We start from the raw sequence: 57,671 nt of genomic DNA, 5'->3' as shown, positions 1-57,671 counted from the left end.
TGACGCAGAGCATGACGAGTCCACCGACAAGCCGATCGATCAGGGCCCGAACCAGCGGATGACTCATGGCGCGGTGGTCTCCGACCCGGTGAACCGCCAGACCAACAATCGGGCCACCACGTTGACGGCGATCGTGATCAGGACCAGGACCACGCCGAGGTAAAACAGTGACCCGAGGTACACATCGCCAACCGCTTCGGTGAATTCGTTGGCAATCACGCTCGGCAGGGTGTACCCCGAGGCGAACAGGGAGGTACTGATCTGGGGCCGGTTGCCGATTACCATGGTGACCGCGATGGTTTCACCGAGGGCACGACCCAGGGAGAGCAGGACCGCGCCCGTGATCCCGACCCGGGCGTAAGGCAGGATCACCGCCCAGATCGTCTCGGCGTTGGTCGCGCCGAGCGCCAGGCTGGCCTCCCTGAGCGCCCGGGGGACGGCTCGGATCACGTCGCGGGAGAGCGCAATCATGATGGGGAGCACCATGATGGCCAGCACAACACCGGCCGTGAGGAACCCGTAGCCGCTGGCATTGCCCTGGAAAAACGGGAGAAAGCCGAGCGTATGGTTGAGAAAGGGATCCACGTTGTCACGCATCAACGGCGTCAGAATGAAGAACGCCCACAAGCCAATGACGACGCTGGGGATGCCCGCCAGCAGTTCGATCGCGAAGGAGAGCGGAGCCCGGAGGAAGCGCAGACGGGCGTCCTCGGCCAGAAAAAGGGCGGCGCCCAAACCAATCGGGAACGCGATCACCAAGGCGATCGCCGAGGTGACCAGGGTCCCATAGATGGCGGGCAGGGCGCCGAACTGGGTTCGCACCGGATCCCAGGTTCGGCTGACAAAGAAGCCGAGCCCGAATTTGGTGATGGCGGGGAGCGCGGGGATCAAGAGGGCGACGATGAAAACGCCTGCGATGAGCAGGATGAGGGCAGCCGCGCCGTAGGCAATCACCTCGAAGACGCGGTCGCCGGAAATGAGCCGCCGCTGGCGGCTCGTGCCTACCAGCGGTGGTGGGGCGACCCGCTCGGCGGTCCCCATGCTCATTCGGTCGTTACGACGAAACGCTGAGGAGGGCGCTTCCTCCGGACGTGACGGTCTTCAGCGCGGCGGTATCGAACGACACCATATCGCTGGGCAGGGCGGCGTAGTGAAGGTTGACGGCGTACTGCTGGCCCTCGGGTGTCACCAGCCAGTAGAGAAAGTCCACCAGGGCCGTGCCCTTGGTCTTGTCCGCCTGATCTTTATAGACGATGATCCAGCTGTAGCCGCTTATCGGGGCGCTGTCTTTGCCGGCCGCGTTGACGATGGAGAAATTGCTCGGCGTCGTACCGGCGAATGCCTTGGCCGCGGAGGTCGCGCCGGCGGCGCTCGGGATGACGAAGTTCCCGTCCCGGTTCTTCAGGAGCGCCTGCTTCATCTTGGTCTGCAGAACGTAGGCGAGTTCGACGTAGCCGATCGCGCCGGGCGTCTGCGTGACCCTGGTGGCGACGCCCGCGTTCCCCTGGGCGCCGTCGCCGACGGGCCAGCTGATGGATTTTCCGGGGCCGCCCGTCTTGGCCTTCCAATCCGCGCTGACATTCGAGAGGTAGTCCGTGAAGATGTAGGTCGTGCCGCTGCCGTCGGACCGGTGGACGACGCGGATGTCCTGGTTCGGCAGACTGACGCCGCTGTTGTCGGCCACGAGCACCGGGTCATTCCATTTCGTGATCTTGCCCAGGAAGATCCCGGCAATGGTGTCCGGCGTCAGCTTTAGCTGGCCGTCCGCGACACCATCCAGATTGTATGCGAGCGACTCCGTTCCGAGCGTGCTGGCGATCTGGATGACCTTATCGCTGCCGCCCATGGCCGCCGCCTCTGACGCCTTCAGCGGAACGTCGCTGGCACCGAAGTCCACAACCTTCTTCGTCAGCTGCGAGATGCCCGCGCCGGAACCGCCCCCACCGTAGTTGACCGTGACCTGGCTGAACTTCTTGTTGTAGGCAAAGCGCGCGGCATCAATGAACGGCTGCGGAAATGTGGCACCGGCGCCGGTCAACTGGGCGGCGGGCGGCGTCGGCACGCCGGCGCCACCGGTAGACGGATTGCTGCCGCTAAACGAACCTCCGCATGCGGCAAGCAACAGAACGGCGCCCGCCAGGGCAGCGAGTGTCGCGCCTCTCATCTTCGTGCTTTCCTCCTTGACGAGCAAGTCACAAGTTCCTAGTGGACTCATCAATGAGGCTAGCCCTCGCTCTTTATGGGCAGGGGCGTCGGCGGTTAAGGCGAGGTTAACGGCGCGCGCGGCAGGCGCACCCGAACGACGGTTCCAACGCCCGGGGTACTCTCGGCCACAATCGTCCCTCCCTGCAATTCGACCAGGTGCCGGGCGATCGAGAGTCCGAGGCCGCTGCCCGGCAGGCCGCCTCTTGAGCGGTCGACTTTGTAGAAGCGCTCGAAGATGCGGGCAAGGTCACGGGCAGGTATCCCGGGGCCGGTGTCGCCCACGGCGATCTCCACCCGATCGCGGTCTACGCCGGCCGTTACAACGACCTCTCCTGCGCGGGTGAACTTCAGAGCATTGTCGACGATGTTTTGCAGCGCCTGATCGGTCTTCGCCCGGTCGCCGAACGCCGTGAAGCCATCGGTCGTGGTCTCACCACGCAGAATCAGCTCGCCGGCCAACGCCCTGGCTTGGTAGCGATCGACGAGCGACCGGACCAGGTCATCCACCGAGAACGGGGCGCGTTCGACGGAGATCTCCTCGGCGTCGAGCGCGGCGAGCTGATTCAGGTTGAAAAGAATGTCGGCGAGCCGCTGCGCCTCCTGGCTGATGCGGTCGATGAAGAGCCGTGCGTCTCCCTCGGCCGGAAGCTGGGCGGAGAGCGTCTGGGCCGCGAGGTCGAGGCCGGCCAGCGGCGTCCTCATCTCGTGGGAGAGATTCGCTACGAACTGCTGCCGAACCGTCTCCAGGTATCGGAGCCGGGTTATGTCCCGCGCGAGGAGAACGATGTCACCGTCCTGAAGGGGCACCGCACGGACCTGTAATATCCGGGCCGACGCCGGCAGCTCCACCTCGACTGCGACTTCGAGCCCCGACTCGCGGGCACGTAGTGCCAGCGCGTCGATGCGATGGTCGCGGACAACCTCCACCAACGGACGGCCGACCGGGTGCTCGTGGGCGGCGAACATCATCCGCGCCGCCGGATTGAGCCAGCGGACCTGAGTTCCGTTCACGAGCAGGACGGCGTCCTCAAGGTGATCGACGATCCCGGCTGGCATTGGGCGCACCTGGGCGGCATTGGTGGGCGTCAGCGGGGAAGGCTTTAGGTCGCGAACGCCGTTTGTGGGTCGCCGTCGCCAGAACCGGGCCATCCCGGCCGAATCTAGCAGACGATCGAACCAGGCTAACAATGAAAGCCGCTCCGGCAGGGGGAGAGCCTGGGAGCGGCGGTAAGCATGCGTAGTCGGTTTCCGCAGCGTGCGCCGCAAGGGTAAACGTTCGGCAGGCGGAAGGTTAACGATCGGGGGGTCCTGGCTCCGTCCTTTAAGGTTGTGAGGGGACGTCCACTGTAGCGGAGGTGCGGTCATGAGATTGAGCCTGGTACCCCAGGAGCGAAGGTTCTACGCCTTGTTCAAGAAGCAGGGAGAGCTCGTCAACGAATCCCTTGAACAACTACGCAATGGCTTGCTGGAGGGCCAGACGCGGCACCCGCGCCTCCGCGAACTCGAACACGAGTGCGATGACGTGACCCATGAGATCTATAACCTGATCAACCAGACGTTCGTGACGCCATTCGAACGCGAAGACATCTACTCGCTCGCGTCATCGCTGGACGAGGTCGTCGACCTTGCGGAAGAGGTCTCCGACAAGATCGACCTCTACCGGGTGAAGGAGATCACCCCCTTTGCCCGCCGCATGGGGGAGCTGCTGGCCAAGGCCGGTAAGGAACTGCAGGAGGCCGTGGCCAACCTCGAGGGGTTCAAGAACCTAGCCCCCCGCCGACTCGCGATTCACAGCCTGGAAAACCAGGGGGACCGGGTCACGCGGGAGGCGCTGGCCGAACTCTTCACGGATGGCGCCAGCCCGACCGACCTCGTCAAGTGGAAGGATCTCTACGACCTACTCGAGACGACGATGGACCAGTGCGAACACGTGGCCAACGTCCTGGAAGCGACCTCGATCAAGAATGCCTGATTTCCTGCTGGTCGTCACGATCCTCATAGCCCTCGGCTTCGACTTCACGAACGGCTTTCACGACACGGCCAACGCAATCGCCACGTCCGTATCGACGCGCGCGGTGTCGCCCAGGTTGGCGGTACTGATCTCGGCGGTCCTCAACCTGGTCGGCGCCGTGATCACCGTCGTCTTTTTCCAGGCCAAGGTGTCCAACACGATCGCCAAGATCGTCGCGTTCAAGGCTGGCCTGGTCGTGATCATCGCCGCCCTGGTCGGTGCGATCGTCTGGAACCTCATCACCTGGTACCTGGGACTCCCGAGCAGTTCGACCCACGCACTGGTGGGAGCGCTGAGCGGAGCTGCGATTGCCGCCGTGCACGGTGTTGGCGGAGTTCGGGCATCGGAGTTCTGGAAGACCGTGCTCTCGCTGGTGATCTCGCCGCCAGCCGGCTTTATCCTGGCCGCGATCTTCATGACGCTATTGCTCGTGCTGCTACGTGGGGCCCGACCGGTCCCCGTGAACCGCACGTTTCGCAACCTTCAGATACTCACCGCCGCACTGGTTTCCTATTCGCACGGGGCCAATGATGCCCAGAAAACAATGGCCGTCATCACGCTCGCATTGGTCGCGAGCGGTCACCTGCAGAAATTCCAAGTTCCCCTCTGGGTCGTTCTCCTGTCTGCATCGGCGATCGCGTTCGGAACCTACGCTGGTGGATGGCGGATCATTAGAACCCTCGGCTGGCGCATCTACAAGCTCGATCCCGCGACCGGCTTTGCCGCGCAGCTGACCGGGGCTGCCGTGATCCAGTTCGCAACCCAATTTGGCCTTCCCGTGTCAACCACACACGTCGTGACGGGCTCTGTCATGGGGGCGGGGGCCTCGCAGCGACTTTCGGCCTTGCGATGGGGCGTGGGGGCCAACATCGTGCTGGCCTGGGTGCTGACAATCCCGGCGGCTGGCCTGATCGCCTGGGTGGTCTACGCGATCCTCAACACGGCCGGACTGCGCGGATAGCCCGTGGCGATCACGGCGCAGCGAGGTATTTCGCGCTGGTGATCGTGCCGTCCTTCTCTTGGAGCACCCAGGTCGATCCCTTCTCCATATTCGCGCGAGCTCGCTGAAGAAGCCCCTGGGCGATGAGGCCCTCGAGGAGTTCCTCCATGACGTCGCCGTGGGTGCAGAGCACGATGTTACGCCCGCGGAACTTCTGCACCAGCCGCAGCACGCTCCCGCCGCCTGCCCCCTCTTCCAACTCCTTGACCGGCTCAACCGGCAGCCGGCGCCTGGCGCCTAGAGGCTCGACCGTTTGCACGCACCGGAGGTAGCCACTTGAAAGGATCTTGTCGATCGGCTCGCGGTCGAGCAGGTTGGCGAGGCCTTCCGCTTGGCGCTGGCCTGACTTGGTCAGGGGCCGCATCCGGTCGTCGCCGCTCCATTCCCCACGGTCGCCCGCCTTCGCGTGGCGAACCACGTATGCAGCGCCCATCAGGGTTGGCGCTATGCGGTCGCTTCGAGGTCGAGGGCGCGCAACAGGGCGCGGTCGCGACGATAGCTGAGCAGGTCGACGGCCTCATCCACCGTGACCCACCGAACTTCATCGACCTCGGTTCCGGTACGGAAGCGGCCGCCGACCACGTCCATCAGCCAATAGCACGCGACTTTGTCCCGACCCTTGTGGTCGGCGTAGGCGGTGCAGCCGAGCGGTGCCACTAGCTTGCAACGAAGACCGGTTTCTTCCTCGACTTCGCGAAGCGCAGTCTCCTCCAGGGTCTCGCCTCGGTCTACCTTCCCCTTGGGGAACGACCAGTCGTCGTAACCGGGACGATGCACGATGGCGACCCGCATCGCGCCCCGTGACCCGTTCCGGCGAATCACGCCTCCCGCGGCCCTGACCAGCTTGGCCTCATCGACGCTCAAGATCTTTGCCGCCATGGACACCCCTTGTGCAATGTGTTGCTGCGACGATGGCTTGGTCGACGCGGCTCTGCCTATATCATCCACCTTCTGAGCCGCTTGCGGTCAAGTTTTTTCCAAACATTGTGCCACGCGGCGCGGTCATGTGCCGCCGTCTCGCGCTCCAGTGCCGTGAGCTCACCCGCCACAAAGGCGCGCGGACCCTTGCCGGTCTCGCGCAACCATTGCTGCGCGGTTACGCTGTCCTGGTGGTCGCCGAGGACGTCCTGCAGCGCCGCCGCGGCTTCGGCGCTCCGCGCGGCGATTTTTCCAGCGATGGGCTCGGCAGCCTCTGCGGCATAGCGCACACGCTTCGCCAGGATTCGAATGCGATGTAATTCCGGATCATCGGGTTGGTCGGCAAGTCCGGTGACGCCTTTGCGCAACTGCTTCCAATCGCGCCGCGCCAACGCCGGGATCACGACCGCGGCACGTTGCTGCGCCTCCGGAGTCAGGGCCGGTGCGCGGGATGCTTCGACGAGCCGCTCCATCAAGTCGATGTAGCGGTCCGACCGCATGTCGAGAACCAACCGGGCGCGTGCCTCCTCGCTCTCCGCCTGAAGCTCGGCCGCGAGGTCGGCCACGGTTGCGGCATCATCCTCGGCAAGCACGACGGTTCGGGACCGAACGCGTTGGGCCATGACCTGCCGGTCGCGCACGCTGCCGAGGCCGCCGCCAAGCCAGCGAAGGTCTTCGCGCAGGGCGTTGGCCCATTCGGTGTCCAGCAGGGTGCGAAAGGTGCGAAGTTGCGAGCGCAACCGCCGGGTGGCGACACGGGCGCGGTGCACGTCCTCTGTATCATCGCCCAGCCGCACGCCCGGGTCATGGCGCATCAGGCTCGCGACCGATACCGCAATTGCGTGGCGCACCAGTTCGCCCGCGGTCGACGCCGACGTCAGCGCCAGCGGGTCCACTTCCGGGACGGCGGTCGCACGCGCCCCAAGCGCCCGCACCAATTTGGAGGCCTGGTCGTCGTCGGCCGCGCCGGCGCCACGCAGGCGCGCAAGGATGGGGTCGAGCAGTCGGTCGGCCGACTGGTCCTTCAGCTCGACCTCCACCTCACGGAAGCGACTCTGCACGCGCAGGCCCTGGATCACCGAGACGTCGTCATCGACGACCTCGGCCAGCAATGTCCCCTCGCGATTCTTGAGCTGCACGCGACGCCGCAACGTGGAGAGGCTGGCCACGGGCACGAGGGTCGCGCGCCGTACATAACCGATGACGAGCGCGACGGCGGCGTCAGGGGGCTGGCTGGCATCGCCGGGGAACTCGAGCTCCCGGCGGGTAAGGGCGGGCCCCTCACTGGTCGAGGGCAGCTTCAGCGTCCAGCCCTCACCCTGCCGGATCCGCAGATTTGCGCCCCATCGAGCAAGCCGGAGGTCCGGCGTGTCGTAGTACACGGTTTCCAGGCGTCGCTCATCGACCGGACTTGTCTCTACGGCTGCGGCGAGGTCCTCGAGGTCCGGAAGGGCAAAGGCCGGAGGGACGGCGAGCTTGACCTCGCGCTCAAGCATCCGGCGCGGATCCGTTGGTCGACGCCGCGCGGGCTTCGGCCAGCTGCTCGAAGACTTGCTGGGCGTTGACGCCCTTATCAGTCGGATGCCTCGACCAAGAACCGTCGGCGTGCAGGTCCCAGGCGAGCACATCGTCCTCGAGCTCGACGTCGAGGATCTGGGCGAGCCGCTCCTGCAACGCCGGGTCGAGGACGGGCACCATCGCCTCCACCCGCCGATCGAGGTTCCGCGGCATCAGGTCCGACGAACCGAGATAGAACTCGGCCGCGTCCCCATCGGGACCGAATCGAAAGATCCGCGAGTGTTCGAGGAACCGCCCGACCAGCGAGCGGACGCGGATCCGGTCGGAAAGGCCGGGCACACCGGGTCGCAGGCTGCAGAGACCGCGGACGATCAGGTCGATCTCGGTGCCGGACTGTGATGCGGCATAGAGCGCTTCGACGATCTCCGGATCGACCAGGCTGTTGACCTTGAGAACGATGCGGCCGCCGCCGGGCCGCGCCCCTTCACGACGAATGAGACGAATGATGTTGGAGCGCAATCCGACCGGTGCGACCAACAGCCGTCCAAAGCGGCGTTGCCGGCTATAGCCGGTCAGGAAGTTGAAGAGCTCCGAGACATCCGCCCCCAGCTCAGGATCCGCGGACAGCAGGCCCACGTCTTCGTAGATCTGCGCGGTCTTCGGGTTGTAGTTACCGGTGCCGACGTGCACGTAACGCCGGATCTGGTCTCCCTCACGGCGGACGACCAGCGCGACTTTGGCGTGGGTCTTGAGCCCGACAACCCCGTACACGACGTGAACGCCAACCTGCTCCAGTGCCTGGGCCCAGGCGATGTTGGCCTGTTCGTCGCCGCGCGCCTTGAGCTCGACCAGCGCCACGACTTGCTTGCCGCTCTCCGCCGCCCGGATCAGCGCGCGGACGATGGGGCTCACCGGACCCGAGGTCCGGTAGAGCGTTTGCTTGATCGCCAGGACATCCGGATCCTTGGCCGCCTGGTCGATGAAGGCCTCCGCCGAGGTCGCAAACGAGTCATAGGGATGGTGGACGAGGATGTCACCATCCCTCAGGGCCTCGAAGATGTCAGCCTGCTCCACGCCCTGGCCCTGCAGACGCCGCTGCGTGACCGGTGTCCATGGCTCGTCCTTGAGGTCCGGACGGTCCAGGCCGTAAATCGCCCAGAGGCTGCTCAGGTCAAGCAGACCGTCGACACGGTAGACATCGGTGGGCTCCAGCTCGAGCTCGCGGACGAGCAGATCAAGCACCTCGCCAGACATCGCCGCATCCACCTCGAGTCGTACCACCTGCGCCCGGCGCTGCACGCGGCGTAACTCGCTCTGGATCGCCGCCAGCAAGTCGGCGGCCTCTTCGTCGACGAGGTCGAGGTCCGCGTCCCGCGTCACTCGGAACGGATGCTGGCTCACGATCTCCATTCCTAGGAAGAGCACCTCCAGGTGCGCGGCGATGACCTGCTCGAGCGGAACAAAACGCGCCCCATCGGGCAGGGGGATGAACCGAGGCAGCAGCGGCGGGACCTTGACGCGGGCGAAGCGCATCTGGTGGCGCACCGGGTCGCGGACCATCACCGCCAGGTTGAGCGAGAGGTGCGAGATGTAGGGGAAGGGATGCGCCGGATCGACCGCCAGCGGCGTCAGCACCGGGAAGATGCGGGCGCGAAATTCGGCGGCGAGGAAATCGCGATCGGCCTCCTCGAGCTGCGCCACCGTGGCGATCGAAACGCCGTGCTGCTCGAGGGCTGGCGCTACCCTGTGGGTGAAGAGATTGGTGCTGCGCTCCAGCAGACTGCTTGCTCGCTGGTGGATCGCGCGCAGCTGCTCGCCGGTGGTCATGCCGTCCGGAGAGGTCTGCGGCAGGGCGGCATGTACCTGCTCCTTCAGGCCGGCGACCCGGACCTGGAAGAACTGGTCGACGTTCTCACCGAGGATCGCGAGGAAGCGCACCCGCTCGAGCAGGGGGAGTGACCCGTCCTCCGCGATGGCGAGCACCCGCTCGTCGAAGTCGAGCTGAGATAGCTCGCGGTTGATGTAATGCGACTGGGTGGGACTCGGCGCCGTGGCTGCCTGCACGGGCGGGTCCTGGATGATGGCCGGATCCTGCACCGGGGGCGTTGAAACAGCCGAAAATTGGCCGGACAGTGATACTGGCGCAGCCTGGGCAGCCGAGAACGCTACGGATTGGAGTGGCGTTTCCCCCACTCGATCAGTATAGATAGGCCCGGTTAAGGGGCGGCTTGCGGCGCAGACAGACTTGCGGACAACCTCCTATGCGCGCTCCAGGAGCCAGTCCATGGCCGCCTCACCGGACCTGAGGACGGAGATGTGTCCGTCCTCCGGCCGCAGCCAGAGTTCTGCCGAGGGAATGCGACCCGCGAGCCATTTGCCGTGCGAACTGGGCGCGATCCGATCCTGACCCCCCTGCACGATCAGCACGGGCACGCTGCCTTGCGCGGGGTCAAAGCCCCACGGGGCGACATACGCCAGGTCGTCGTCTACCATACCGCCCAGGCCGCCCTATAGGGCGCGCCCACTGATGACGCCCAGCCAGTGCCAGGCGCCCTTCAAAGCGGCGTGATCCGCCGGGGTGAAGAGTTCCGGATCGAACTCGCTGGATGTCAGGTAGTTCATGAGCGCGGCGCGTCCGGCTGCGGCCGCGCGCAGCTCCGCGGCACCGGCGGGCGCCATGCCGGCGAACCAATCCAGTCCCTGCACGCCGTATGGCGCTAGTCCGGAGACGGACACCGCACCGATGAGGCGCTCTGACAGGAGCGCGCCGCATGCCAGGGCATGTCCGCCGCCACCGGAATGCCCCAAGACCGCGAATCGCCCGAGGTCCAAGGCATCGGCGATAGCGGAGACGTCGGCGGCCGCCGATGCCACATCGCGCCCTGGGTGGGGCGTGGATCCGCCGTACCCCGGCCGGTCATAGGACACCCAGCGGATGCCACGCTGGTCGGCGGCAGGCAGCAGCGGCTCGGGCGGCTCGCCAAGGTTCGGCGTGCCGTGGTGCCAGAAGATGGTGAGGCTGGCGTCCGCATCATCCGCGCGCGTGTCGTAAATATGCAGCCGGCGACCGTCGCTCAGCTCGAGATCGCGCTGGTTCACCGCGGTTATCAGGAGCGCCTGAACTCCTGCACCGCCCACATGTTGCCGTCAGGGTCCTCAAAGAAGACGTAGCGGGAACCCGGAGACCCTTCGGGTCCCAGCTGCTGCACCGCGCCGACCGGGACGCCACGCCCGGCGAGCGCCTCGCGCGCAGCATCGATGTCCTGGACGACCAGCTGGACGCCTTTGACCGAACCGGGTTTGCCGAGCGGCAGGCCCTCGCCGATCACAACCGAACATGCGGAGCCGGGGGGTGTCATCTGCACGACGCGCATGCCCTCTGTCGGGCGAACGTCGTGGTCGAGGTGGAAGCCGACCTTCTCGGTGTAGAAGGCCTTGGCGTTCTCGATGTCGGAGACGGGGATGGGTACGACCTCGAGCTTCATCTCGATGCTTTTGGCGGTTTCGATTTGCGGTGGCATTCTTTTTCCTCCTTATCTAGCTGAGATCACCATCCGACGTTGGCAAGGGTTGGGAGGCTCACCGCGTCGGTGACCACGATCCCCTGCCTTCGGCTGAAGAGAATCAGCGGGAGACGAGGCTCGAACCCGCCCAGGAACCAGCGACTGGATATCGTGGGCTTCTCAACAGCGTACCCTTACTCACCCCCTCTTCAGGAACCGTGTGAGGCGTACCCACCGTCGTGTCCAGTCTGGCGAGCGCTATGGAGACCGCAATACGTTCGAATCCGCTACGGGCTATGACCCTCAAAGCCGTCATCTGGTGGGAAGGTGCGCTGCCGGGAAAGGCAGCGTCAGCCGATTCGCAAAGCCGCCGGGCCGAGTCGCTCGAGGAGCCGGTCACGAAGCATTTCAAACACGTGACGCTCACGCATCCATAGGAGCTTCACGGAGCGACCGTCGGCCAGTTTCAAGCGCAAGCGGCCGGTAATCAGGCCGCCGCGGAGGGAGGCCCCACGAATCTGGGCCCACGGAATCCAGTGGTTGGTCCGTTTGCGAGACAGCAGGTCGTTGATTTCAGTCATATCGAAGTCTCGGGGGCTTGACCGTCGCGCTGCGCCGTCGAATGCGGCCGCCTGGCCTGGGCCGAAGCTCTTGTCGATTGTCGCTGCCCATCCGAGGCTGAGTCGAAGCAGGCCATCCGGGCAGAGCCACAACTCACCGTGCACCCAGTCGGCCCATCCGGTAGTGCACGACGTCGTAAGGAGAACCGAGTTCTGGCCGGCCGCTCCCGATGCTGCCTCGTCTGCTGGCCCTGCTAATGCTGCCATCGCGATCCTATGACGCCAAGCCGCCAGTATGCTTGCCGGTAGCTCGTCCAAACTGGTGTACCCCATTCTTTACCACGATCCACTCAAGGGAACGAGTCATAACCGTTCGACTAGTGTCCGCCACGGGCTATGACCCTAATTTGGCGGCATTGCCAGGGCTCCTTCACCAGGAAAGGGCTGGCCTCACCTAAATCCGTGTGAAATCGTAAGTCCACGCGCAATCGGTTACCGGCTCTGGTGTTGAGAAAGTGAGGCCATCGCCGAAATAAACGTTCGTATATACGCTGTACTGCTGCCCTGGGATTTCGCCCGTGACCCCAGTCGGAGAGTCGCGGTTGTTGGTGTAAAAGTCCAGCCTGAACCATTCCTTTCCATCCGCCCCCGCGAGTTGAAGTCGGATTGCACAGCCGCCCACTCCTTCCTCTACGGTGACACGGTAGCGGCCGGCCGGAAGGTATCCAAGGTCAGCAGCGGTCCCTCGTCCATGGAGGACAATCGTGTTGCCCCGATGCTCGATCCGGGTTCCAGGGCCTTTCCCTAGATTAGTGAGAGCGAGTGCGCTCCCGACCACGACGCACAGTAGGAGTGCCCCAGCCGCACCCGCCTTCCATAGCTTCATTGCGTCCTTCTTTTTCGTGGGTCCGCCATACTCGAAGAACGCATCCGTGCGGCGGTTCCGGCACCTACTCCTAGCGTTCGATTAGTGGCCTCCACGGGCTACTATCTGTCTCCGGGCCTCACAGCGCGCCCGTCTGCGCTGATTCTGCTCAAAGCAATCTGGTCCGTCAGGACTCTCGGGCCCTGAGCCACCCGAGGGCATCGGACTCGTTATCCGGGATATCGAGCCATCCTCCGAGTGCGTTTCCGTACTGGCAATTTGCTTGATCTTTGGCCTCCTCGATTGTTGGATGCCACGTGTCACCGGCGAATGCGCCGTCTTCCGCAAATCGAAATAGAAAGAATCCCTCGGCCGTCAGTTCGATCGTCAAGAAGCGCGCTGCCGGCATAGACGTCCGCTGGCTGCTCGCACCACCCGACTCGGGTGGAATGCCGCTGGAGTGAATCCGGCGAGTTGACGGACTGGCCGCGACTAGAGCTCCTATTCGCATATCTAACGACTAGTCAACGATACTCCCGCTCTATGGCACGAAACGAACGGGCCGAAAACTCACTCTTTAATAGCAAGAGACTGTCAAGGTTGAGGTGGATGTCCCAAAAGGTGGCCGAGAACCCGCCCTATAGGGGTAGCGACATGCCCACGTCCAAATCGCCCACTGAAAAGGCCCTTTAAAGAGTGGATTTAACAAAACGTGTCTCAAAACCGGCTCTTTTAGAAGTAGAGCGCCGAAACGACCGCGAGACCGGCTTTTGACGGATACATGAAACGCCGCCGCTCTTTACGGGATAGGTGAGTCCGACGCCGGGCCCACTCTTTAAGCAATAGATGGATTCGGACGACGGCTCAGGACACGATACGCAGCCAGGGCCGACCAGGGCTGGCGGGCAGCCGTGATGCGTTACCTCCGCGACAGCGAGCCGAGTCCTCAACAACAGCCTGGGCTCGATGACGACGTGGGTTCAATCGATGACCGTCGGGACTTCGTTTCGGCCGACGCTTCTGTCCCTTCGCTTCCCAGGTCTTCGTTTCAGGGAGCGAAGGGTGAAAGGAGGTCGCTGAGTATTCAGCCGCGAGTTCAGCCCTCTTCCGCGTTCACACCGGGACGGACTCCTATTCCCACTCGTCCTTTCATTCTTCGCTCGATGCCCAAGCACACCACCACTCCTCTCACCCAGGAGCAGACGACTCAACTTCTCTTGTCCCTCACCCAGCGAGACCGCGCTATCCTCCAATCCCTCTACGACTACCGCTACCTCACCACCCTCCAGATCCATCAGATCTTCTTCCCCAGCATTCGATCCACCCAGCTGCGGCTGCAGTACCTCAGGCACCACGGTCTTGTCTACCGCTGGAAGATGTTCGAATCCCCCGGCGTGACCCGCCGCCCGTCGCTCGTTCTGATCACGCCTCGGGGCGCCCAGCTCCTCGCCGACCTCCACGGTGAGGCGCCATGGCCCTACGTCCACCGGGCCAAGGATGCGCGCGACCACTGCTGGCATGTGGTCCACGACCTCGAGGCCAACGGCTACTTCATCGACCTGGTGCTCGCCAGCCGGCTCGGCATGCGGGAGGGGCTGCTCCGCTGGGTGGGCGAGGAAACCTGTCGCGCTGATCGCCGGCTCTTCGCCAAGGAAAACCGACGACCGGTGGCCACGCCCGACGGGGCTGGCTGGTACCTGGTTGGCGGTCGGATCATCCGGTTCGACCTGGAGTGGGACCGGGGCGCGGCCTCGATGAGCCGCCTTCGACACAAGGTGCGGACTTCGGTGCGCTACTTCAAGGACCTGCGCGATGCCGATCGGGTTCACGTCCTCTTTGTGCTTTCTCGAGCCTCTCGAGAAGAGGCCCTGCGTCCGATCATCCAGGACGAGCTCGATGAGGATTCCTGCCGATTCTGGACCTCCAGCGTCGAGCGCCTGGAGGTTGAGGGTCCACTGGGTCGACTCTGGTGCGCGGCCGAGGAGGTGGAGGCAGAGCATGGATGGCCGCCGCCACCGCGCAGGGAGGTTGTGACGATGCCGCGGCGGCGGCTAACGGAGCTGCCGCCCTACGAGAAGTCGGAAAGGACGATCAGCGACTGCATCGGCACGCCCGGGTGGTGGGAACGCCGGCCGGGCGGCGGCGAGGTGCTCTGATTCGGCAGGGGTCGGACTTCGGCCCCCCGGCCACAGGGATCTCCGAGTTCCCTCCTGACGTGATCGAAACCCTTGAGGTCCTCGTGGAGATTGAACTATCGCGTCAGTGCCGGCTCTTGCGTGGCGCATCTCCGGTCGAGCGGGAAGTCAGGTCTCCCGCTCAGGCTGAAGTCACCGGAACCATGCAGCGGTCGAAGGCGATGAAAAGTCTTGACGCGTCAGAAGCAACGCGTGATGATGCCGTCCTGACATGAGTCGTTCGCTCGCATCGCCTTCAGCACGCGATCGCACCCGAAGCACCGCCCTTGTCTACGTCCGCGTCTCGAAGTACGACGAGAACGCCCATCAGATTAGCCCGGCGGCACAACTCGACCGCTGCAAAGCGCTGCCAGCGCTGGCAGGCTTGACGGTGGAGGCCTTTCAGGACCTCGACCTTTCTGGCAAGAGCACCAAGCGGCCCGACTTCCAACGGATGCTGGCGCGCCTGCGCCAGGGCGACGTGGCGCTGGTCGCCTGCTACAGCGTCAGCCGGCTCTCGCGGTCGGTGCGTGACCTCTACGACACGCTGCAGCGCTTCGACGACGTCGGGGTTGGCTTCGTCTCCGCCACCGAGCCGATCGAGACCGCAACCCCGATGGGACGCGCCTTCCTCGGCATCCTGGCGGTGCTTGCCCAACTGGAGCGCGAACAGACCTCGCAACGCGTGGGCGACATGCTCGGTCACCTTCGCAGCCAGGGCCGACTGCTGGGCTCGCTACCGGCTGGCTACGTCCGGAGTGCCGAGCGCACGGTCGTCGTCGACGAGGCCGTTGCCCCCACGATTCGGCTGATCTTCGAACGCTATGCCACCGGCGCCTACTCCTTCCGCACGCTCGCCATCTGGCTGAACAGCCAGGCGATCAAGCCCATCTGCTCCAAGGGCGGCAACGCGAAGGCGCCGGCGGTCTTATGGTCCAACGACGTGCTGAAGGAGATCCTGAAGCGACCCACCTACGCCGGGCTCTTGCCGGTGCCGCGTGACATCGGCCGGCAGGCGCGTCTCCGCGGTGAGGACCAATCACCGATGGCTGGCGACCTGCCGGCGATTGTTTCTCGCGAGGTCTGGCAGCGCTGCCAGGAGATCAGGACGCGACACCGGCCGGCAAAGATCGCCGGCGTGCGGTCTCGCAAACTGGGCTCGCGCTTCCCGCTGTCGTGGTTGCTACGCTGTGTCGAGTGCGGCGCTTCCATGCGCGGCACCAGCCATGGCGACTCGGGCCATGCGATCCGCTACTACGTCTGCTCGGATCGCCACCGCTACGCCAGCTGCAAGGCCCCGCTGGCCCGCGCGGACGCGCTGGAGGCCGAACTGGCGGGCTGGCTTGCCAAGTGCCATCCAGACGAGCGCCTGGAGGACGCGGCGCAGGCACTGGTCGAGCGCGGCATGCGTCAGCGCCAAACACTGCCGCGCGAATGGGACGAACGACGCACCGCCAAGGAGCTCGAGGGCCGACGCAAACGAACCGCGCTGGTGTTCGAGATGGGGCTGATTTCGGAAAGCGAGTTTCGGGACAGCGTCACCGTGATCGAAGCGCAGCTGGCCCAGCTCAAGGCGCAGCCGGAGGTGCCCACCATCCGACAGTTCTCGGCCCGACTCACCGACCTGATGGCCGCCTGGACGGACGCCGACCTTTCGCAGCGAGGCCGGCTGGTAGCCAGCATCCTTTCGGAAATTCAGGTCCGGGACCGGCGGATCGCCGGGATCCGCCCTCGTCCCGGCTGGGCTCCCTACTTCGAGGAGCTCCTCACCACGATTGGTTCCAGAGAGCGGGAGACGAGACTCGAACTCGCGACATCGACCTTGGGAAGGTCGCGCTCTACCAGCTGAGCTACTCCCGCTCGGCAAGCCGGATTTTAGCATCGCCCTTTCGAATCTCCTGGCACATCGGCCAGATGACCGAGATCAGCTCCGCCATCCGCGAGGCGGTCCGCTTGATCTGGGCGGCGTCGAAAACCTCGATCGCATAGGTTTCGTACAGGCGCACCCAGCCGCGATCCCACGGCTCCAGGTCGAGCTGCTGGCCCAACCGGGCCTTGATCATCAGCAGCTGCCCAGCCAGACCGTTCGCGATCCGGTCGTTGATCGCCGGCTCGGCTTCCAGATGAAGCCCCAACTCGAGCCGGCCGTTGTTCGCGTGCCACCAGGCTTCGAAGTGCAGTCGCGGGTCATCGAAGAACCACTGCGCCTGGCTCGAGCGCGCGCGATGGCGAACTCCCCTCATCTGGACGGGGAGCGCCGCCTCGACCCGCGGGGGCAGCGCTCGAAAAAATCCGGCCGTTCGGACGAATCGCCGCTCGCGCCGCGCGGACTGGCGACGCACCGTCGGAGGAGCCGGCACCGTTTCCTAGCGAGCCGCCGCCGCACTGCCTACGTCACCGCCGCCGACGGCGGTCTTAACCAGCGCGCTGTATCGATCGGCCAGCGCCCTCGCCTTCTCTGAATCGTCCATGCTGACGATGATGTGGTAGCGGGGCATGTCGGGATCCGGCAGCACCAGCACCCATCCGCCGTCGACGAAGACCTTGATGCCATCGGCCAGGTCGACCGGCTCGTCCCGGTGCAGTTCCACCATGGTCCGCATCACACGGCCCTTGGCGTCCCAGGGCACCGTTTCGAGGCGATGCTCGTAGGCCGCGTGTGGGATCTCCTGACGGATCGCCGACACCGGCCGCCGATCCGTGGCCAGCAACTCCAGCAGCTTGATGAGCGTGAAGATCGCATCGAATCCCAACAGATGGTCCGGGAAGGCATACCCGCCATTCGCGTCGGACGCGAGCCTCGCCTGGTGCTGTTGCGCCGCCCGCAGCAGCGCCGACGGCTCACCCTTACCCGGCACGAAGTGTGAACCCGCCAGCTGACGCACGAGGGCGGCAATCGTCTGGGGAACGGTCGCCGGGGCCACGAGAACTCCCGGCTTGGATTTCAGCGCCAGCGTGGCGAGCACACCCAGCGCCCCGTGATGGTCGATCAACCCGCCCTGCTCATCGATGAGGAAGATGCGCTCCGACCCGTAGTCGATGTAGGCACCAAGATTGCAGCCGAGCGTCCGGGTAATCAGCGCCGACTGCCGGCGCGCCTCGTCGAAGGCCTCGTTGGTCTTGGACTGATAGGTCTCATCGAACCCGGCGTTGAGCGGAATCGCCTCGATGTTCAACTCCTTGAACAGACGGGGCAGCACAAGCGACGCACTCCCGTGGTCGAAGTCGACCAGCACTTTGAAGTGCCCCTGCCGCACTGCCTCGACGTCGATCAATCCGATCAAGCCGTCGATGTACGAATCGATGGCGTCCGGCGGGTAGGTAATGTCTCCCATCTCATAGAAATGCACCCGTCGGATATCCTCGCGGAAAAACACGTTTTCCAACTTGCGCTCCGCTTTCTTGTCGAGCACCACGCCGTTGGCGTCGAACATCCGGATGTCGGCCGACCGGCTGTCGAGCGGCGACATCTGGATATGGACGGCTCCGGCGATCCGATGGTCGCGCGCGTAGTACTGGATTACCGGGATAGGCAGCTCGCTCAGGTCGATGATCGAGGCGCCCGACGATATCATGCCTGCCACCATGGCGCGCTTGATCATGCGTGAGGGGCGCTGGCCGTCACGGGCGGCGGCGATCGCGGCACCCTTGGGAAAGAGGGCGGCGAAGGACGCGCCCAGGCGGGCGCAGTACTCCGGCGTGAGCTCGATGTTCACCAGCCCGACGAGCCCGTAGGAGCTGAAGAGTCCGCGCTTGTAGTGGCCGGCCCAGATGATGCTCTCGTGCACGGTCGAGCCGGGCTCGATCTCCTTGTCGGGCCAGATCTTGACCCCGGCATCGATCGTCGACCCCTCACCGACCACGACGTCGTCGCCGATCACGGCCCCTTCCTCGAGCAGGCAGCTGTTTTTGATGGTGACGTGGCGGCAGACAATCGCCTGGCGTAACCGCGAGTTCTCACCCAAGTAGGAATAGGTCCAGACGACGGAGTTACTCACCTTCGTGTTCTCGTCGATCACCGAGAAATTCCCGACGCAGACCGGCCCATTGATGAAGACGCCTGCCTTGAGCTTGCAGTCGTTACCGATGTAGGCCGGGCCGTTGATCTTGACGTCGTAGCCGATCTCGACGTTCTCACCGATCCAGACGTTGCCGTAGCGACGCTCGCCGGGGATCTCGACGTCGACCCGTCCCTCGAGCGCATCCCAGTTCGCCTGGTAATACGTCTGGATGTTGCCGATGTCACACCAGTAGCGGGGCGCCAGGAACCCGTAGAGGGGCATGGCGTTGGCCAGCATCTTGGGGAAGACGTCGCTGCTCCAGTCGACGACTGTCGCCGGCGGCAGCAGGTCGAGGACCTTGGGCTCGATCACGTAGATCCCGGTATTGACCTGGTCGGAGAAGACCTCGCCCCAGGAGGGTTTCTCGAGGAAGCGCTTGATGGTTCCGTCCGGGTTGGTGATGACCACGCCGAACTCCAGCGGGTTCGCCACCGAGGTCAGCACGATGGTCGCCGCCGCGCCCTTTTCCTTGTGGTAGCGCATCACCTCACCCAGGTCGATGTCGGTCAGCGCGTCGCCGCTGATCACGATGAACGGCTCGTCGAGAAACTCCTGCGCATTCTTGACGCTGCCGGCGGTCCCCAGTGGACTGTCTTCCACGACATAGGTGATGTCGACGCCGAAGTCTGAGCCGTCTCCGAAGTAATCGCGGATCGCGGACCCGAGATATTGCAAGGTGACCACCACGTCGGTGATGCCGTGGGTGCGCAACAGCCGCAGGATGTGCTCCATCACCGGCTTGCCGACCACCGGCACGAGCGGCTTGGGGATCCCACTGGTTAGCGGCCGGAGCCGCGAGCCCTCGCCACCGGCCATCACGACGGCCTTCATGCGACCTGCCCCACCGTCTTGCCGATCCGATCTCGCAAGAACGCTGCCGACTCCTCGGGCTTGACGACGTTGATCCACATCCCGGTGCCCAGCTCGAAGCCGGCCGCGGTGCTGAGTTTCGGGATCAGCTCCAGGTGCCAGTGATAGGCGTCGGAGGCATCGGCCTTGAACGGCGCACTGTGGATGAAGTAGTTGAAGGGCGGGTCATTGAGGCCCTCCTGCAGGGCCTTGAGGGTGAGTTGCAGCGCCTCCGCGAACGCCGGCTTCTCCGTGGTCAGGTCGAGGTCGCCGAATGACGCCACGTGCCGGCGCGGCATGATCCAGGTCTCGAAGGGCGTCCGCGCCGCGTAAGGCGCAAAGACAAGGAAGCCCTCGTTCTCGAAGACGACGCGCGTCCCGGCGCGTCGCTCATCATCAAGAGTGCGGCAGAAGACGCACGCGGCGTTCGCCTCGTGGAAGCGGCGCGCGCCGTCCAGCTCGACGTCGACGCTCGGCGGCTGCAGCCCGATCGCGTAGAGCTGCGAGTGCGGGTGCTCGAGCGAGGCGCCCGCCGGACGGCCGTGATTGTAGAGGATCAAGGCGTGCTCGAGCCCTGGGTTGCGCGCGTGTTCCTGGTAGCGGTCGACGTACGACTGGACGATCTCCTCCACCTGTCGCCGCGGCAGCATCGCGGTGGGCACGCGGTGATCCGGGCTGCTGATCAGCACCTCGCAGGCGCCAATGGCATCGCGCTGCCAGAAGCGGCCATCACGGTGCTCCTGCCCGTCCGCTTCGGGCCGGAAGGCGGCGTAGAGGTTTGGCACCACACGAACCGACCAGCCCTCGCCGTTCGCCGGCAGCCCTGGAGCGCGATAGGCAAGGACCTCGGGCGGCGTCATCGACTCGTGCCCCGGACAGAAGGGGCAGACGTCACGGGCGGGGACCGATTCCTTGGCTGCCTGCGTGAACGAATCCGGGCGGCGGGCGCGTTCCGTCGCGACGGCCACCCACCGCCCTGTGATCAAGTCCTGCCGTATTTGGGGCAACCCGCACGCTCCTGAGGAAACAACGCCGAAAACCCGAGACTGTTTTCATTATCGACGGTCGCCTCTGAGAACGTCCTGAAGCCGGCCTTCCGTGCGCCGAGACGTCCGCTACGCGACCCGCTCGCCACCCTTGAAGACGGCCCACACCCGCCAGAGCGCGCGCGGATCGCTGAGGGGATCGCCATGCACCAGGACGAGGTCGGCGGGATCACCGGGCCGGAGCCGGCCCGCATGGTCGACACCCAGCAGCTCGCCGCCTCGCCAGGTCACCGCGGCCAATGCCTCGTGCGGCTCGAGCCCCGCCTCGACCAGCTGCTCGACCTCCCAGGCGAGGTGGCCCGCGCGCACGGAGCCGCCGCCGAAATCCGAGCCGGCCGCGATGCGGACCCCGGCCCGGTGCGCGGCCTTGATGGCCGCAAACGCCCCTTCGCGCCTTGCCGCGAGCCGGCGCTTGCTCTCGTCGCTGGTGAAGCGCTCGATGCGGGTCGTCCGCGCGAAGGTGGCCCAGCTCGCGAGGACCGAGAGCGTGGAGACGAGCGCGACGTTGTTCGCCCGCATGGTGGCCGCGGTCGCATCATCGAGCTCCATGCCGTGCTCGATCGAATCCACGCCGGCCTCGGCGCCGACACGCGCGCCGTCGAGGATGGTGGCGTGGGCAGTGATCTTCCGGCCTCGGCTGTGCACGGCCTTGCACGCCTTGCGAACGTCATCCGCCGTGAATGGACAGCGGTCGGAGCGGTCCGGCGGGTCGAGCATGATCTTGACGAAGTCGGTTCCCGAGTCGAGCTGCGCGAGCGCCGCCGCCCGCAGCCCGTCGCCGTCCTTGACGGGCACGGTCATCGGCAGATAGCCGTCGGTCGCGATCCAGGTCCCGGCGACCCGGATATACGGCGTTCCGGCCTGCCCCGCCATCTCCTGGCGAACCTCTAGACTGACCGCCCGGCCGTCGAGGCCGGCCGGCGAGCCGACGTCGCGGGCCCACAGGATGCCGGCCTGCACCAGGCGATCCGCGTTCCGTCGCGCCGTCTCGCGCAAGAGCTCGGGCGGGTCCGAGCCGCGCTCGATCCAATGGCTGCCCCCGGGCATCGTCAGGTGACTGTGGGCATCCACGAAGGCCGGCACGATCGTGGCGCCGCCGCCGTCGAGCAGCTCGGCATCGCCGGGATCCGACTCCTCGGGCGACAGCCACGCAATCCGGCCGTTCTCGACCAGGAGGCTGACGCCGACCTCCAGGGTTGCCGAGTGGCCATCGGCCAGGCACGCGTCACGAATCAGCAGGCGTGAGGTCATGCCGTTACCGGCGCCGGCTGCTCCTTGAGCCGGATCACCGGACCAAGGAAGATCCAGAGCGCGGCCAACAGCGACAGGATGCCGCCGAGCACAATCGTCTGCACGAGGCCGATCGAGGTTCCCAGGATCCCGCCGACGAACGCCCCGATCGGGATCGTGCCCCAGACGATGGTTCGCATCGTGGCGTTCATGCGCCCCTGGACCCGGTCCGGGGTGATCGCCTGTCGCAGGCTCACCTGGCTGATGTTGTAGATCGGGCCGGTCAGACCCTCGAGAAAGCCAAGCGCCGCGAGCACCGGCACCGGCGGGGCGACGAGAGCGACCGGGGTCGCCAGCAGGGCGAGTCCGCCCACAGCGATCGACCCTCCCAGGGTGGGCCCGATGCCCAGCCTGCGAGCGACCCAGGCGGCCAGGAATGCGCCGATCAAGCCCCCGACGCTGCCCACGGCGAAGACGATGCCAACCTCGGCGGCGGATAGGTGCAGCCGGCGATAGGCAAACACCAGGAAGACGGCGCCGAAGATAATGTTCGAGCCGAGGTTCGTTGTCGCGGTGCAACCGGCGATCCGCCACAAGAGCGGGTTCTTGAACACCACCTCGAGCCCCTCCTTCACTTCGGGAATGAAGCCGATCGCCCCACTCGCCGTGCTCGGCTTCGGCTGGGGCTCGGGCGTTTTGATCGCGATCAGAGCCAGCGCGGAAAGGAGAAACGACAGCGCATCGACGGCAACCGCCCTCGCGCCCCCGATCCACTGGATCAGGAAACCGGCGACGGCCGGCCCCGCGACCTGCGCGGTGGAGCGGCTGATCTCGAGCTTCGTGTTGCCCTCGAGCAAGTTTGGACGGTCCACCAGCGCGGGGAGGTAAGACTGGTAGGAGACGTCGAAGAAGACCGTGCAGACGCCGGTCACGAGCGCGACGATGTAGAGCTGTTCCAGCGTCAGGAGGTTGAGCAGGTAGGCGGCGGGGATCGACCCGATGGCCACCATGCGGCCGAAGTCGCAGGCGATCATGATCGGGCGGCGCCGAAGCCGATCGGCGTAGACGCCGGCGACCAGGCCCAGGGTGGGAAAGGCCAGGAACTCGAGTGCCGACAGTACCCCAACCTGGAAGGGGCCCGCGTGCAGGATCAGGATCGCCACGGTGGGAACGGCCAGGAACGTCACCTGGCTTCCGAACTGGCTGACCGTTTCGCCGGTCCAAAGTTTGAGGAAGTCCCGGTGCCGCCAGAGCTTACCCTTCAGCATCGGTTGATTATCGCGTTGACCCGGTTCGGCCGGCTCCCGTACCCCGCCCGGCCGGAAGACGTCCCGAACTCGCCCAGATGACGGTTTGTCACCGGGGCTGATAAACTCGGATCGATCTCAGGGTGTCCGCTTCTATCGACGCCTCCCCCCTAAGCCAGCACTCGCCCGACCGTGGAGCCGCTTCGCTGCGCAGCCATGAAGCCGCTCCGCGCCGGGGACAGGGGCGCGCCCATGGCTGACCTGCTTCGCGTCGTCAATCTCGAAACCCACTTCCGCACCGGGGACGGTATCGTGCGGGCGGTCGACGGCATCTCGTTTTCGATTCCGCAGGGCGAGACCATGGGGCTGGTCGGTGAGTCAGGCTGCGGCAAGAGCGTGACGGCCCTGAGCATCATGCGACTGCTCGACTACCCCGGCGAGATCGCGGGCGGGCGCGTCATCTTCGAGGGCAAGGACCTCACCGAGCTGGAGATGGACGACATGCGCAAGATCCGCGGCTCCGACATCGCGATGATCTTCCAGGAGCCCATGACGTCCCTCAACCCGGTCTACACGGTGGGCGACCAGATCGCGGAGGCCGTGCAGCTGCACATGAAGCTCTCCCGCGCTGATTCCTGGAAACGGGCCATCGAGATGCTCGACCTGGTCCGGATTCCCTCCCCCGAGCGCCGGGTCAAAGACTACCCGCACCACATGTCCGGTGGCATGCGGCAACGCGTCATGATCGCGATGGCGCTGTCCTGCGACCCCAAGCTGCTGATCGCGGACGAGCCCACGACGGCGCTTGACGTCACCATCCAGGCGCAGATCCTCGACCTGATGCGGGACCTGCAGGCCCGCCTCAAGACCTCGATTCTCCTGATCACCCACGACCTGGGCGTCGTGGCCGAGATGTGCAAAGACGTAGCCGTCATGTACGCCGGGCAGATCGTCGAGCAGACAAACGTCCAGACGCTGTTCGAGTCGCCGCAGATGCCCTACACCGAGGGGTTGATGAAATCCATCCCCCGACTGGGGATGAGCCAGGACGCCAAGCTTGCGGTCATTCGCGGGACGGTTCCCAATCCGCTACGGTGGCCGGCCGGTTGCCGGTTTGCCCCACGCTGCGACTACCGCTTCGACAAGTGCGCCAAGCAGCCGCCGCTGTTCGAACTGGGTGACCAGAGGGCAGCCTGCTGGCTGGTCGAGTCGGGCCGGCGAAAAGTCTCGACCGTGATCGAGGCGATGCCGAGCAAGTCGTCTGCTGCGCGGTCCGATGCGGGCCGGACCAGCGGGTCGACGGCCGAGGCCTGATTCGCTCATGGAAGCAGCCGGCGCCCCGACCCTGAAGCCTGGTGAGAGCACACTTCGTCCCGTGCTCGTGGCTGGGGGCGCCGCGCCCTTGCTGCGTGTGCGCGGGTTGTGCACCTACTTTCCTGTCCGCCGCGGCTTGCTGCAGCGCACCATCGGCCACATCAAGGCTGTCGACGGTGTCGACCTGGCGGTCAAGCAGGGCGAGACGCTCGGGTTGGTAGGCGAGTCGGGGTGCGGCAAGTCCACGCTGGGCCGGACGATCCTGCGGCTGATCGAGCCCACCGCCGGGACGATCGAGTTCGAGGGCAAGGACATCACGAAGATCTCGAGGCGCCCCATGAAGAAGGTGCGCGCGGACCTGCAGATGATCTTCCAGGACCCGATCGGCTCGCTGAACCCCAGGATGTCGATCGGCGACATCGTCGGTGAAGGCCTGCTCGTGCATGGCGTCCGCCGGCGTCGACGGCGCGAGAATATCGTCCGTGAGGTGCTGATGAAGGTCGGGCTCCGGCCCGAGTACCTGAACCGTTACCCGCATGAGTTCTCGGGCGGCCAGCGGCAGCGTATCGGCATTGCGCGGGCCCTCGCCCTCAACCCGAAAATGATCGTCGCCGACGAACCGGTCTCGGCCCTCGACGTCTCGATCCAGTCGCAGGTTCTCAACCTGATGGTCGAGCTGAGACGCGAGTTCAATCTGACCTACATCTTCGTCGCCCACAACCTGGCGGTCGTCGCCTATATCAGCGATCGGATCGCGGTGATGTACCTGGGCAAGATCGTGGAACTAGCGGCCTCCCAGGAACTCTACGATCGACCACTGCATCCCTACACCCAGTCGCTGCTGTCGGCGATTCCCAACCCGGATCCGGGCCACCGGCGCGAACGGATCAAGCTCACCGGGGATGTGCCAAGTCCGTACAACCCGCCCTCGGGATGCCACTTTCGGACCCGCTGCCCGCTGGCTCGGGCCAAGGGGACCCAGAACGGGATCTGCGCCGAAGAGGAGCCGCCGCTCAAGGAATGGCGGAGCGGTCACTTCGCGGCCTGCCACTTCGCCGGCGAAACGGCGTAGACCACCCGCTCAGGACCGGAGCGACGCCGTCCCGCGCTAGCGGATGATCTTCGGATCGAGCGCGTCGCGCAGGCCGTCGCCGATGAAGTTGATGCAGAGCACGGTCGCGACGACCGCCAGGCCGGGGAACGTGATCCACCACCAGTTGCCCTGCACCAGCACGCCCTGCGCGCCGGCCAGCGTCGAACCCCAGGAGTAGTTGGGCGGCTGGATGCCAAACCCGAGGAAGCTGACGAACGCCTCGAGCACGATGTTATTGGCGATCCCCAGGGTGAAGGCCACCACGATCGGCCCCACCGCGTTCGGAAGGAGATGACGGAAGATGATTCGGCTGTTGGGGACGCCCAGGGCCCGGGCCGCCTCCGCGAACTGCATCTCGCGCAACGAGAGAAACATGCTTCGCACGATGCGCGAGATCGAGGGCCAGCTCAGCAGTCCGAAGATCAGTGCGATCTTCCAGGGTGAGGCTTCCCCGAAGACCCTGGCGGCCAGCGGCACCAGCAGCAGGGCCGGGACGGTCAGGAAGACATCGGTGATGCGCATCAGGACGGCGTCCAGGGCATGGCCGAAGTAGCCGGCCGTCGCCCCCCAGCCGACGCCGATGATCACGGCAATCACCATCGACCCGATGCCGATGAAGATCGAAAACCGACCGCCGTAGAGCACCAGGCTGAAGATGTCGTGGCCGTTGTAGGAATCGGTTCCCATCAGGTGCTTCAGCGAGGGACCGGTGCCGGCGTCGAGCAACGAGAACTGGTCGGGGGCCTGGATGTAGTTGGGAAACAACAGATGCCAGAGCGGCGCACCATAGCACAACACGACCAGGATGCCGAGCGCGAGCAGCGCCCATTTCGCGGTGGGATGGTTCATGAACCGCCGGGCGGTCAGCTCCCGGAAACTGAACTGCCTGACGCCGACCGAGTCGACGTCTTCCACGCCTGCGCCCGTCCCGACCGGGATCAGCGTCTCGCCGGCGAGCTGGCGGCTGTCAAGCATAGGAGATTCTCGGGTCGATGTACGCGTAGGCGATGTCGGCCAGCAGGTTGAACAGAATGATCAGGACGGCAGAAACCGACAGGATGCCCATCAAGAGGGGGTAGTCGAACGCCTCCAGTGCCTGGAAGAATAACTGGCCCATCCCGGGCCAGCTGAAAATGGCCTCGGTGACCACCGCGCCCGAGAAGAGGAGTGGCAGCTCAATCCCGATGTTGGTCACAACCGGGAGCAACGCATTGCGCAGAGCGTGTTTGAGAACCACGACGCGCTCGCTCAACCCTTTGGCCCGGGCGGTCCGGACGTAGTCCTGGTGGATCGCGTCGAGCATCGACGAGCGCATGAAGCGCGAGTCCCCGGCAATGCCAACGATGGCGATCGTGGTTGCGGGCAGCACGATATGGCTCAAGATGTCCAGGATGCCGGCGATTGGGTGCTGCCCGAACCAGGCGTTGTAATCAGCCGTCAGGAAGGGCGCCCCCGCGGCGCGGATGTCGATGATGCCGGCGACCGGGAGGATGGGAATCATGACGGCGAAGATCAGCAGCAGCATGAGCCCCAGCCAGAACGTGGGCATCGAGTAGCCGACGTAGGAGAAGAAGGTCACCGCCTGATCGAAGAACGAATAGCGCCGTAACGCCGCGATGATCCCGGCGGGCAGCGCGATAAGCTGCTGGATCACGTAGGCCGTCACCATCAAGATCGCAGTCGCCGGCAGCCGCTGAAAGATCACCTCACGAACGGAGCGGTGCATGAAGAACGAGAACTGCCAGTTGCCGGTCACCATCGACTTCACCCATTGCACGTACTGAATGTAGACGGGTTGGTCGAGGCCCCACTGGTGGACGATGGCCTGCCGGGCGGCGTTGCTCATCCCCGGGCGGAAGGCGAAGGCCGACAGGGGGCCACCCGGCACCGCCTGCATCCCGAAGAAGAGGAGTAACGAGATCAGGATGAGGGTCGGGATCGACTGAAGGATGCGGCGCCCGATAAACCCAATCATGTGGCCTTCCTACCCTTGCTGGATTCTACTCTCGCCGACGGCGCCTGGGAGGAGATCGGGTTGAGAGCGGCCCGGTGGCCGCTCTCAACCTTCGGGTCGAAGTCAGTCGGCTAGGACGCCCCCTTCCGGAACCAGTCTGGGGCGTTGCAGGTCGAAACGCAGGTATTCGCCGTCGGGAAGAAGTTGCCGAAGTTGTTGCCAACGCCGAAGACGTCAGGCCGCTCGTAGAGCCCGAAGTAGCCAACGTAGTCGGCCCACTCGGTCTGTGCTTGCTTGTAGAGCGCGACGCGCGCATTGACGTCGATCGTGTTCTCGCCCTGGGTCAAGAGGTCGGTCAGCTTGGGATCGTTCATCCGGTCCCAGTTCGCCCCAGAGGGGTTCGCCGCGGTGGGGATCTGACTCGGAAGGGCCAGCGACGCCCAGGAGTCCGGATCCGGCGCGAAGCTGTTGGCATAGAGCGACATGTCGTACTGGCCCGTGGCGTTGACCCCACCGCCCGTCCAGCTGTCGAAGAATTGGCCGGCGGGCCAGTTCTTGGTCGTCACCGTCGCGCCGATCTCCTTCCAGTTGCTGATCAGGAGCTCTTCCTCGGCCGCCCGCTGCGGGTTGCCGGAGGTGGTGCTCAGCGTCCAGGCCAGCTTGACGCCGCTCTTGCTGCGGGTGCCGTCAGCCGCCTTGGTCCACCCGTCCTGGTCGAGCAGCGAGTTCGCCTTGCTCACGTTGCGGGTGAAGGCCGCAACGCTCGTGTCGTAGAAGGGTGACAGCGTCGACGGAAGGAACGTGTTCATGGGCTTGCCGATGCCGCCCACGAGCTGCGTGTTCATCGCGGTCAGGTCGGAGGCGAGCCAGATCGCCTGGCGAACCAGCTTGTCATCCTTCCACGGGGTCGCCTTGCCGCAGGTTGCAGCGTACTGTTGCGCCTTGCAGCCGATCTCGTTGTTCCCGAGGTTGAAGTAGATCCCCTCGTTGAGCAACCCGTTCGCGTAAACCGACTTGCCGCCGGTCCACCCCTGCAGCGAGGGGAGGTCCTTGGCGATCAGGTCGAGGCCCAGGTCGGTGTCGCCCGCCTTGATCCCCGCGATCTGCGAGGACTTGTCGCCGTAGATCTTGTAGGTCAGCTTGTTCAGAAAGGGTGCGTGGCCGAAGAACTTGGCCCCACTCCGTCCCGCCGCGTAGTTCGGGTTCGGAACCAGCGTGACGATCGCCGCGGGTCCCGGCGCGAAGTCCTGGACCATGTAGGGACCGCTGGTCGGGGTCGGCTTCTTCGTGAAGTAGTCGGAGGTCGCCCAGTTCTTGGGCTGGATGCTCGACAGCGCCGCCTGGGGCACAACATAGGTTGTGGCGAAGGTAGCGATGTACGGCGAGTAGACGCCGCTGGGTATGTCAGCCGCCAATCCGCAGGTACCAGCCTTGTTGGGGCCGAGGTGCCAGATCACGGTCTGGGCGTCCTTGATCTCCTGCGACGCGATGTGGTCGTAGCCCAGCTGGCTCGATGCGCCGACATCCGGGTTGCAATACGCGTCGACGGTGAACTTGACGTCGGCGCTCGTCAGCGGCGAGCCGTCCGACCACTTCAAGCCAGACTTCAGCTTGATCGTGATGTCCATGTGGGTCGCGTCGATCTTCTTGACCATGCCGTTGTCGGTGGTCGGCACGTCAGTGACGAGGTCGGGGATCGGCTTGTTCTGCGAATCGAACCCCCACAACATCGACCAGATGGGCCCGGCGGCCACCTGCAGCGTGGTCTGGGCCGAGCTCGCGATCACGTTCAGGTCTTGGACGGGCTCCCAATCCGAGAAGATCAGCTGCCCTCCCTTGGTGCCGTTGACGGGGTTGTAGCTCGACGCCAGTGTCTCCTTCGTCGGAGTCCCACTGGTCGAGCTACCGCAGGCGGAAACAAGAACAGCGACCCCAGCGATGAGCGTCGAAGCGCGCAACCATCGCAACTTGCCGATAGATTGATCCATATACGCGATTACCTCCCTTCCAGGCAAAGATGAGTGGTCCAGCGTTGCTTGCTAGCGCCGAATCGCCGTAATCATGCATCAACCGGTGTCACTTCGTAAAGAAAAGGCCCCAAATATTAACCTCTATTAGACCAACGGCCTTTTCTGGTGCCGGCGGAGCCCCGTTCTTACCAGCTGTTGGGGTCAGCGGCAGCCGCGGAATACTCCCGTGAATCGGCGTGATTTCCCATCGCCGCCCGGTAAAGACCCACGTATTTTTCCGCGGAGTTGGCCCAGCTGACGTCCGTCGACATGGCATTGGCTTGCAGCCGCCGCCAGAGCGACCGCTGACGGAAAGTTTCCAGCGACCGGACGACCTGGGCGAACAGGTCCCAGTGGTCGTAGGCGGTGAAGACGAAGCCGTTGCCCGTCTGCCGCACCGGGTCCCAGTCGTCGATGGTGTCGGCCAGGCCGCCGGTGGCGCGCACGATGGGGATGGTCCCGTAGCGAAGACTGATCAGCTGGCCGAGGCCGCACGGCTCGAACCGCGACGGCATCAGGAACATATCCGAGCCGGCGTAAATATGCTGTGCCAGCACCGGTTTGAACCCGATCGTGGCGGAGACCTTCCGCGGGTTGTCGCGGGCGTTGGCCCGGAACATCTCCTCGTATCGGGCATCGCCGGCACCGAGCACGACGAGCTGCAGGTTCAGCCGCATCAGCCCCCACATGATGTTGGCGATCAGGTCGAGGCCTTTCTGGTCGTACAGCCGAGAGATCAGGCCGATCACCGGGATCGCCGGGTCCTGCGGGAGACCGACTTCCTTCTGCAGCGCGAGCTTGTTCTCAACCTTCTTTTCGATGCTGCCGATGTCGTAGAGGGTGGCCAGCGACGCGTCCGTCGAGGGGTTGAAGACGTCGTAGTCGATGCCATTGATGATCCCGTGCAGCTTGCTGCGAAAGACGCTCAGCAGCGGGTCCATCTTTTCGCCGTACTCGGGCGTCAGGATCTCTTCCGCATAACGATTGCTGACGGTGTTGACGACGTCGGAGAAATAGAGCCCGCGGCCGAGGAGGTTGACGATGTCGTCGAGTCCGGGCATACCGGGCTTGATCAGGCCCCATTGCTCCAGGTCCGCCAGCTGCAGCGCGCCGTAACCGAAGACGCCCTGGAAGGCGAGATTGTGAATGGTGAGCACCGTGGCGATGTCGGCGTAGAAGGGATCAGCGCCGTAGAGCCGCGCCAGCATGTTGGGAATCACCGCCGTGTGCCAGTCATTGACGTGGATCACGTCGGGGCGGAAGTCCAGCGGCCGCAGCATCTCGAGCGCCGCCCGGCTGAAATAAATGAAACGCGCGTCGTCGTCCCAGAAGCCGTACATGCCGTCGCGCCCAAAGAATTGCTGGTTCTCGATGAAGTAGATCGGCACCTCGCCGGCGATCCGTCCCTCGAGGACGTCCGCATTGACCGGTTGGTGCGCCAGCGGGACCCCGAGATTGCTGACGATGCGTCGTAATCCGTACTTCTCGACGTCGATGCTGCCGTAGCGAGGCATGACGACGCGGACGTCGTGACCCATCGCCTTGAGCGCCTTGGGCAGCGCGCCGGCCACATCGGCCAGGCCGCCCACCTTGGCAAAGGGTGCGACCTCGGCCGCGACCAGCAAGATCTTCAGTGGTTGCTGGTGGCGTCCAGAAAAGACGTCGCCCGGCACCCGCACCGGGATCGAGCCGGAGGGAGGCAGCTGTTCCACGGCCTTGCCGCCCTCGTGGGCGACCGCCACCATTTCGACCGTCTCGCCGGGGTCGTGCCCGAGCGCGTCGAAGGGCACGGCAAACGCGACCGCCTCACCACCGGTGGTACGGCCCGCCCAGCGCGGCTGCGCCGAGTGCGCATCAGGCGGCACCGCCCGCAACTCCAACTCCACGTCTGAACCGCTGGGCCGCGCCGTCAAGCGGAACGCGGGGTCGAAACCGAGGTTGCCGTCACTGCGCTGCGTCGGACTGCCCGAGAAGAAGATCTCGAGCTCAACCGGCCGCGGCCGATCGGCGGGGAGAAAATCGAATCGCAAGTAAAGGTTGTGATCGTCGTGACCGAACCAGATCCGCCGCACGGCGCCCTTCGGGGGGTGCATCGCGCCGAAGAGCGCGCTGACGTCCACGTATCCGCCCGCCTCCCACTCCGCCTCATCCACCTGGCCGTTGAGCTTGGGCGTGATCTTGCGATCGGGCCGCTTGGAGGCTGATCCCCCGGCGTCCCTGGCGATCGGCCTATAGAGGTTGGCGGGGGGCGGCCGCCGCAGCGACATATAGATGTTGCGGAGATGGAGCCTGAAAAGGCTATCCCAGATCTGGTCCATCCCCGAATCGTGCGATCGGCCAAACCACCAGAACCAGTCGCTGCCCTCGGCGATCAGCGCCTCGCGGCGCGCCGACGCGAGCGACTCAGGCTCATCCGCCTGTCGTTCACGCTCGCTGAGAAAATCCCGCGCCTCGGCCAGCAGGTCCCAGGCCACGTTGTGTTCCTCGTCGCCGACCCAGGTATCGAAGTTCGCGTTGATCCAGGAGCCGGGATGAATGCGGGACAGCGAGCCGTCGGCGGGAAAGGCCCCGAGAAATTCCGAAACCGTCACCGCTTTCAGCTGAGGCTCCTGCATCAGGCGGCTGTAGAGCGAATTGAGGAAGGGGTTGCCGTTGGCCTCATACGAATCCCAGCAGTTTTCGCCGTCCAGGGCAATCACCGCCAGGAACGGCGTGTCCTCCTGCTGCTGTTGGATGGCGCGAAGCCGGTCGACGAGGTCCCCGGCCGCCTGCTCGGCGGGCGAGTTCTGGCACTCGAAGCCAATCGCGTTCGAGAGCCGCGAGTCGCGGAAGAGGAGATGAATCGGCGGCCCGTTGCCCTGCACGCGGTAGGGCTGGTAGAGCAGGCCGGCCTGTGTCACCTGCCCCTGCGCATCTCGCGTGATCGGGCTCGGGAGTGACCGCGAGAGGACGCCCTCGTCACTGAGCATCCATTCGAGTGCGTGATCGGCCGCCAACCGCACGGCGTCATCGGAGATGGCGGCTTCCGGTGGCCACAGCCCGCGCGGCCGGCGGCCGAAGCACTGCGTATGCGTCTCGATGCCGAGGCGCAGCTGCTCGGCCGCGTCGTCGAGATGCTTGAACGGCCGCCGCGGCATCGCCAGGTCGGGTCGTGCCACGCGCGCAATGCCAAGGTCCGCGATCAGCGGCAGGATGGGATGGTAGTAGGGGCTGGTGATCAGCTCCGCCTGCCCGCGCTCCTGCAGCTCGCGATACTTGGGCAGCACCTTGCCGAGCAGTGCCAACTGGACCCGCAGCACGGGCTCGACGTCGGCGTCAGAAAAGAACCGCCCCTTGCGGACGAGTTCGGCAATCTCCGGGTCGTGCTCCATCACCTCGGGGCCGATCCATGAAAGGTTGAACCACACGAGTAGATCGCGCAGCTCCTCGTCGGAGAAGAGCGTCGCCATGCCGTCGTTGGACGCGCGCGACCAGGCCTGCTCCCGCTTGCGCACGAGTTCCAGGTAGCGCGGATACTGACGGACGCGCCGGATCTGGCTCGACTCGGTCATCCATCGCGCGATAAAGGCGCGCTCGTCGCCGCTGAGCGTCGCGACCGGACGGCGGGCGAGGTCCAGGTAGACGTCCTGGGACCCACCGTCGACGTAATCCTGGAGCTGCTTCACCAGTGCCGGCACCAGGTTGAAGGTCTGCTTGATGGCCGGGTAATCGTCGAGCAGGGCCGGCATCTTGTAGTAGTCCTTTGCGGCGCGCAGCCGGACCCATGGCAGCAGGAAACTGTTGGTCAGGTCATCCCTGTAATAAGGCTGGTGCATGTGCCAGACGAAGGCCACATGCAGGGGGCGCGTCACGGGGAAAGAGTCTAGCTAACCGACCGCTTTTTTCAGCGGTTCCGGCATGACCATGTGGTAGACGTAGCGCAGATGTGGTGAGTACTCGATGGTGATGCGGTCACCCGGCCGCAGCCGATCGAAGGTCGTGCGGTTGACGCGGAATGCCTCGGCCCAAAGTCGTTTGGTCATCACGCGATCTCCGCCCTGAATGGCGACGCGGTAGGTCCGGCCGAAGAGGCCGACGTCGCGGCGCATGCCCACCACCACGCCGACCATGGAGGATCGCCGGGCGGCAAGGTCGAGGCCGCTGCGGACGAGGACGATGACGCCGACCGGCACGACCGTGCCGGACGCCCCCAGGGTGAAGAGCATCAGGTACACGAGCCAGCGCGCCACCGGGTGGCTGATGGCCTCTGCCAGCTCCGGCCCGACAAAGTAAAGCGCCAGCAACCCGAGCACGATAGACACAAAACCGAGCGCGGCCGTCATCAGTGGTGGCTCGCCACGGCAAATGGTCCACAGGTGCCACTTGACGCGCGGTCGCATCGGGCGGCCGTCCGGGCCGACGGCGATCATCAATTGGCCCCAGGGCATGGATCCACCGACGAGCCGCAGCAAGAGCAGCACGCCAATGGCCACCGCGACCACGGCCGGAAACGGAGGCACGGGCAAGGAAGGCACCCCTGCGGTATAACCCGGGCGCGCTGGCCGACCTTGCAGCCGCCGAATACGGATCGTATTCGCCCCCTGGTGAGGGCCCCGGGTAAGGGCTAGAGCGTGGCCGGTCCGGGACGGGCGCTCGTGTATTGGCGGACCTTGTCGCGCAGCTTTGGCAAGGGATCGGTCTTCAGGAAGTACTCGTCGCAGCCGGCCTTTTTGGCCTCCTCAGGGGTCGCCATCCCGGCGGTGTAGACGATGACCTTGATGTCCGGCGAGTAGCGGCTCTCACGGATCCGCCGGCAGAGTTGTAGCCCGTCGATCCCCGGCATCTGGATGTCGGCCACCACGACCGCCGGCTGGACTTCGACGCACAGCCGCCAGGCCTCTTCGCCGTCCTTGGCTTCCATGACCTCGTGGCCATCGAGCTCGAGCAGCGTCCGCAGCATCGTCCGGACGTCGCGGTCGTCGTCGGCGACGAGGACGGGTGGTTCGTCGTTCGTCGGAATAGAAGCCGGGACGCCACTCACAACAGTCCCCCCTCTTCCATTCCTTTCGGAATTCTAGGGTGGCTGAGTATCAGCCGTAAAGGACTCGCCGTATCCCGGTTTTCCGCGGGTCCCGATGTGCGCTAGCCGGTAACCGCGAGCGGCCGTTTCGACTCACACATACTCGTCCATCGCGCGGAGGAAGTTGACGTAGACCCGCTGCTGCTCGCGAAGGATGCCCAGGCCGCCGAGCTCCCACCATTCATCCGGGGTGAAGTAGGCGGAGACCTCGGCCTGCGCGCCGGCCTTGGAGAACCACTGAATCAAGTGAAGGTTGTCGGACTGTAGTAACCACATGGCGATGTCGATCAGGTGCGGGTGCTTGGTCAGCTTCGCCTTGTTGTAGATGTGGTGCATCAGCCGGAAGATGCCCTGTTGCGCCTCGTTGCCCAGGAAGAAGTCCATGCCGCCATCTCCGGCCCAGGTGCATCCGTACTCCGGCAGTGGCATCTCGTGGGCGTCCTTGAAGGTGGCAATCGCCTCCGATGGCGACAGGTAGTGCATCTTGTTCTTGGCGAAGTCGGCGTGGAGCGCGTGCATGAAGGGGAAGATGCCCGAGTCAGCCCGGTGGTGCTCGCCGAAGGTCTCGAAGTCCCAGGCGATAAAGACGAACTCGCCCATCGCCTGCCGGACCCAGGTCGCGTAGGTATCGGCCATCAGCGGCCAGCCATTCCACTGGCGGTTGCTGAAGCGGTAGCCGACGTCGTCGCTCAGCTCGTAATGGCGGGTGAAGAGCCGCATCTCCTCGTTGGGATAGCGGTAAAGGTGCGTCGGCTCGCGCCAGCCCATCACCCAGGGCCGGCCGTCCATGACGGCGCCCTTGAACCCGTTGAGCTGCAACTGGAAGTAGACATCGTTCGACATGAACATCTCGGTCGTGTCGGTGACCGTGATCGTTTTCTGGAAGGTGTCCTCGAGCTGGTGCTTGCCCCACGCCATCCGCTCGGCGAAGGCGCCGATGTCGAGATAAAAGATGAAGGAGTGATAGGGCTCGACCGCGACCAGCTCGACGTTCTCGTGGCTGACCAGCTTCTGGAAGCCGGCCAGCACGTCCGGACCGTAGCGCCGCATCTGCAGCAGGAACGAAACCGAGAAGCCGAGCGATATCTTCATGCCCTTGTCCACCAACGACTGGAAGAGTTCGGTGGCCGGCCGGTAGCAGTACTTGGCGACCTTGTCGAAGTAGCGCCGGTCCATCTGATCGTCGAAGATCAGGGCGTCCATCTTCTCGGGCGCGGTGCCGCGGGGGATCAGCTGGGCCGGCAGCCGGATCCTGCGCGGCTGGTGCACCACCATGTAGATGACCAGGCTGTTAGGCATCGGTATCTATCCTCTCAGACGGGACGTTCAGCCCCTGCTTCAGGGCGACGAATTCGAGGCGTTGCAAGAAGATGTCGATGACGCGCTGCCAGGTGTAGTCTCGCGCCGTCCGCTGGGCGGCGATCCGCAGGTTGCGCGCCGTCTCCGGACGCGCCGCCAGGTGGTTCACGTACGCCACGATCTCGGCCGCATCCTCGGTCTCGATGACGATCGCGTTCTTGAACGGCTCGGCGTATTCCTCGCCGGTGGCGCCGACGAACGCGATGCCACCGGAGGCCATCGCCTCCAGGCCCACCAGGCCGAACGGCTCGTGCCCGCTGTTTGCCAGGGTGGCGGTCGCCGAGGCGTAGAGCACCGGCAACAGGTCGTCCGGTAGGAACGCGGTGACGTTCCAGATGTCGGCGTCTTGATGCTCCTTCAGCGTCTTCGCCAGCGCGGCGACATCGTCGATGCGGGTAGACAGCCGTGCCACCCGCAGCCCCCGCTGTTCCGCAAAATCGAGCACCTCACCGCCGAAGGGCTCGAGGCCGCCGCGCATCAGGAGGCGGGTGGTGACCCCGCGCTCCTTCAGCTGCGCGACGGCAGCGATCGCCTGGTGCCAGCGCTTGTCCGGGCTGAAGCGGCCAATCTTGAAGAGGAACGCGGACGCATTCACCGCCGCGCGCACCGCTCGCACCTGCGCCTGGCTCACCCGGGCGATCATCGACCCGGGGATGCCGTTGGGCACCACGATCGCGTTGACGCCCCAGCGCCACATGATGTGCTTCATGTAACGGCTCACCGTCATCAGCGTGCAAACGAAGGAGAGCTGACCCCAGTTAATGCGATGGAAGGAGAAGTGATTGTTCGCATTCCAGAGCAGGAGGCAGCGGTCTCGCAGCCCGGCGAAGTAGAGGACATCCGAGATCAGGCTCATCGCGTGCGCGAGGTGCCACTCCTCACCGAGCACGACCACCGTCTTCCCACCCGCAATAGCCGGCTCGATGTACCCCTTGACCAGCGCGTCCGGTAGGCTGCGGTTGAGATCGGCGACCTTGTCATCCTCGCCGTCGTAGACGCCAATCGGGTGAAAGCGGCTGATCCACTGGCTCCAGCGATGCAGCCACAGCCGCCCGTCGAGCGCGCTCTCATCGGATGGCAGATTGGGATCGCCGACGAAGAACAGGTGCGTCTCGAAGCCTCGCTCCGCCAGCGCCCGCGACAGCTCCTTGACCCGCACGCCCAGCCCGCCGGCCTGCGAGTACTCGTCGGGACCCTCGAAGGAGAGCAGGATGAAGGTGGTCTGCTCCGGCTCCAGCATCAGCGAACCCGCGCCCCCAACACCTCGAGCGCATAGGCGTGAATCTGCGGGGATAGCGACGCCAGCAGCGTGGTGCGTGTGTCCAATCGAACCGAGACCGACTCGATCGACCCGCCCTGATAGTCGGTCGCGATCCCGCCGGCCTCCCGGAGGATGAGGAGCGGGCCCGCCAGGTCGAAGGACCGCACCGGCGCGGGCGTCACCTGGAGCGCGACCCCACCGGACGCGGTGTGGCAGAGGTTGAGCGCCGCCGAGCCGAGCTGGCGGACCTTCTCCGCCAGGGCGAAGATCGGCGCGGCTCGCTCGCGCGGTTCCACCCCGGACGGCGCGTCGAACTGGACCAGCGGAATGGAGCGGCCGTCAAATGCCGGGGGTGTCGGCCGAAGTGGCTCACCTAGATGAAACGCTCCGGCTCCGGAAATCGCGTGGTATTCGTCTCCGGTCACCAGGTTCTGGACGTAACCGAGCCGCACGTCTGAAAACCGGTCACCCTCAGTGACGGCCAGCACGACCGCATAGTATGGCAGCCCCATCTTGGCGTTGTAGCTCCCGTCCAGCGGGTCGGCCAGCACCAGCGGCTCGCCGCCAAAGTCGCGCTCACCGAGCTCCTCGGAGATCAGCCGGAAGCGCAAGCCGCTGCGATAGGCTTGCTCCAGGTGGCGGACCACGATCTCTTCGGCAAGCTGGTCGAGATAAACGGTCCGGTCGCCGCCGGCGCCGAGGCCGACCTCCTCGCGTCCCCGGGGCGTGCCGGCGAGCGGCGGGATCGTGGCGCGGATCTCCGCGGCGATGGCGCGGAAAATGGGAAGCCAGGCTGGTGAGGTCACTCAGTGAGGTGGCCGGCAGGCCGTCGAGTCGCTATGGTACGCCAACGCCATCGATCGCCGGGCTTCCGGCGGACCGGCTGCGCCCCTGGTTGAGCCTGCTTGCGCTCGCGCTGCTGGTCAAGGCGGTGCTTGTCACCCTCACCCTGATCGAGTTCGGGGCCGCCCCCGACCCGTTGACGGCGCTCGGCCAGACGTGGGACAAGTGGGATGCCCGGCATTACGTCTACCTCGCCACTCACGGTTACGGAGCGGTCGGCGATGCCCGCAACCTGATCGCCTTCTTCCCGCTCTATCCGGCCCTGATCAGCGCGGTGTCGGCCCTCGGGCTTCCGGCGCGAACCTCGGCGTTGCTGATCAGCAACATCGCAGGGGTGGTCGCCGCCATCCTCCTTTACGAGGTGGCCCGCGTGGATGGGCACGAGAAGGCGGCCTGGCGCGCGGCAGCGTTCTTCACCGTCTTCCCCACCGCGTACTTCTTACTCGTCGGCTACACGGAGGCGCTCTTCTGCGCGCTGACCTTCGGCGCCGTCCTGGCGGCGCGCCGGCAGCGCTGGCTGTGGGCCGGCCTGCTGGGCGGCCTCGCCGCGGCATCGCGGCTCACCGGGCTGGCGCTCCTTCCCTTCCTGATAATCGAACTGGTTGCCGCGCGGCGCGCGCTAAGCAGCCTCTGGCAGGTGATCGTCCCGCCGCTGCTGGTCGCGCTCGGGTTCTTCACCTACCTCCTGACCAACCTGCTCGTCCTCGGCGATCCCCTCGCCTTCGTCACCGTGCAGAGGGAACACTGGGCACATTCGCTCGCCGCCCCCTGGCGCGGGCTGGCCGGCGCGGTGAATGGCATCAGCTGGCGCGTGCCATGGGAAAAGCTCACGGTCGGCGGTGGCGAGATCGCCGGCGGCATCGCGGCCTACCTCGCGACGGCGCTGAGCTGGTTGCGGTTGCGACCCTCCGACGCCGCCTACGCGACGGTCGTCACGGTAATGGTCACCTTTCTGCCCTTCTGGCTGAGCATCCCCCGATATCTCCTCGGCATGTATCCGCTCTTCCTTCTGGCCGGGCGCCTCACGAGCCGCTGGCTCTACCTCCCGCTCGTGGGAGTGTCCTTCGTCGCGCTGGTGTTTTTCGGGCTGGCCTTCGGTCGCGGCTACTGGGCGTTCTAGAGAAGCCGCGTCAGCACGAAGCTGGCGATCGCGTAGATCAGGTAGCCGATCAGGATCTGGCCGAAGCTCAGCGCGATGTGCAGGTTCATGATGCCGTTCAGGACGGCGAAGGAGAGGCCGAACAGCAGCGCGTTGAGGACGATGACAAACAGTCCGAGCGTCAGGAGCGTGACCGGTAGGGTCAGGATCAGGAGGACCGGCCGGATGATGGTATTGACCAGCGCCAGGATCAGCGCCATGACGACCGCCGCCCAGAGGGTTCCTCCGCGAATGCCCCAGACCACGTAGAAGACGAACAGCAGGGCGACGACGTGGACCAGGAAGCGGATCAACACGCCTGCATTCTAGCCGCCTCAGTGCACCGCATAGATGTCGTAGTTCGGCGTGTGCAGCAACAGCCGGAACTGCCCGTTGAAATAGTCGGCGTTGGGCTGAAAAGCGCTCCGTTCACTCGGCCCGATCACGATGTAGTCGGCATGATATTGGCTGAGCAGGCTGAGCGTATCCGGCCCGCCCTTGTAGATGCGGGCGATGTCCGCCTCCCGCTGCGCGTAGTTGATTCCATAGCTCCAGAGCCAACCAGGGTAGCTCATCAGGACGGGGCGCCCGGCCAGGTCGGCGACCGGATTGGTTGGCTCCTCGCCGGTTACGAACACCGCATGCGGGGGCGTCTGCCGGCGCACCGCCGCGGCGAGCTGCACCTCTTCGCTCGTGAACCAGGTATACGCGGGCCCTTGCGGGGGCAGGAATTGCATCAGCGAGAAGACGCCGGAGGCGACCAGGCTCAGCCAGACCGCCCCCGCGAGAACGCCGCCCAGCGGGTGCGCCCGGGCGAGGCGGACGAGCAGCGCGCCCACCGCCACCGCGCTGGCCATGTACCAGAAGACGAGCAGTTTGCTGTTGTCCCAATCCCAGGGCTGGAACTTCACCAGGTTGGCGGCCAGGAACACCAGGCTGAAGGGCGCGATCAGCAGCCGGGCGCGTCCGCGCAGCGCCAGCGGGCTCAGCAGAGCGAGCAAGAGCAGCGGCCAGAGGAGGCCTGTGTTTTTGATCCAGAACCAGGGCGGGAAGTCCGTGCCCGACATCCAGCCGATCAACCACCGTGGGTACTGGTGTTCCGGGGGAGCGCCGGGGTCGCCCGGCACCGCCATCAGCAGGCGCGGCACGGCCAGCAGCAGCGTCACTGCGAAGAACCCGAGCCAGGCCGGCCGCGGAAAGAGCAGGGCCCAGCAGGCGGTCACGATGCCGAGCACGAGCAGGCTGTGCACATGGAAGAGCGGCAGCAGCCCGGTCAACCCGCCGGCGACGAGGAAGGCGACCGCCTCGCTCTTCAGCGTCCACCGCCGCCACGACGAACGGATCGTGGAGACGGTTTCACGCCAACGGAGGAGCGGCGTGGCCATGAGCGGAGGGGTCAGCAGCAGCAGGACCGCCATGACCATCGCGGCACCGAAGACGAAGGATCGCTGCGGGAGATAGTAGGAGAGGATCGGGTTGTACCACTGGACGTTGAGCGTCGGATCGAGGCATCTCGGGTCCGGGCAAGAACGGTCGTAATCGCGGGCGATGTGTATCAGGGCATTGATCACTCCCAGGCGCGCGGCGTCGCTGAAGAAGACCAAGAACCCAACGCCGCCTCCCACGAGGGTGAGCGTGACCGCCACCACGCCGGCGCCGATCCCACCCGTGACCCGCCGCGCCCAGAGGATCAGCCCGCTGAGCGCGAGGACGGTCATCGCCCAGCTCGGCCAGATGAGCGATGCCGGGATGCTCCAGCCGCCGCCAACCAGCAGCGCGCTGGCGAAGTCGGGCGCAAACGGATAGCGGAAAGGTGTACCGGCGAAGATCGGATTCTGCGGCGGCAGGTTGTGACCGTAGACGAAGGCCGTCGCGTAGCTGGCGTGGAAGGCCCAGTCGGACCAGGTGGCGTTGTAATGCGCCAACCAGACGTCGGGCGTGACCTCCACCACGCGCGCGAACAGGTAGCCCATGCCGAGCGCAACTGCCACGATGGCGGCAGATAGTCCGAATGGGGCCCCGCTCCAGCGTGGAAAAGCGGGGAGACGATATCGTGTCCGGTGACGCCAGAGCAACCAGCCACCCGCGAGAAGTCCCGCCAGAGCCAGGAGCAGGACGAGACCGACCGTGACCCCGACAGCCAGCGCCGCGACATAGCCCAGCATCGTGATCGCGACCACCGCCAGCACGAGGCCGATGACCACCCGCTCGCCCGCCATCAGCCATGGGGGTCCGCCCGCAGCCAGGCCCAGACCGAGGACCAGGCAGCCCGCAACCAGCGCTAGCCCGGGGAGGTCCAGTAGCAGAGACACCAGTTGGGTAGCGGTTTGACGAGGGCGAACCAGACGTGGCTGTTCAAGGCGTCCGTGGTGAGGGGTAGTCCCGTCCACAGCGGATAGAAGTAGAGGAAGAAGCCGATCACCATCAGCAGGTAGGCGTAGGCCGGCAGCGCGCCGTTGATGCGGACCGCGAGGCCGGGAAGGTGGCCGCGCAGCGAGCGGAGATAGGTGAGCGCCAGCGCGAGCGCGAGGAACATCGCCGGCAAGCCGCCGAGCATGTGATAGAGGAAGAGCCCGCGCGGCACTCGGGAGAATGGGAGCCAGGCGGCGAGGAAGGCGATGAGGACGAAGATCGAGAGGTAGAGTCGCTGATCCACCGGTCCCGCCCCATCCCGCGGCGCCATGTCCGTCGACACCAGCCCGTGGCGCGAACGGTGGTCGCGGATCAGGGCCGGCAACCCGACCGCGATCCCGACCAACGCGAAGGTGGCGGCCCACCAGATCAACGGGTTGCCGAGGTTGAAGATCTCCGCCACCAGCGTCGAGCCGCTCGCCTGGTCGACACCGAGGCCGGTACCGGTGTAGTAATAGACGACCGGGCGGAAATCGAGCGGCCAGGACCACCAGGGGCTGTAGAAGATATGGGGCGCGGTCAGGGTGAGGTGGTAGTGCCAGGTCTGCCAGTGCCATTCCCGCAGCTCGGTCCAGGCCGCGCCGGGGTTGAAGTGAAAGGGCACGAAGGACAGCGCGGGTTGCGGCAGATTCGTGATGCCGTGGGTGATCGTCAGGTAGCGGATGAAGCTCAGGCCATAGAAGATGGCGGGCAACAGGGCGAGGCTCAGCAAGGCGATACCACCGGTCGCGCTGTCGTAGCGCGTCCAACGAAGGATGAGCCGAATGGCCAGGATCACGATGATCGTGCCGTAGGCCGCCAGCGTGGTCCACTTGGCGCCGAGCGCCAGCCCAAGCGTAATGCCGGTGAGCACGATCATCCATCGTCGCCTTGCGACGCTGTCGGCATTGAGGTGGAGGTGGAACAGAAGGTAGGCAAGGACCACCAGGGTGATGGGGATGATGTCGATCACCGCGGTACGGGACTCGACGAAGGTCATCCCGTCGAAGGCGGTCAGTACGCCGGCGGCGACGGCAAAGAACCGCACCGTCAGCAGCTGGCGGGCCAGCAGGTACATGACCGGGATCAGCGCGGTGCCGAACAGCGCCGGCATGAAGCGCCAGCCGAACGAGTTGAAGCCGAAGAGCTTGATGCCCAGGGCGATGATCAGCTTGGCGAGCGGCGGCTCCGGGTCGAAATAGTCTCGACCGAGCAAGTCCTTCTGGGCGTCGTTGGCGAAGTAGAGTTCATCGAAAATGAACGGCGAGTCGGGCGCGATGGCGTCCGGCTTGCCCAGCCCCGGGAGCGACGGGTTCTGGTAGTTGTGCCCGATGCCCCAGGCGCTGATGGGCGCCGACGATCCGGGGTGGGCGAAGACATCGAGGAAGATCGGGCTGCCGAAGCGAAGGATCCCCGCGGCCAGAGTGAGCGCGATCAGCCAGTACAGGTCGCGCCGGTCGAGGCGCCACCAGGCGGAACGCGATTGTCTCAACTCGATGGACTGCGCACCCGGCTCTTCATTTCCGCGACGAACTCGTCCACACGCGCGATTGGGACGACGATGTCGGCCCCGGCGACAAGGCGCGGACCGAGCTGCCGTTCGGCGGATTCGACCAGGTCGGGCTGGCGGCGATCCAGCCGGATATAGGCGGCGGGCTCGCGGCCCAGCCGCCGGACGAACCGGTTCACGAAGCGGCGGCGTTCGGCCGGCTGAAACGCCACCTCGAGCGGCTGGCGTCGCACGCGCGCCAGTGCGCCGTAGGGCAGCTCCAGGTGACGAAGCAGGTAGCGAACCCGCAGCCCGTCATCGGTGATCTCTACGTAGGAAATCTTTTGCATCATCCAGAACGCCAGGAGGATGCCGCCGCAGAGGACGGTCACCGGGATGAGGGAAATGATCGACAGCTTGCGGTACAGGTTGTAGCCGATGAGCGCCAGCCCGATGATGAACAGCGCCCCGTAAAACCATTTGCCGTCGCTCCACCGCTGCGTCGCGTAGCGGATGGGATAGCGCCGGCTTCCGTTCGCGCTCATCGAGCCACGCGAACGGTGCCGGTACGCTCCATCAGATGGTCGGCACCCTCATAGTGGGTATCGAGATTGGGCTGCGCAAGGAGCCACTGCCAGTACTCGCGAGCCATCGCCTCGAGCCCGCTCTGCGCCTCCCAGCCGGCCGCTTTCATTCGGCTGACATCGGGCACCGAGTGCCTCGCATCGCCCACGCGATAACGACCCGGCGTTTCCGGCGCCACATCGCGCTCGGCCACCCGCAGGAGGATCCGCGCCAGGTCCATCACCGTGTGCGCCCGACCGCTGGCGACGTTGTAGGCGCCGGGCGGCAGCCCGGCGAGCGCGGCGAGATTGGCGCGCGCCACGTCGTCGACGTCGACGAAATCGCGCAGCTGATGCCCATCCTCGAGCAGCTGCGGCGGCTGGTCGTGGGCGAGCCGGAGCGCGAAGATCCGCAGGGCGCCGTAGTAGGCGTTCTGAAACGGCTGCGCCCGTCCCTGGACGGCCCCGTAGCGAAGGATGATCCACTCGATCCCATGCGTCTCGCCCAGGAGCCGGACCATCTCCTCCTGCGCCAGCTTGCTCAAGCCGTAGGCGCTGGTCGGTCGCGCGACCGACTCATCGGTGACCATGGGCGTGATCGCGCCGCCGCAAATCGGACATGGTGGATCCCAGATGCCCCGCTCGAGCGCGTCCAGCCGGCGCGGCTGCGGATAGACGTCGCCGTCTTTGCCGCAGCGATATTTCCCCTCACCGTAGACGGCCATCGAGGAGCCGAGCACCACCCGGCGCACCGAGGTCTTTCCCTCGAGCAGCAGCTCGAAGAGAATCGCCGTGCCGACCGCATTGACGTGGAAGAGCTTGCTGAAGGACGGCAGGTAGTCATGGTGATCCGCGAGGTGCAACACGACCTCGTTCTCCTTGAGCGCCTTGACCCAATCCTCGCGCTTGCGGATGTCCCCTTCGACCAGCTCCATCCCCGCCGGGAGCGCCGGTGGGCCGTCGTGCGCCGGCGGCGAGAGATTGTCGAGGACCGTGACCTGATGCCCCTGCTTCAGCAGAAGCTCCCCGGTGCGCTGACCAATGAAGCCGGCCCCGCCGGTGATCAGCACCTTCATTGCTGGGGACTATAGCTGACGATCGATCGGGGTCCGATCCTGCCCTGTGACAGCGCCGTTACCGCCTCTTCACTGCTCCTTAACACCCCCACATTTATCGTGATCCCCGCTTCCCCTTCCTTGAAGGCCGAGACCCCAATCTCGGCCTTTCTTCTTTTTTCGGGGTCACATCCGTGCCGCTTCCAGCGACCGTTGACAGCCGCAACTCGGGGTGGTCGGGATCATCGGGATCAGCGTGGCGAGCAGGTCGCGGACCCTGGCGATGTTCGCAGCGAGAACCCGCATCACATCATGCGCCTGCACCGCCGCCACCTCGGGCGCTCCCTCGACGCCGGCGTCGTAGTCCGTGACGAGCGAGAGATTGAGGTAACAAATCTCCAGTTCGCGCGCCAGGATGACCTCCGGGTACTGCGTCATGCCGACGATGTCCCAACCCATGCGCGAGTACCAGCGGCTCTCGGCGCGCGTGGAGAAGCGCGGGCCCTGCACCACGACGACGGTTCCGGCCGGACGAAAGCGCAGCGACTGCTCGCGCGCGACGCGCCCCGCGAGCGCACGCAGCTCCGGGCAGTAGGGATCGGCGGCGCTGATGTGGACGACCGCCGGCCCGAGATAGTAGGTGTCCGACCGGCCGGTCGTGCGGTCGATGAACTGGTCGCAGATCACCAGGTCGCCCGGATGAAGCTCCGGTTGCAAGCTGCCGACGGCTGACGGCCCGATGATGCGGCGCACGCCGAGCTCATGCATCGCCCACACATTCGCGCGGTAGTTGACGAACGGTGCCGGGATGGTGTGCTTTTTGCCATGGCGTGGCAGGAAGGCGACGCGACGACCACCGACCTCCGCAACCGCGATCGGCGCACTCGGCGGGCCGTACGGCGTGTCGAGCACGACCTGTTCAGCACCGGCGAACCATTCATAGAAACCGGAGCCGCCGAACACACCGACCTCAGCCGACGCGGACATCAGACGAGGACGTGACCGCGCGGTGAGACCTGCTCCTCGTAGCGGGCGAGGTCTCGGATGCGCGCCCGCGATGAGCAGACCGGGCAATCGGGATCGCGTGGAAAGGCGGTCGTTCGCGTCTCACCAAGAAGCCCGTCGTGCTGGAAGATCCGGCCGCTCAACGGACTTCCCACGCCGAGCACGACCTTCAGGGCTTCTTCGGCCTGCACACTGCCGACGACGCCCGTCGCCGCCCCGAGGATGCCGGCTTCTTCGCAGGTCTGCACGTCGCCCGGCTCGGGCGGCTCAAAAAACAGGCACCTCAGGCATGGAGCGTCCGGCAGGATCGTCGTGACCTGACCGCCCCAGCGCAGCACCGCCCCGTGAACCAGCGGTTTGCGCTTAAGGACCGCCGCGTCGTTGAGGAGGAACTTCGTCTCGAACGCATCGGTGCCGTCGATCACCAGGTCGTACTCCGCAAACAACTCGGCCACGTTGGACGATCGGACGTTCTCGCGGCGGGCATCGACGCGGAGCCCGGCGTCGAGCAGGAGCAACCGGTCGGCAGCCGCCTCGACCTTTGGCCGGCCAACGTCGCACTCCTCGAAGATGATCTGGCGGTTCAGATTCGACAGTTCGACCTCCTGGTCGTCGACCAGCCCCAGACGGCCCACCCCAGCCGCGGCGAGGTAGAGCGCGACCGGTGCGCCGAGGCCGCCCATACCCACGATCGCCACGGCGGCGCGCGCGAGCCGCCGCTGCCCGGCGTCGCCCACCTCGGTCATGATCCGTTGCCGGTGATGGCGGGCGTCGGTCATGAACGCGCCTCTACGCCGACGAACGCGTCGTAATCGACAAGGCTCTGCACCGTGGGCCGATCGCCACAGACCGGGCAGGCGCGGTTGCGACGGTAGCGAACTTCGCGGAAGGTCATGGCCATGGTGTCGTGCAGCAGCACGCGATTGACCAGCCCGTCACCGACGCCGGTGATCAGCTTGATGGTCTCGGCGGCCTGGATGGTGCCGATGAGCCCAGGGAGCGCCGCGAAGACGCCGACGTCTTCGGATTCTTCGATGGCTCCGGCCGGCGGTGGCTCCGGATAGAGGCAGCGGTAGCAGCCGTGGCCCGGAACGAACACCGTCACCTGGCCTTCGATGCGAAAGATGCTGCCATGCACCAACGATTTGCGAAGCAGGTAGGCCGCGTCGCTGAGCAGGTAGCGGGCCCGAAAGGAGTCGGTGCCGTCGACGATGACGTCGTACCGTCCCAGCAGCTCCATCGCATTGTGTTCGTCGACGGTCTCCTCGACGGTCTCGACCTTGACGTCCGGATTCAACGCGCTCACCGCCCGTGCCGCGCCGGCGACCTTCGATCGGTTCAAGCCCTCCATCGAGTGGATGATCTGTCGCTGAAGGTTGGAGAGCCGCACATGGTCATGGTCGGCCAGTCCGATCGTGCCGACACCCGACGCCGCCAGGTAGAGCGCGACGGGCGATCCCAGCGCGCCCACGCCGACGATCAGCACGCGCGAGCGCAGCAAACGCTGCTGGCCCTCTGGGCCGACCTCCGCCAGCGCGAGATGGCGGGCGTAGCGCAGCCGCTGCTCGGGCGTGAGGGAGCGCTCGGCCATCACGCGTCCTTTGGCTTGGCCGGCACCGCGTGGAAGATGCCATGGAAGACCCGCGGTTCGAGCCGGCGGAGGCGAAGGCAGTCGGCCAGCGTATGCGCAGCGAAGACCTCGCGCGCCGCGTGCTCGGCTTGTTCGGTCACGTGCCCCAGCACCCGGCTGTCGCCGGTCGGCGCGCCGTCGGGCTGGCGGCTCTTCGAGCCGTTCCCCTCCAGGCAGTCGATCACATGGTCGAGGCGAATCTCCTCCGGCGGTCTGGCCAGTTCGTGTCCGCCGTGCGGCCCGCGCGTGGAGGTGACGAAGCCGGCGCGCCGGAGGATCATCAGCACCTGGTCGAGGAACGGACCCGGGATTCCCTGCCGCCGGGCGATCTCGCTACTCTGGAGCGCTCCCCGGCCGGCATGGCTCGCCAGCTCCAGGACAGCTCGGACGCCGTACTCGGTTTTCATCGAAAAGCGCATTCGCACGGCAGTTGACCCTTAAAAGTTGATCTACCCGGTCAAGTATATCGCACCGTGCCGACTGCGCGGTCAAACAGGAAGGCGCAGCGCGATCGCGATGAAGAGCGTACCCAGGACCACCAGCGGAACCGTGGTGGCGATCAGGCTGAGGCTTCGCAGGCCGATGGCACGCCGCTCCTCGTTCGATGAGCGGACTCGGCCCCGCAGCACGAAACCTTCGACAGCCAGCAGCAGCGACGCCGCACCCAGGCCGAGCGCCACCATGACGATCGCCCAGTTGGTGGTTGGCGTCCCCTCTTGCTGCGCAAAAGCGTTGAAGCTGGCGGCCAGCACCCCCACCAGTGCGACGAGCACCCCGAGCGGCACCAGCGTCAGGTTGATGGCGCGCATGATGCGGCCCGGCTCCGGCCGGCGCGAGAACTGCCAGGCCGATGCGAGCACGAAGGCCATGTAGGCCGCGATCACGACATAGAAAAAGACGGGTGTCAGGAACTGGCCAAACGTCGTTGCCGCGAAGACCACGTGCACAATCTAGCTTTTTGCCGCGCCGGCGCACCCGCCCGGTTAGGACAGAATTCGGTAGAGATTGTTGACCACCGCAAACGTGGTGATCCAGGCGGCGACCAGGTAGGCGTTCCAGATTCCGGCCCGGCGGCGCCCAAACATCAGAAGGAACGCCACCAGCCCCGCCACCAGCGACAGCTTCAGGGCGTAGACCGCCACCTCCCCATTGTTCTGGATGATCCAGGCGGCAACACCGTTGAGCTCCTGGCGCCCCTGCGAGAGGCCGATGTGGGTGGTCGTCACGTCGAGGAGCTGGGCGGTGCAAAACCCGATGAGGATGAAGGCCTTCTTCCCGGTCGAGACGTCTTTGCCCCCAATGGCCTTGACCCGGCGGGTGACCGATGCTCGCGCTTCCCCAATCATTGGAACCGACTCTACACAGCCGCTATCAGAAAAGCAACGTCCACGTTGACGCTTTCTGAGTTCGGCGGCTTCCCTCCTATGAAAGACTGCCCGGATTATATGGGCAGCGTGCAGCTCCGTCCAGAGCCAAGTTTCGCGACTTTCGTCAGGAGGCTTTTTTGCTGTTGCCGAGGATCTCGCGCCGCCGTACGAACAGGTATGGGACGCCGATGAGAATGCTGCCGGCGACCGCAGCCCCCACCCCGTAACGCAGGTACAACGTCCAGTCGGATGGTGGGTCGAGCGCCGGATCGTAGACCGTCCGTGCCGTCAGTTTGAAGCTGAGCGCTCCGACGGTGCCAGTGACACTCCAGGTGCCGACCGTGGCCTCGGCATGGTTCCATTGCTGGTCCTCATTGACCCCGGGAAGGCTGGCGCACGGCCATACGCCTGCGGCCGGCAGATGAACCGGGATCGGGGGCCGGGGGGTTGCGGCCTTGGGCTGGGCCGCAAAGCGGAATGGCTTCGGTGGCTTGCTCATGTCCAACAGGATCACGTCCTGGCCAGTCTGGTTCTGGAGCAGCAGGTCGCAGCCGCCGGTTGTCCCCTGGATCGTGAGGCCCGCCGTCTTTGGCACGATGCTGTCGACGACCGTCTTGAAGGGCTGATCGTCCGCCGCCACCGTCAGGGGAACAAGCAGGATGGCAACAACTGGCGCGAATACCAGAGCGAGTCGGTTCACGAGGCTATAACGCCAATCCGGCCCTCGACTGGCGCGGTGCCCGGGTCATCCCCGGCTAGACTTGGCCGGCAAGGAGGGAGTGATGTCGTACGAATTCGTCCTCACCGAGGTGGATGGCGCGGTCGGCGTCGTCACGATCCACCGGCCCCAGGTCCGCAACGCGCTCAACCATCAGACGATTGCCGAGCTGGTCGACGCGCTGGAGAGCTTCGACCGCGACGACGCGATCCGCTGCATGGTGCTCACGGGCGATGACCGCGCCTTCGCGGCCGGTGCCGACATCGGACAGATGGCCGAGGCAAGCGCGATCGACGTCCTGCGCGATGACAACTTCGCGCGCTGGGCACGCTTTCGGGCGATCCATAAACCGGTGATCGCCGCGGTCGGTGGCTACGCGCTTGGCGGTGGCTGCGAGCTGGCGCTGATGTGCGACCTGGTGGTGGCCTCAGAGACGGCCCAGTTCGGCCAGCCCGAGGTGAAGATCGGGATCATTCCCGGAGCCGGGGGTACGCAACGGTGGGCCCGAACCGCGGGGAAGGTCCGCGCTATGGAGGCGGTGCTCACCGGCGAGCCGGTCCGCGCCGTCGACGCGGAGCGGATGGGCCTGGTCAATCGCGTCGTGCTGGCCGGCGCACAGCTCGCAGAAGCCAAGCGCCTCGCACAGATGATCGCTACCCGTCCGCCGCTGGCGGTTCGCCTCGGGAAGGAGGCCGTCAATCACGCGATGGAGGTCGGCCTTGCGCCGGGCCTGGAGTTCGAACGCAAGCTCTTCTATCTCTTGTTTGCGTCGGAGGACAAACGCGAGGGGATGAAGGCCTTTCTCGAAAAGCGCCCGGGGCAGTTCACCGGGCGATGAGCGACGTTCTTCTCAGCTCGCGTGACGGCGCCGTCCTGACGCTGACCATCAACCGGCCGGAGGCGCTAAACGCGCTCAACCGTGAGACGACACAGGCGCTGCGCACGGCCATCGATGCCGCGGGGCGTAACGCTGAGGTGGGGGCCATCATCCTCACGGGAGCCGGGCGGGCCTTTTGCGCGGGCGCCGACCTCAAGGACGTAAGCGCGCGATACGAGGCCGGCGACAGCGATCTCGGCGCCGACCTCCGAACGAATTACACGCCGATGATCCGCGCTATCCGCGCCTGTCCGAAACCGGTGATCGCCGCGCTAAACGGGACCGCCGCCGGCGCCGGCTTGAGCCTGGCGCTCGCCTGCGACCTGCGGCTGGCCGCCACCGGCACGCAGTTGATCGTGGTGTTCGTCCGGGTCGGCCTCGTGCCTGACGCCGGCAGCCTCTTCTTCCTGACGCGGATGCTCGGCTTGAGCAAGGCCACCGAGCTGGCGATCACCGGTGATCCCTTGAGCGCCGACGACGCCCACCGTCTGGGACTCGTGGCGGCCGTCGTGCCACCCGACCAGCTGATGGCCGCCGCGATGGAGCGAGCCAGCAAACTCGCGGCGGGTCCGCGCCAGACGTACGCGTTGATCAAGCGAGGCATGGAACGGGCGATCCAGCTCGACCTGGAACAGACACTGGAGCTCGAGTCGCAGCTGCAGGCCCTGGCCGCAAAGACACCAGACGCGAGCGAGGCGATCCGCGCGTTCCTCGAGAAACGGAAGCCGGTCTTCGGCCGCTAGGGAGGGGGAAAAAGAAAGAGCGGCGGTGTTACCCGCCGCTCTCACTTAAGTCAATTAATGCCATGGGCACCACCTCCCATTACTTAGGCAGCCATTGTATCAATTCCCGGCGCGGACGCGGTCCTCGATGAGCTCGCGTGAGATGAAGATCTGGCGCGCCCCTTCTACCGTCCGAAGTTGGCGCAACAGCTCGGCAGTCGTTCGATTGTGGGGCAGGCCCACATCGATCTCGAGCCGGTCGTCGGTTTCGTTGAGCTCGTGAATCCGGATCGACATCGGAAACGAGCCGATCACCGCCAGCGCCGCCCGCACCTTCTCGATCTCACCCTCGCCCCGTGGAACGATCAGGGTGACCTGCGCCTCGCTTGGCCGCTTGAAGAAGCGTCGTTCGATCGGCTTCAACACCATCAGGACGGCCAGGATCAGGAGCGTCGTGAAAAACGCGATGAGGTACTGCGCCGTTCCGGCGGCCATGCCGATCGCGGCTACCGCCCAGATCGTGGCGGCGGTCGTCAGCCCACGGACCAGGTCCTTGCGAAGGAAGATCGTCCCGGCGCCGAGGAAGCCGATGCCGGTGACGATCTGCGCGGCCACCCGTGATGGGTCCGTCTGGCTGAAACCATAGGCGCCGACGATCGTGAACAGGGCCGATCCCATCGACACCATCGTCACCGTCCGGAGCCCCGCCGCCCGCTCCTGCCGCTCGCGCTCCAGGCCGACGATGGCGCCCAGGACCAGCGCCACCAGCAGGCGCAGCATGAGATCAAAGGCAGTTGGCACGGCGCTATGGTACTGCCACGCCGGGGTCGCTGCGACGAAAAGTGGTTACGCGGCGGTAAACAGCCCGCCGTCGAAGGTCTCGGCCTCCGGCTCGACGGGAATCCCGTTGCGCTCGCTGAAGAGCGTCTCTTCGACCGCGAAGAGGGCGTCCATCAGCTTCGTGATCCCGACTTTGACCTTGATGTTGGCCACCTGGTCCGGCATCGCGGCGATCGGGCTGACCAGGGTCAGGATCTCCTCCAGCCGCGGCTCGTAGGAGGTGGGGACGCGCTTCATACCCTTGAGGTTCATCTCTTCCAGCTCATGGAGCAGCCGATCGATCAGCTGGATGGGGCGTCGAACCTGGTCCTTGCGCGCCTTGAGATCACGGTGCTGCTGTTCGGCGTCACGGATATAGGCGTTGGTCTGGGCGAGCAATCCTATCATCAACGAACCCTCATTTGATCGCGGTGGAAATGCCGTACACGCTCGCAAACCAAATCAGTCCCGGGTTTATTCCCAGAAATCGGGTCAGTTTTTTGGGACGTTGGCCGCCAACTCAGCCGTAGACTTTCCGTGACATGCCGCTGCTTCGCGTCGACCGGCTCAAACTGGTGTACGGAGCCACCGAGGTACTGAGCGACCTGACGTTCCAGGTCGAGCCACGGCAACGCCTTGGGATGGTGGGCGCCAACGGCAGCGGGAAGTCCAGCTTGCTGAAAGCGATCTCGGGCGACGTCATTCCGTCGGCCGGGTCCGTGGCCCTGGCACCCCGAGCCCGGACGGCCTACCTGGCGCAGGAGCTGGAAGCCGGTCCGCATGAGAGCGTGTACGCCGACGCGCTACACAGCCGGCCCGACATCCTCAGCCTGCGCGGACGCCTCGAGGGCCTGGAGGCCGCCATGGCGGGGGCGACCGGCGCGGAGCAGGCCGTCCTCGTGGAGGACTACGGTGAGGTCCAGCACGAGTACGAGCGCCTCGACGGCTACGCCTACGACAACCGCGTCGCCGAAGTCCTCCACGGTGTCGGGCTCACCGAGGCCGACCGGGCACTTGCCCCCGGCGCGCTCAGCGGCGGGCAGCGCCGCCGCCTGGCGCTCGCCAAGCTCCTCCTGCAGGACGCCGACCTGCTGCTGCTCGACGAGCCCACCAATCACCTCGACCTGGAGGCGATCGAGTGGTTGGAGGGTTTTCTTCGTCTCTCTCGGGCCGGCATGCTGATCGTCTCCCATGACCGACGGTTCCTCGAACACACCGCCGACGACATCCTGGAGCTTCAGGCCGGCTCGGGCGAGTGGTACCCCGGGAATTATCGGCAGTACGTCCGGTTGCGCCGCGAGCGCCGCGCCCTGCGACAAAAAGAATTCGAGGCCCAGCAAGAGTACATCGCCCGAACCGAGGAATTCATCCGCCGTTACAAAGCCGGGCAGCGCGCGCGCGAGGCGCGCGGCCGGCAGACCAGGCTCGACCGCCTGGCCAGGGTCGCGCCGCCCGCCGACGATCAGCAGATCCGGATCCGGCTGAAGGCCTCGGTTACCAGCGACCTCATCTTTCAGAGCGACGGGCTCCGGCTTGGATACGGCAAGCGCGAGTTGCTGACCATGCCGGCCTTTAGCATCAACGCCGGCGAGCGGGTTGCGATCGTCGGCCCGAACGGCTCCGGCAAGACGAGCCTGCTGAAGGCGCTCTTGGGCGAGCTTCGCCCGCTTTCAGGCCGCGTCAAGATGGGCCCGCGCGTCGCCATGCGCTACTACGACCAGCACCTCGCCGATCTCGATCCCAACAAGACGGTGCTCACCGAGCTGCAGGATGCCTTCGGTCTGCCGGAGGAAACATTGCGTACGTTTCTCGGCCGCCTACTCTTCCACGGCGATGACGCCTTCAAGACGATTCGGTCGTTGAGCGGCGGGGAGAAGAGCCGCGTGGCGCTGGCGAAATTGATGCTCGACGACGCCGGATTGTTGCTCCTCGATGAACCCACCAACCACCTCGACATCCCGGCCCAGGAGATGCTCGAGGAGGCCTTACAGGACTTCGAAGGGACCATCGTTTTCGTCTCGCACGACCGCTACTTCATCGATGCGATCGCGACGCGGCTCTGGACGATCGAGGACGGCACGGTGACCATGCACCTCGGCAACTACAGCGACCTCGAGCGCCGCCGGCAGCGGGCGTCCCGCCCGGTCGTCGCGCCCGAGCCAAGCAAATCCGGTCGTGCGATCACACCCGGCACGGCCCGCGCGACAGCGAAACCCGGCGCGGCCGTCAACGGTGTCGAGGACCGCATCGACGAGCTCGAAGCTGAGGTTCGCCGCATCGAGGAGCAGCTGGCTGACCATTCGACGTATGACGACCCTGCCCGGGTCGCGGAGCTGGCAGCGGCACATGAGGACGCGTCCCGCCGCCTGCGAGCGCTCTACCAGGAGTGGGAGCAGGCCGCCGGCGAATAAGCCGGCACCCGAGCCGGTCGGCCCCCCGGCTCGGCCCGGTGGCGAGCGACGACCGCCCGTACCTCGTGCCGGTGGTATCGCTGGCGTATGCCGTGACCATCGGCGCCGCGCTGCTCGCGTTCGACCAGCTGGCGGAATACCTTCCGGGCGCCTGGTTCGAGGTCCTGGGAGCCGCCGTACTGCTTCTCTGCGCGATGTCGATCGTCGTGCTACTTCGCGCCGGCCTGCGCCGGCATGGGGAGGGTTTGAGGCGCCGCGCGCTGCTCTGGGCTGGCGGCGCGGTCGTACCAGCGGTGCTGGGGACGCTGGCCATCTTCAGCCTGGTCGAGAGCGCCCAAAACGCGTCCCTGCTCAGCGGGGCCGACACCCATCTCACCCGCCCGGTGATCGATGGGCTTCCCCGGCCTCCCGGCACCAAACTGGTCGACGAGCGGCCAGGCCTGGCCGACACCGAAACCATCTACCAGGACTTCACCGCCACGAACTTGAACAGCATCGTCCCCTTTTACGAGGCGCAACTCACCAAGGAGGGCTGGGCCGAGGACAAAACGTCGGCCACGACGTCCATCGTCCGCTTTGGCAAAGGCGAATACATTCTGGCCCTCGAGCTCAACCCGCCGTCGGCCTACACGCTGACGGTCGACCACGTCAACCCGAATCTGCTGCAAACGCCCTCTCCCAGTCCGACCTGACGTTGGCGTAACCGGCCGAAGGGCCCTCGGGTCTATTGGGCGTTCTGCACAAAAAGGGCTCCCTCAACTCGTCTCTTCGGCCCGATGACGTAGGCAATCGGCGCCCCTAGGATCGACACAGTCGGATCACCACGTTCAAGTGGAGGGAATTTGTCTATGGCGATCGATCAGGGTGTGCGTTCGAAGAAGGAAACAAAGGCGGATGCCCAGTCCGTCATCGATCTCGCCCACAAGCAAGGCCTCAAGATCGTCGATCTCAAGTTCATCGACCTGATCGGGACCTGGCAGCACTTCTCCATCCCGGTCCAGGAGTTGACCCGGGGCCTCTTCAGTGAGGGGATCGGTTTCGACGGCTCGAGCATTCGCGGGTTCCAGCACATCCATGAGAGCGACATGCTGCTGATTCCGGACGCGTCGACGGCGATCGTCGATCCGGTGCTGCGCGTGCCAACCCTCAGCATCAACTGCGACGTCATCGATCCGATCACGCGGGAGCCGTACTCGCGCGATCCACGGTACGTGGGCAAGAAGGCGGAGGCCTACCTGCTGACCACCGGCCTCGCGGACACCAGCTTCTTTGGCCCGGAGTGTGAGTTCTACATCTTCAACAGCATGCGGTTCGACCAGAACCAGTTCTCGGGCATGTACGAGATCGATTCGATCGAAGGCGTATGGAACTCCGGCAAGAACTCCGAGCCGAACACCGCCTACCGCCCTCGCTACAAAGAAGGATATTTCCCAGTACCGCCGACCGACAAGCTACAGGACCTCCGCTCGCAGATCGTCCTCAAGCTGATCGAGGCGGGGGTCGACATCGAGGTCCATCACCACGAGGTGGGCACCGCCGGCCAGACCGAGATCGACATGCGGTTCGACACGCTCGTGAACATGGCCGACAAAGTGATGATGTACAAGTACGTCGTCAAGAACGTCTGCGCCCAGAACGGGTTCGTGGCGACGTTCATGCCCAAGCCGCTCTTCATGGACAACGGGTCCGGGATGCACACCCACCAGAGCCTGTGGAAGAACGGCGTGCCGCTCTTCTACGACAAGGCCGGGTACGCGGGCATCAGCGAGATGTGTCGCTGGTACATCGGCGGGCTGCTAAAGCACGCGCCGTCGCTGCTCGCCTTCGCGGCGCCGACCACCAACTCCTATCGTCGGCTGGTGCCCGGCTACGAAGCGCCCATCAACCTGATCTATTCGAAGCGCAACCGCAGCGCCTGCGTGCGTATCCCGATGTACTTCGACGATCCCAAGGCAAAGCGGCTCGAGTTCCGGACGCCGGACCCGTCGTGCAACCCGTACCTCTCCTTCGCGGCCTGCCTGATGGCCGGTCTGGACGGCGTCATCAACAAGATCGAGCCGCCCAAGCCCATCGATGAAGACCTCTACGAGCTCGAACCCGAGATGAAGCGTCAGGTGAAGAGCACACCGGGCTCCCTGACGGAAGTCCTCGATGCGCTGGAAATCGACAACGACTACCTGACCCGCGGCGGCGTCTTCACCACGGACCTGATCGAGACCTGGATCGATTACAAGCGCGTCCGCGAGGTCGACCAGGTGGCGCTCCGTCCGCATCCCTGGGAGTTCTACCTTTACCACGACATCTAGTTCGTCGTAGTCGATTCGTTCGCGCGTTCGCCGTTGAGGCGGCTGTCACTCGCCCTGACAGCCGCCTTTAGACTCTCGGAAGAGGAGCAAACGTCATGGAGGACAATTCCGTACAGCGCGATAAACCCTGGAGACCTGGCGACTACCCGCGGCTCGGCCCGTCATGGGACGAACTGGAACCGGTAGAGGACTCGAAGCCTAAAGGTGTGCCCGACGGCGAAGACTGAGGCGGCGTCAGGCCGCGCGACCGCGCAGACCGTCGAGCGGACGATGGAGCGGCTCTCCGAACGGTCCATCCGGTTCCTGGACCTGCGCTTCGTCGACGTGCTCGGCACGGTGAAGAGCATCACGATCCCGACGCAGCGGCTGCTGCATGCCGTTCGCAACGGCGAATGGTTCGACGGCTCGTCGGTGGAAGGATTCGCGCGGGTCTTCGAGAGCGACATGTTCCTTCGCCCGGACCTCGACACCCTGACGATCGGCGAGGCAGACGGCGTGCCGGGCGCCCAGGTGATCTGCGATCTCATGACCCCGGAGGGCGAGCGGTTCGCCGGCGATCCTCGCGGCGTGCTGGCCCGGGCTCTGGCCGAGGCAGCCTCGCTTGGCTTCGACTACTCGGTCGCCATGGAACTGGAGTTCTTCCTCCTGAATACGGACACCGCCACCGGCGGCGTTCGACCGGGGCGGCATGATCGTGCTAGCTACTTCGACCATCCGGTCGACGTGGGCAGCGACGTTCGACAGGAAATCGTGGGGGCCCTGGACCGCCTGGGGATCACCGTCGAGGCCAGCCATCACGAAGTCGCTGCGGGGCAGTACGAACTCGACCTGGCCCTGAGCAACGCACTCAAGAGCGCGGACCAGCTCGTCACGCTCAAGCATGCGGTCAAGGCGGTCGCGCAGCGCCGGGGATTGCTGGCGACCTTCATGCCCAAGCCGATCTTCGGTGCGGCGGGATCCGGGATGCACACCCACCAGGTCCTGACCGAGGCCGGCAAGGACACCAACGCGTTTTACGACCGCGCCGACCAGTACCAGCTGTCTCCCGTCGCGAAGCACTTCATCGCCGGTCAGCTGGCCCACGCCCGCGCGCTATGTGCG

The 57,671-nt window shown here is 65.5% G+C and carries 53 protein-coding genes, 1 tRNA gene and 1 pseudogene (2 of these 55 running past the window's edge); 12 read left to right on the top strand and 43 right to left on the bottom strand.

Going from position 1 to position 57,671, the window contains the following annotated elements:
* The 4 genes from pstA to VHK65_04560 all read right to left on the bottom strand — a co-directional run.
* Positions 1–67, bottom strand: partial view of a phosphate ABC transporter permease PstA gene (gene pstA, locus VHK65_04575; GenBank protein HVS05423.1) — the 5' end (the start) only. 773 nt of this gene lie to the left of the window's left edge; only the first 67 of its 840 coding nucleotides appear in the window; the start codon lies at positions 65–67; its stop codon lies off the left edge, out of view.
* The gene (pstC, locus tag VHK65_04570) at positions 64–1,047 is read right to left on the bottom strand and encodes a phosphate ABC transporter permease subunit PstC (protein ID HVS05422.1); all 984 of its coding nucleotides are present in this window, start codon (positions 1,045–1,047) and stop codon (positions 64–66) included. The genes pstA and pstC overlap by 4 nt, the downstream gene beginning before the upstream one ends.
* A 7-nt stretch (positions 1,048–1,054) precedes the next feature.
* Positions 1,055–2,164 carry a phosphate ABC transporter substrate-binding protein PstS gene (gene pstS, locus VHK65_04565; GenBank protein ID HVS05421.1) on the bottom strand — a complete coding sequence of 370 codons (1,110 nt, stop codon included), beginning with the start codon at positions 2,162–2,164 and terminating at the stop codon, positions 1,055–1,057.
* A 95-nt stretch (positions 2,165–2,259) separates the two neighbouring features.
* Positions 2,260–3,261, bottom strand: coding sequence for an ATP-binding protein (locus tag VHK65_04560; protein ID HVS05420.1), 1,002 nt, complete (start codon positions 3,259–3,261; stop codon positions 2,260–2,262).
* 307 nt (positions 3,262–3,568) lie between these two features.
* Between VHK65_04560 and VHK65_04555 the strand changes: the two genes are divergently transcribed.
* Together VHK65_04555 and VHK65_04550 are read left to right on the top strand one after the other, a co-directional pair.
* A complete protein-coding gene (locus VHK65_04555) occupies positions 3,569–4,177 on the top strand; it encodes a DUF47 family protein (GenBank protein ID HVS05419.1) in 609 nt (202 codons plus the stop codon).
* A complete protein-coding gene (locus VHK65_04550) occupies positions 4,170–5,177 on the top strand; it encodes an inorganic phosphate transporter (GenBank protein HVS05418.1) in 1,008 nt (335 codons plus the stop codon). The genes VHK65_04555 and VHK65_04550 overlap by 8 nt, the downstream gene beginning before the upstream one ends.
* Positions 5,178–5,187: 10 nt before the next feature.
* Here VHK65_04550 and VHK65_04545 read toward each other — a convergent pair whose 3' ends face one another.
* The 7 genes and pseudogenes from VHK65_04545 to VHK65_04515 all read right to left on the bottom strand — a co-directional run bounded on the left by VHK65_04545 (position 5,188) and on the right by VHK65_04515 (position 11,982).
* On the bottom strand, positions 5,188–5,649 hold the full coding sequence (locus VHK65_04545; GenBank protein ID HVS05417.1) for a phosphoglycerate mutase family protein: 462 nt from the start codon (positions 5,647–5,649) through the stop codon (positions 5,188–5,190).
* An 11-nt stretch (positions 5,650–5,660) separates the two neighbouring features.
* Complete coding sequence (locus VHK65_04540) at positions 5,661–6,095, bottom strand: NUDIX hydrolase (GenBank protein ID HVS05416.1); 435 nt, start codon at positions 6,093–6,095, stop codon at positions 5,661–5,663.
* 56 nt (positions 6,096–6,151) lie between these two features.
* Complete coding sequence (locus VHK65_04535; GenBank protein HVS05415.1) at positions 6,152–7,630, bottom strand: CYTH and CHAD domain-containing protein; 1,479 nt, start codon at positions 7,628–7,630, stop codon at positions 6,152–6,154.
* Positions 7,623–9,749, bottom strand: coding sequence for a polyphosphate kinase 1 (gene ppk1 / locus VHK65_04530; protein ID HVS05414.1), 2,127 nt, complete (start codon positions 9,747–9,749; stop codon positions 7,623–7,625). Before ppk1 ends, VHK65_04535 begins: the two co-directional genes overlap by 8 nt.
* A gap of 162 nt (positions 9,750–9,911) precedes the next feature.
* Positions 9,912–10,751: pseudogene (locus VHK65_04525) on the bottom strand (alpha/beta hydrolase).
* Between the two features lie 8 nt (positions 10,752–10,759).
* Positions 10,760–11,173, bottom strand: a complete 414-nt coding sequence (locus VHK65_04520; protein HVS05413.1) for a VOC family protein — start codon at positions 11,171–11,173, stop codon at positions 10,760–10,762.
* Between the two features lie 332 nt (positions 11,174–11,505).
* On the bottom strand, positions 11,506–11,982 hold the full coding sequence (locus tag VHK65_04515) for a hypothetical protein (protein HVS05412.1): 477 nt from the start codon (positions 11,980–11,982) through the stop codon (positions 11,506–11,508).
* Positions 11,983–13,743: 1,761 nt separating this feature from the next.
* Here VHK65_04515 and VHK65_04510 point away from each other — a divergent pair.
* A complete protein-coding gene (locus VHK65_04510) occupies positions 13,744–14,736 on the top strand; it encodes a replication-relaxation family protein (protein ID HVS05411.1) in 993 nt (330 codons plus the stop codon).
* Positions 14,737–15,010: 274 nt separating this feature from the next.
* Here VHK65_04510 and VHK65_04505 read toward each other — a convergent pair whose 3' ends face one another.
* From VHK65_04505 to VHK65_04465, 9 genes are all read right to left on the bottom strand, one after another.
* Positions 15,011–15,460 carry a hypothetical protein gene (locus tag VHK65_04505; protein ID HVS05410.1) on the bottom strand — a complete coding sequence of 150 codons (450 nt, stop codon included), beginning with the start codon at positions 15,458–15,460 and terminating at the stop codon, positions 15,011–15,013.
* Between the two features lie 131 nt (positions 15,461–15,591).
* Positions 15,592–15,726 (bottom strand): hypothetical protein, encoded by a 135-nt coding sequence (locus VHK65_04500; GenBank protein ID HVS05409.1) that lies wholly within the window; start codon positions 15,724–15,726, stop codon positions 15,592–15,594.
* A gap of 211 nt (positions 15,727–15,937) precedes the next feature.
* A complete protein-coding gene (locus VHK65_04495) occupies positions 15,938–16,174 on the bottom strand; it encodes a hypothetical protein (GenBank protein HVS05408.1) in 237 nt (78 codons plus the stop codon).
* Between the two features lie 367 nt (positions 16,175–16,541).
* Positions 16,542–16,614, bottom strand: a tRNA-Gly gene (locus VHK65_04490).
* Positions 16,605–17,114 (bottom strand): hypothetical protein, encoded by a 510-nt coding sequence (locus VHK65_04485; protein HVS05407.1) that lies wholly within the window; start codon positions 17,112–17,114, stop codon positions 16,605–16,607. Before VHK65_04485 ends, VHK65_04490 begins: the two co-directional genes overlap by 10 nt.
* Before the next feature lie 6 nt (positions 17,115–17,120).
* The gene (locus VHK65_04480; GenBank protein HVS05406.1) at positions 17,121–19,646 is read right to left on the bottom strand and encodes a sugar phosphate nucleotidyltransferase; all 2,526 of its coding nucleotides are present in this window, start codon (positions 19,644–19,646) and stop codon (positions 17,121–17,123) included.
* Positions 19,643–20,671, bottom strand: a complete 1,029-nt coding sequence (gene galT, locus VHK65_04475) for a galactose-1-phosphate uridylyltransferase (GenBank protein ID HVS05405.1) — start codon at positions 20,669–20,671, stop codon at positions 19,643–19,645. The genes VHK65_04480 and galT overlap by 4 nt, the downstream gene beginning before the upstream one ends.
* A 108-nt stretch (positions 20,672–20,779) precedes the next feature.
* Entirely contained in the window at positions 20,780–21,961 is a 1,182-nt protein-coding gene (locus VHK65_04470) for an amidohydrolase family protein (protein ID HVS05404.1), read from the bottom strand.
* Complete coding sequence (locus VHK65_04465; protein HVS05403.1) at positions 21,958–23,208, bottom strand: MFS transporter; 1,251 nt, start codon at positions 23,206–23,208, stop codon at positions 21,958–21,960. Before VHK65_04465 ends, VHK65_04470 begins: the two co-directional genes overlap by 4 nt.
* Positions 23,209–23,439: 231 nt before the next feature.
* Here VHK65_04465 and VHK65_04460 point away from each other — a divergent pair, with 231 nt between their 5' ends.
* Together VHK65_04460 and VHK65_04455 are read left to right on the top strand one after the other, a co-directional pair.
* Positions 23,440–24,501, top strand: coding sequence for an ABC transporter ATP-binding protein (locus VHK65_04460; protein HVS05402.1), 1,062 nt, complete (start codon positions 23,440–23,442; stop codon positions 24,499–24,501).
* A gap of 7 nt (positions 24,502–24,508) precedes the next feature.
* A complete protein-coding gene (locus tag VHK65_04455; GenBank protein HVS05401.1) occupies positions 24,509–25,573 on the top strand; it encodes an oligopeptide/dipeptide ABC transporter ATP-binding protein in 1,065 nt (354 codons plus the stop codon).
* 36 nt (positions 25,574–25,609) lie between these two features.
* On the opposite strand, the gene VHK65_04450 is transcribed toward VHK65_04455, so the two are convergent.
* From VHK65_04450 to VHK65_04410, 9 genes are all read right to left on the bottom strand, one after another.
* Positions 25,610–26,569, bottom strand: coding sequence for an ABC transporter permease (locus tag VHK65_04450; protein HVS05400.1), 960 nt, complete (start codon positions 26,567–26,569; stop codon positions 25,610–25,612).
* Complete coding sequence (locus VHK65_04445; GenBank protein HVS05399.1) at positions 26,562–27,569, bottom strand: ABC transporter permease; 1,008 nt, start codon at positions 27,567–27,569, stop codon at positions 26,562–26,564. The genes VHK65_04450 and VHK65_04445 overlap by 8 nt, the downstream gene beginning before the upstream one ends.
* A 110-nt stretch (positions 27,570–27,679) precedes the next feature.
* Positions 27,680–29,536 (bottom strand): peptide ABC transporter substrate-binding protein, encoded by a 1,857-nt coding sequence (locus VHK65_04440; protein ID HVS05398.1) that lies wholly within the window; start codon positions 29,534–29,536, stop codon positions 27,680–27,682.
* Between the two features lie 167 nt (positions 29,537–29,703).
* Positions 29,704–33,408 (bottom strand): glycogen/starch synthase, encoded by a 3,705-nt coding sequence (locus VHK65_04435; GenBank protein HVS05397.1) that lies wholly within the window; start codon positions 33,406–33,408, stop codon positions 29,704–29,706.
* Between the two features lie 15 nt (positions 33,409–33,423).
* Positions 33,424–34,062 (bottom strand): hypothetical protein, encoded by a 639-nt coding sequence (locus VHK65_04430; protein ID HVS05396.1) that lies wholly within the window; start codon positions 34,060–34,062, stop codon positions 33,424–33,426.
* 98 nt (positions 34,063–34,160) lie between these two features.
* Entirely contained in the window at positions 34,161–34,577 is a 417-nt protein-coding gene (locus VHK65_04425) for a response regulator (protein ID HVS05395.1), read from the bottom strand.
* A 132-nt stretch (positions 34,578–34,709) separates the two neighbouring features.
* On the bottom strand, positions 34,710–35,915 hold the full coding sequence (locus VHK65_04420; GenBank protein HVS05394.1) for a glycoside hydrolase: 1,206 nt from the start codon (positions 35,913–35,915) through the stop codon (positions 34,710–34,712).
* The gene (locus VHK65_04415; protein HVS05393.1) at positions 35,908–37,215 is read right to left on the bottom strand and encodes a glycosyltransferase; all 1,308 of its coding nucleotides are present in this window, start codon (positions 37,213–37,215) and stop codon (positions 35,908–35,910) included. Before VHK65_04415 ends, VHK65_04420 begins: the two co-directional genes overlap by 8 nt.
* Complete coding sequence (locus VHK65_04410) at positions 37,215–38,042, bottom strand: inositol monophosphatase family protein (GenBank protein ID HVS05392.1); 828 nt, start codon at positions 38,040–38,042, stop codon at positions 37,215–37,217. Before VHK65_04410 ends, VHK65_04415 begins: the two co-directional genes overlap by 1 nt.
* Between VHK65_04410 and VHK65_04405 the strand changes: the two genes are divergently transcribed.
* Positions 38,033–39,199, top strand: a complete 1,167-nt coding sequence (locus tag VHK65_04405) for a mannosyltransferase family protein (GenBank protein HVS05391.1) — start codon at positions 38,033–38,035, stop codon at positions 39,197–39,199. The genes VHK65_04410 and VHK65_04405 overlap by 10 nt on opposite strands.
* Here VHK65_04405 and VHK65_04400 read toward each other — a convergent pair.
* The 12 genes from VHK65_04400 to VHK65_04345 form a co-directional block, all read right to left on the bottom strand.
* Entirely contained in the window at positions 39,196–39,534 is a 339-nt protein-coding gene (locus VHK65_04400; GenBank protein ID HVS05390.1) for a phage holin family protein, read from the bottom strand. The two genes, VHK65_04405 and VHK65_04400, sit on opposite strands and share 4 nt — an antisense overlap.
* Before the next feature lie 18 nt (positions 39,535–39,552).
* The gene (locus VHK65_04395; GenBank protein ID HVS05389.1) at positions 39,553–41,529 is read right to left on the bottom strand and encodes a hypothetical protein; all 1,977 of its coding nucleotides are present in this window, start codon (positions 41,527–41,529) and stop codon (positions 39,553–39,555) included.
* Positions 41,499–43,100 carry a phospholipid carrier-dependent glycosyltransferase gene (locus VHK65_04390; protein HVS05388.1) on the bottom strand — a complete coding sequence of 534 codons (1,602 nt, stop codon included), beginning with the start codon at positions 43,098–43,100 and terminating at the stop codon, positions 41,499–41,501. Before VHK65_04390 ends, VHK65_04395 begins: the two co-directional genes overlap by 31 nt.
* Complete coding sequence (locus tag VHK65_04385; GenBank protein ID HVS05387.1) at positions 43,097–43,642, bottom strand: hypothetical protein; 546 nt, start codon at positions 43,640–43,642, stop codon at positions 43,097–43,099. The genes VHK65_04390 and VHK65_04385 overlap by 4 nt, the downstream gene beginning before the upstream one ends.
* The gene (locus VHK65_04380; GenBank protein HVS05386.1) at positions 43,639–44,736 is read right to left on the bottom strand and encodes an NAD-dependent epimerase/dehydratase family protein; all 1,098 of its coding nucleotides are present in this window, start codon (positions 44,734–44,736) and stop codon (positions 43,639–43,641) included. The genes VHK65_04385 and VHK65_04380 overlap by 4 nt, the downstream gene beginning before the upstream one ends.
* 165 nt (positions 44,737–44,901) lie before the next feature.
* Positions 44,902–45,702 (bottom strand): S-methyl-5'-thioadenosine phosphorylase, encoded by an 801-nt coding sequence (locus tag VHK65_04375; GenBank protein ID HVS05385.1) that lies wholly within the window; start codon positions 45,700–45,702, stop codon positions 44,902–44,904.
* Positions 45,702–46,499: a HesA/MoeB/ThiF family protein gene (locus tag VHK65_04370; GenBank protein HVS05384.1), complete on the bottom strand. Its 798-nt coding sequence runs from the start codon at positions 46,497–46,499 to the stop codon at positions 45,702–45,704. The genes VHK65_04375 and VHK65_04370 overlap by 1 nt, the downstream gene beginning before the upstream one ends.
* A complete protein-coding gene (gene moeB / locus VHK65_04365) occupies positions 46,496–47,311 on the bottom strand; it encodes a molybdopterin-synthase adenylyltransferase MoeB (GenBank protein ID HVS05383.1) in 816 nt (271 codons plus the stop codon). Before moeB ends, VHK65_04370 begins: the two co-directional genes overlap by 4 nt.
* On the bottom strand, positions 47,311–47,757 hold the full coding sequence (locus tag VHK65_04360) for an Rrf2 family transcriptional regulator (GenBank protein ID HVS05382.1): 447 nt from the start codon (positions 47,755–47,757) through the stop codon (positions 47,311–47,313). Before VHK65_04360 ends, moeB begins: the two co-directional genes overlap by 1 nt.
* Positions 47,758–47,838: 81 nt before the next feature.
* Positions 47,839–48,291 (bottom strand): hypothetical protein, encoded by a 453-nt coding sequence (locus VHK65_04355; GenBank protein HVS05381.1) that lies wholly within the window; start codon positions 48,289–48,291, stop codon positions 47,839–47,841.
* Positions 48,292–48,333: 42 nt separating this feature from the next.
* The gene (locus tag VHK65_04350; protein HVS05380.1) at positions 48,334–48,696 is read right to left on the bottom strand and encodes a DUF5658 family protein; all 363 of its coding nucleotides are present in this window, start codon (positions 48,694–48,696) and stop codon (positions 48,334–48,336) included.
* Positions 48,697–48,841: 145 nt separating this feature from the next.
* Entirely contained in the window at positions 48,842–49,417 is a 576-nt protein-coding gene (locus VHK65_04345; protein HVS05379.1) for a hypothetical protein, read from the bottom strand.
* Between the two features lie 82 nt (positions 49,418–49,499).
* On the opposite strand from VHK65_04345, the gene VHK65_04340 reads away from it, so the two are divergent.
* The gene (locus VHK65_04340; protein ID HVS05378.1) at positions 49,500–50,273 is read left to right on the top strand and encodes an enoyl-CoA hydratase-related protein; all 774 of its coding nucleotides are present in this window, start codon (positions 49,500–49,502) and stop codon (positions 50,271–50,273) included.
* On the top strand, positions 50,270–51,055 hold the full coding sequence (locus tag VHK65_04335) for an enoyl-CoA hydratase-related protein (protein HVS05377.1): 786 nt from the start codon (positions 50,270–50,272) through the stop codon (positions 51,053–51,055). The genes VHK65_04340 and VHK65_04335 overlap by 4 nt, the downstream gene beginning before the upstream one ends.
* Positions 51,056–51,154: 99 nt before the next feature.
* Here VHK65_04335 and VHK65_04330 read toward each other — a convergent pair whose 3' ends face one another.
* Together VHK65_04330 and VHK65_04325 are read right to left on the bottom strand one after the other, a co-directional pair.
* The gene (locus tag VHK65_04330) at positions 51,155–51,835 is read right to left on the bottom strand and encodes an MgtC/SapB family protein (protein ID HVS05376.1); all 681 of its coding nucleotides are present in this window, start codon (positions 51,833–51,835) and stop codon (positions 51,155–51,157) included.
* A 45-nt stretch (positions 51,836–51,880) separates the two neighbouring features.
* Entirely contained in the window at positions 51,881–52,261 is a 381-nt protein-coding gene (locus VHK65_04325; GenBank protein HVS05375.1) for a hypothetical protein, read from the bottom strand.
* A gap of 134 nt (positions 52,262–52,395) precedes the next feature.
* Here VHK65_04325 and VHK65_04320 point away from each other — a divergent pair, with 134 nt between their 5' ends.
* From VHK65_04320 to glnA (VHK65_04305), 4 genes are all read left to right on the top strand, one after another.
* The gene (locus VHK65_04320; GenBank protein HVS05374.1) at positions 52,396–54,264 is read left to right on the top strand and encodes an ABC-F family ATP-binding cassette domain-containing protein; all 1,869 of its coding nucleotides are present in this window, start codon (positions 52,396–52,398) and stop codon (positions 54,262–54,264) included.
* A gap of 38 nt (positions 54,265–54,302) precedes the next feature.
* Positions 54,303–54,956: a hypothetical protein gene (locus VHK65_04315; GenBank protein HVS05373.1), complete on the top strand. Its 654-nt coding sequence runs from the start codon at positions 54,303–54,305 to the stop codon at positions 54,954–54,956.
* Between the two features lie 156 nt (positions 54,957–55,112).
* On the top strand, positions 55,113–56,570 hold the full coding sequence (gene glnA / locus VHK65_04310; protein ID HVS05372.1) for a type I glutamate--ammonia ligase: 1,458 nt from the start codon (positions 55,113–55,115) through the stop codon (positions 56,568–56,570).
* A 204-nt stretch (positions 56,571–56,774) separates the two neighbouring features.
* Positions 56,775–57,671 carry the 5' portion of a type I glutamate--ammonia ligase gene (gene glnA, locus VHK65_04305; GenBank protein HVS05371.1) on the top strand. Its footprint extends 483 nt past the window's final position, so 897 of the gene's 1,380 nt are visible here — the first part of the coding sequence; its start codon is at positions 56,775–56,777; its stop codon lies beyond the right edge, outside the window.

The sequence above is a fragment of the Candidatus Dormiibacterota bacterium genome (genome assembly GCA_035544955.1).
In the GTDB taxonomy this organism is placed as follows: domain Bacteria; phylum Chloroflexota; class Dormibacteria; order CF-121; family CF-121; genus CF-13.
This window is presented reverse-complemented; position numbering and strand designations above follow the sequence as displayed.

Coding starts and splice junctions, on each gene's coding strand:
- pstC (HVS05422.1), bottom strand. CDS start 1,047: ATGAGCATGGGGACCGCCGAGCGGGTCGCCCCACCACCGCTGGTAGGC.
- pstS (HVS05421.1), bottom strand. CDS start 2,164: ATGAGAGGCGCGACACTCGCTGCCCTGGCGGGCGCCGTTCTGTTGCTT.
- VHK65_04560 (HVS05420.1), bottom strand. CDS start 3,261: ATGCCAGCCGGGATCGTCGATCACCTTGAGGACGCCGTCCTGCTCGTG.
- VHK65_04555 (HVS05419.1), top strand. CDS start 3,569: ATGAGATTGAGCCTGGTACCCCAGGAGCGAAGGTTCTACGCCTTGTTC.
- VHK65_04550 (HVS05418.1), top strand. CDS start 4,170: ATGCCTGATTTCCTGCTGGTCGTCACGATCCTCATAGCCCTCGGCTTC.
- VHK65_04545 (HVS05417.1), bottom strand. CDS start 5,649: ATGGGCGCTGCATACGTGGTTCGCCACGCGAAGGCGGGCGACCGTGGG.
- VHK65_04540 (HVS05416.1), bottom strand. CDS start 6,095: ATGGCGGCAAAGATCTTGAGCGTCGATGAGGCCAAGCTGGTCAGGGCC.
- VHK65_04535 (HVS05415.1), bottom strand. CDS start 7,630: ATGCTTGAGCGCGAGGTCAAGCTCGCCGTCCCTCCGGCCTTTGCCCTT.
- VHK65_04520 (HVS05413.1), bottom strand. CDS start 11,173: ATGCCACCGCAAATCGAAACCGCCAAAAGCATCGAGATGAAGCTCGAG.
- VHK65_04515 (HVS05412.1), bottom strand. CDS start 11,982: ATGGCAGCATTAGCAGGGCCAGCAGACGAGGCAGCATCGGGAGCGGCC.
- VHK65_04510 (HVS05411.1), top strand. CDS start 13,744: ATGCCCAAGCACACCACCACTCCTCTCACCCAGGAGCAGACGACTCAA.
- VHK65_04480 (HVS05406.1), bottom strand. CDS start 19,646: ATGAAGGCCGTCGTGATGGCCGGTGGCGAGGGCTCGCGGCTCCGGCCG.
- VHK65_04470 (HVS05404.1), bottom strand. CDS start 21,961: ATGACCTCACGCCTGCTGATTCGTGACGCGTGCCTGGCCGATGGCCAC.
- VHK65_04465 (HVS05403.1), bottom strand. CDS start 23,208: ATGCTGAAGGGTAAGCTCTGGCGGCACCGGGACTTCCTCAAACTTTGG.
- VHK65_04460 (HVS05402.1), top strand. CDS start 23,440: ATGGCTGACCTGCTTCGCGTCGTCAATCTCGAAACCCACTTCCGCACC.
- VHK65_04455 (HVS05401.1), top strand. CDS start 24,509: ATGGAAGCAGCCGGCGCCCCGACCCTGAAGCCTGGTGAGAGCACACTT.
- VHK65_04450 (HVS05400.1), bottom strand. CDS start 26,569: ATGCTTGACAGCCGCCAGCTCGCCGGCGAGACGCTGATCCCGGTCGGG.
- VHK65_04445 (HVS05399.1), bottom strand. CDS start 27,569: ATGATTGGGTTTATCGGGCGCCGCATCCTTCAGTCGATCCCGACCCTC.
- VHK65_04440 (HVS05398.1), bottom strand. CDS start 29,536: ATGGATCAATCTATCGGCAAGTTGCGATGGTTGCGCGCTTCGACGCTC.
- VHK65_04420 (HVS05394.1), bottom strand. CDS start 35,915: ATGCCTAACAGCCTGGTCATCTACATGGTGGTGCACCAGCCGCGCAGG.
- VHK65_04415 (HVS05393.1), bottom strand. CDS start 37,215: ATGCTGGAGCCGGAGCAGACCACCTTCATCCTGCTCTCCTTCGAGGGT.
- VHK65_04385 (HVS05387.1), bottom strand. CDS start 43,642: ATGAGCGCGAACGGAAGCCGGCGCTATCCCATCCGCTACGCGACGCAG.
- VHK65_04380 (HVS05386.1), bottom strand. CDS start 44,736: ATGAAGGTGCTGATCACCGGCGGGGCCGGCTTCATTGGTCAGCGCACC.
- VHK65_04375 (HVS05385.1), bottom strand. CDS start 45,702: ATGTCCGCGTCGGCTGAGGTCGGTGTGTTCGGCGGCTCCGGTTTCTAT.
- VHK65_04370 (HVS05384.1), bottom strand. CDS start 46,499: ATGACCGACGCCCGCCATCACCGGCAACGGATCATGACCGAGGTGGGC.
- moeB (HVS05383.1), bottom strand. CDS start 47,311: ATGGCCGAGCGCTCCCTCACGCCCGAGCAGCGGCTGCGCTACGCCCGC.
- VHK65_04360 (HVS05382.1), bottom strand. CDS start 47,757: ATGAAAACCGAGTACGGCGTCCGAGCTGTCCTGGAGCTGGCGAGCCAT.
- VHK65_04350 (HVS05380.1), bottom strand. CDS start 48,696: ATGATTGGGGAAGCGCGAGCATCGGTCACCCGCCGGGTCAAGGCCATT.
- VHK65_04340 (HVS05378.1), top strand. CDS start 49,500: ATGTCGTACGAATTCGTCCTCACCGAGGTGGATGGCGCGGTCGGCGTC.
- VHK65_04335 (HVS05377.1), top strand. CDS start 50,270: ATGAGCGACGTTCTTCTCAGCTCGCGTGACGGCGCCGTCCTGACGCTG.
- VHK65_04325 (HVS05375.1), bottom strand. CDS start 52,261: ATGATAGGATTGCTCGCCCAGACCAACGCCTATATCCGTGACGCCGAA.
- VHK65_04320 (HVS05374.1), top strand. CDS start 52,396: ATGCCGCTGCTTCGCGTCGACCGGCTCAAACTGGTGTACGGAGCCACC.
- glnA (HVS05372.1), top strand. CDS start 55,113: ATGGCGATCGATCAGGGTGTGCGTTCGAAGAAGGAAACAAAGGCGGAT.